Consider the following 57671-nt stretch of genomic DNA (forward strand, 5'->3'; position numbering starts at 1 on the left):
TGGGGCGGGGGCGGAGTTCATAGCGTGAATAGTATCCGCCGGCGGCGAACTCCGGCAGAACAAACCGGGTAGTTTGAGGGACGCCGGGTGGAGGGCCGGGGGAAAAGAATTTGTCGACGCTTGGTAAACTGTCCGCACTGAACCTAACGAATACCCGCCTGTCCCAACTTTGTGACGGGCGGACTTTTTGACACACGCATTCCTGACGTTGCGGAGATACCAGTGATCACAGTCCTTGCCGCGCACCTTGCGGTGGCTGCTGTGGCGCCGTTTATCTTCCGGAGATTCGGCCGCAAGTCGTTCTACGCCCTCGCCGCGGTCCCCGCCGGTGCGTTCATCTGGCTCATCCTGCAGCACGGCGCCGTCTACGCGGACACCGGAACTGCCGGCGCCACGGCGGAGGTGCTGCCGTGGATCCCCGACCTCAGACTCGAGCTCGCCTTCCGGATGGATGCTCTGGCCTGGGTAATGTCGCTGCTCGTCCTGGGGGTTGGCGCGCTGGTGCTCGCCTACTGCGCCCACTACTTCAAGGACAAGGACGACTATCTGGGCGGATTCGGCGCCCAGCTGCTGGCCTTCGCCGGAGCCATGTTCGGCCTGGTCACTGCCGATGATCTGCTCCTAATGTTCATCTTCTGGGAACTGACGACCGTCCTGTCCTACCTGCTGATCGGCTACGCCCGGACCCGGCTGGCTGCACGCCGCTCGGCGCTCCAGGCCCTCATGGTGACCACCGCCGGCGGCCTGGCGATGCTCGTGGGCCTGATCATGCTGGGCTTCAGCGCAGGAACCTACCGGATCTCCGCCATCCTGGAGCTGGCCCCCACTCTGGTTAACGGACCCGCCGGGGCGGCCGTCGGCGCCGCCGTCGTCCTGATCCTGACCGGTGCCATCACGAAGTCCGCGCTTGTCCCGTTCCACTTCTGGCTCCCGGGCGCCATGGCCGCCCCCACCCCGGTGAGCGCCTACCTGCACGCCGCGGCGATGGTGAAGGCCGGCATCTACCTCGTGGCGCGGCTCGCCCCGGGCTTCGCCGAAACGGCGTTCTGGCTCCCCGTGGTGCTGGGCCTGGGGCTGGCTACCATGCTGGTGGGCGGCTACCGCGCCCTCCGCCAGACGGACATCAAGCTCATCCTGGCCTACGGCACCGTCAGCCAGCTCGGCTTCCTGACCATGGTGGTGGGGCTCGGCAAACCCGACGCGGCACTCGCCGGCCTTGCCCTGCTCCTGGCGCACGGGTTGTTCAAGGCCACGCTCTTCCTCGTGGTGGGCATCATCGACCACCAGGCCGGCACCCGCGACATCCGCAAGCTCTCCGGCGTCTACGGCTCCTCCCCGGCGCTGGCGGTCGTGGCCGCGATTGGTGCCGCCTCGATGGCCGGTCTCCCGCCGCTGGCCGGCTTCGTCGCCAAGGAATCGGTCTTCGAGGCCTTTGTCCACTACGCCGCCGACCCCACCGCGGGGCCGTGGGGCATGGTGGTCCTGATCGGGCTGGTCCTGGGTTCCGTCCTCACCTTCGCCTACAGCGCACGGTTCATGTGGGGCGCCTTCGCGGTCAAACCCGGCGTCGGGAACACCCCGTTTAAGCCGATCACGCCGGCCTTCCTCGCAGCCCCGGCCATCCTGAGCGTCCTGACCATCGGCTACGGCGTCTGGCCGGCCCCCGTGGACGGCTGGATCCAGCCGTACGCAGCACTCTTTTCGAGCAGCCCGGCGAGCGGCCCGGCGGCCGACGGCGGCGCCACGGGCTACCTGGCGCTGTGGCACGGTTTCACGCCGGCGCTGGGGTTGACCGCCCTCACCTTCGCCCTGGGCCTGGCCATGTTCTACGGCCGGAACGCCGTCGCCAGGGCGCAGGGCCTGGTTCCCGGCTGGATCGACGGCGACCGGAGCTACCAGCTGGCCATCGGCGCCCTCGACGATGCCGCTGTCTGGGTCACCGGCCGGACCCAGCGGGGTTCGCTGTTCTTCTACCTCTCCGTCATCCTTACCGTGGCGTTCGTCCTGCCGCTCACCGCGCTGGTGCTCGCCAACAAGCCGCTCCCCGAGGACGTCTACTTCATCGACCCGAGCTCCCCGCTGCAGATTGTGGTCGGCGCCGGAATCGTGATTGGGGCACTCGCCGCAGTCCGGGCCAACAAGCGTTTCCTGGCCGTGCTGATGGTCTCCGTGACCGGCTACGGCATCGCCCTGATGTTCGCCCTGCAGGGCGCCCCGGACCTCGCATTGACCCAGATGCTCGTGGAAACCATCATCCTGGTGGCGTTCGTTCTCGCGATGCGCAGCCTCCCTGCCGAGCTGCGGGACCGCACCGGCGGAAAGTACCGCGTGGCCCGCGTGATCATCGGCGCCGCCTTCGGCGTCACGATGATCTTCGTCGCCATCTACGCCCTCGGCGCCCGCGTGGCGGAGCCCGTCTCGCTGGAGTTCCCGAGGCTGGCCTACGAGGGCGGCGGGGGACTGAACATCGTCAACGTGACACTGGTGGACATCCGGGCCTGGGACACCTTCGGCGAGATCTCCGTCCTGGCCCTGGCCGCGACGGGCGTGGCGAGCCTCATCTTCGTGCGGGGCCGCGGGGACCGCATCCGCTCCTCGTCCACCGTGGACGAAGGGACAGTAGGCCGCCGCACCGCCGCCCGGGGCAACACCCGCGACGACGCGGCACTGGCCATGAGCCGCCGCTTCGCCGCCCCCGGCCGTGACGCCTGGCTCGTGGCCGGGCGGACCATGGCGCCGGAACGCCGCTCGATCATTTTCGAGGTGGTCACCCGGCTGATCTTCCATTCCATGATCGTCTTCTCCATCTATCTCCTCCTGGCCGGCCACAACCTGCCCGGCGGAGGTTTCGCCGGCGGCCTCACGGCCGGGCTGGCGCTGACCCTGCGCTACCTCGCCGGCGGCCGCTACGAACTGCGCGAAGCCACCCCGATCAGCGCCGGAACCCTGCTGGGCATCGGACTCGCGACGGCGGCCGCCTCCGGCGTAACGCCCCTGTTGCTGGGCGGCCAGGTGTTCCAGAGTGCCATCATCGGGCTCTGGCTGCCGGTGTTCGGGGACATCAAGTTCGTCACCTCGACGCTCTTCGACATCGGCGTCTACATCGTGGTCGTTGGCCTGGTGCTGGACGTGCTCCGCAGCCTCGGCGCGGAAATCGACGAGCACTTCGAGGAGCAGCCGGCGGAACCGTCCGAAGAGCAGCAGAGCGGCGCGGGCCGCTTCCAGGGGGCCGGCGCGGAAACTACTGCCAGGGGAAAAGCATGAGCGTCAACCTGACCCTGCTGACCGTCATGGGAGCCCTGTACGCGTGCGGCATCTACCTGATCCTGGAGCGCAGCCTGACCCGGGTCCTGCTGGGCCTTATGCTGCTGGCCAATGCCACCAATCTGCTGATCCTCGCCACCGGCGGCTACGCCGGGCTGGCGCCGATGTTCGGCAAGGACACCGATCCGAGGGACTACAACGATCCGCTGCCGCAGGCGCTGATCCTCACCTCGATCGTGATCTCATTCGCCGTCACCGCGTTTATGCTCGGCATGATCTACCGGACTTGGGTCCTGGCCCGCCAGGACGAGATCCAGGACGACGCCGAGGACCGGCGGGTGGCGAAGACGCCCAGCTTCGACATTGAGGACGACTCCGTGATCCCGGTGGAGACCTCCGAGTTCCCGCTCACGATGATCGGCTCGGACAGCCAGGCGGTCTCCGATGTTCCATCCGGGACCGCCACCGTCAAGGTAGGCGACCGGAAGCTCGACGCCGGGGAGGCTGCCTCGGAGGAGCAGCCCGGTTCCCTGAAGGTCATTCCCCCCGGACAGGAAGGAGGGGACAAGTGAATATCGCCAGCTTCGCCCCGCTCGCCGTCGTACTTCCCATCCTGGGCGCCGCCCTGACCTTCCTGCTGATACGGCACCCCCGGGCCCAGCGGACCGTCAGCATCGCGCTGCTGTCCCTGACGCTGCTGCTTGAATGCCTGCTGCTCGCCTCCGTCTGGCAAGGCGGCACGGAGGCGGTCAACATCGGCGGCTGGCTGCCGCCCTGGGGCATCGTGATGGTGGTGGACCAGTTCTCCTCGCTGATGCTGGTGGTCTCCTCCGCCGTGAGCCTCGCCGTGCTGGTGTACGCCACGGGGCAGGGCATGGCCGACGGCGACCGGGACGCGCCGGTTTCGATCTTCCACCCGACCTATCTGATCCTGGTGGCCGGGGTGTCCAACGCCTTCCTGTCCGGGGACCTGTTTAACCTCTACGTGGGGTTCGAGATCCTCCTGACGGCCAGTTACGTGCTGATGACCCTCGGCGGGACCGGCCCGCGGATCCGCGCAGGCGTGACCTATGTGGTGGTTTCGGTGGTCTCCTCGGTGCTGTTCCTGATCGCGATCGCGATGATCTACGGCGCCACCGGAACCATCAACATGGCTGACCTGGCCATCAAGCTGGCCGACCTGGACCAGGGCACACGCACCCTGCTGCACGTGATGCTGCTGGTGGCCTTCGGCATCAAGGCAGCTGTGTTCCCGCTGTCCTTCTGGCTTCCCGACTCGTATCCGACGGCCCCGGCGCCCGTCACCGCGGTGTTCGCCGGGCTGCTGACGAAGGTGGGCGTCTACGCGATGGTCCGCACCGAAACGCTGCTCTTCCCGGGGGACACGCTCAACTCCCCGCTGATGGTGGCCGCGCTGTTGACCATGCTGGTCGGCATTCTGGGCGCCCTGGCCCAGAGCGACATCAAGCGGCTGCTGTCCTTTACGCTGGTCAGCCATATCGGCTACATGGTGTTCGGGCTGGCCATGTCCTCGGCGGCCGGCCTCGGCGCCGCCGTCTTCTATGTGGCGCACCACATCACCATCCAGACCAGCCTTTTCCTGGTGACCGGCCTGATTGAACGCCGCGGCGGAAGTTCCTCAGTGGACCGTGTGGCCGGGCTGGCCAAGCTGAGCCCGCTGCTGGCCGTGCTGTTCTTTATCCCGGCCATGAACCTGGCCGGGATCCCGCCGTTCTCCGGCTTCCTGGGCAAACTCGGCCTGCTGCAGGCCGGCGTCGAGCTCGGCACGCCGCTGGCGTTCGCGCTGGTGGTCGGCGGAGTGGTAACCAGCCTGCTGACCCTACTTGCCGTCGCGAGGGTCTGGAACCGTGCGTTCTGGCGCAAGCCCGAGGACGCGGAACACCCCGATCCGGTGCTGCTGGCCGCTCCCGGGGACGCAGCCACGGGGGACCGGGCCGGCAAGAGCAACGTCACCCTGTTGCCGCGGACCATGGTGGGCTCCACCCTGGGGCTGGTGATCTTCGGCGTCGCGCTGACGGTGTTCGCCGGTCCGCTGTTCCGGGTGGCGGAGCAGTCCGCCGGGGAGATGCTGGACCGGACGGCCTACATCGAGGCCGTGCTCGGCGAGGATGCACCCGTGCCCGCATTGTCGCAGCCGCAGCCGCAGCCTCTGCCGCAGCCTCCGGGGGGCGGCAAATGAGCCGGAAACGGATCTCGCTGCGCCAGGAACTGCCCCTGCTGGTCTGGCTGGTGATCGTCTGGTGCGCCCTCTGGCAGGACTTCCGCCCGGGCAACCTGCTCTTCGGCTCCCTTGTCGCCGTCGTGGTGGCCAGGCTGTTCTACCTGCCCCCGGTGGAACTCGGCGGCCGCTTCAACGTGCTGCGGGCCCTGCCCTTTGCCGTGCTCTTCCTCGGCAGGGTCGTGGCAGCGAGCTTCCAGGTCCTGTACCTCGCCGTAGCCAAGGGGCCCGCGGTGATCAGCGCCGTCGTCGCCGTCCCGCTGCGGAGCCACTCTGACCTGCTGGTGACCGCCACCGGACACGTGATCTCGCTCATCCCCGGCTCACTGGTGGTGGACGTGGACCGGTCCACCTCCACGCTGTACATCCACGGCATCAACGTCCGTGATGCCACGGATGCCGCCAAACTCCGCAAGGACGTCCGCGACACCGAGGCCGGGCTGATCCGGATCATGGGCACTCGGGCCGAACTTTCCGCACTGAAACAGGAGGTGGGCGCATGATGCAGCTTGTCCTGACCATCACCTCGGTGGTGCTGTCCCTGGCCGCAGCGGGCGCCATCATCCGGATCTCGCGGGGCCCTTCGCTGCTGGACCGGGTGCTGGCGGCCGACGTGCTGCTCGCCATCCTGGGCGCGGCGCTGTGCATCGACATGGCCGCCAACCGGCACCTGAACAACCTGATGCTGGTGGTGGCCGTGTCCATCATCGGGTTCATCGGATCCGTGACCGTTGCCAGGTTCGTGGCCGACCGGCGGGAGCACGCCCGTGAATCCTGAAACCTTCTCCGGCGACACCGTGATTGACGCCGTCTCGGCCGTCTTTATGGTCCTCGGAGCGCTGATGTCCCTGGCGGCGGCCGTGGGCCTGCTGCGCTTCCCGGACCTCATGAGCCGGATGCACGCCGCCACCAAGCCGCAGGTGCTGGGACTGTTCCTGCTGCTCGCCGCCGTCGGGCTGCAGATGCGCACCTGGTGGGTGTGGCCGGTGCTCGTGGTGGCCTGGATCTTCCAGCTGCTGACCGTGCCGGTCTCCGCCCATATGGTGGGCCGGGCCGGCTACCGCACCAAACACCTGCACCGTGAACTGCTGAGCAGTGATGAGCTGGAGGCCGTAGTGCAGCACGCGGCGAAGAAGCGCCGATTTACGGACGACGGCGGCGCGGCTGCCGGCGACTGGTGATTGGGTCCGGGGTACCCACCAGCTGGACCACCGGCGCCCAGGGACCGGGTTGTTAGACGATGTCCCGGGACTTGGCGAAGCGGGTGACGGCGCGCTGGGTGCCACGGTTTGCGAGGACCTGGATGATGGCGCTGACCGAGGCGGAGATCAGCGCGAAGGTCAGGGCCGAACGCAGCGTGGTGGGAATGTCGTCGTCGTGGCCCTTGGGCGGCTTGTTGCCGGTGGACTTCTCCCACACGGTGTCGACGAGTTTGGTGCCGACGAAGCCGGCCAGCAGGCTGATGCCGGTGCCGAGCAGTTTGATGAAAATGTTCATTCTTGGCAACTCCTTGCGGGAGGAAACAGGGCTTCCCCTAGCCTAGCGTTCCCGGCCGGGCGCCGGACACCTTAGCCTGGCGGCGTTGTGTGGCCGAGGATTTCCGACAGGGCTTCCACCACCAGGTCATGGTCCGCTTTCTGCGGCAAGCCAGACACCGTGACCGTGGCAACGGCCCCGGTTCCGCGCACATAGATGGGGAAGGCGCCGCCGTGGGCCGCGAACACCTGCTGGTCGAACCAGGCGCTGTCCTCGATCCTCCCGCCGGCCGCCCGGGCCCGAAGACCCACGAGCAGGGACGGGACTTCGTAGCGTACGGCCGTGCGCTGCTTGGCCCTGATCCAGCGTTCGTTGTCCGGGGTGGCGCCCGCCAGCGCTGCGTGGAAGAGCACCTGCTCACCTTTGGTGATGTCCACGGCGATGGGGTGCGAGCGTTGCCGGCCGAGCTCCACCAGGAGAATCCCGAGGTCCAGGGCATCGTCGTTGCTGAACGACTGGAATTGCAGCTCGTCGATTTCGGCCAGGATCCGGCCGATAAGCGCCGCCAGGGATCCGGGCGGCTGCGGTTCCGCGGAGTCCGGGTCGTAGCCGGTGGAAGACTCTGGTGCGTTGGTCATGTGGTTCAGCCTCCGATAATTCGCCGCCGTTGGCTAGTGGGCATTTTCGTTGATCTGGCCGGACGCAGGTGGTCGTTGGCGGCGCTCCTTCCCGGTTACCTGCCGCCACAGCTCCCATCGGCCCGGGAAAGGCCCGGATTCCCGCGGGCTTGTGGCGCCGGGCGCCGAAGTAACTGGGCAGGAACGTCGCGGCCCGTCGCGTTGGGCTCGTCCGGTCAGGCGTTGGGCGGGTCCGGCGGCGTGGAATCTGGCGTCGCCAAGGGGGACATGCCCATTCTTCGCTCCCGGGCCTGGGCATAGTGACGCTCTGTCCATCCGCTGGCCCCGGCGCGGAGCATGTCCCTGAGCCGTGTCCTCCCAGCCCCAGGGCCAAGCCCCCGACGAACCAACGAAATGGCCACCTGCCCTGCCGGCTCTTCGAATCGGGGCGGCGTGCCGGGTGTAAACTGGGGAACGCCCATCAGGGCGATCTTAAATACGACAGGGGAGCGCCGCCGTCGGGCATCACTGGAGAAATCCAGCGGAACCGCAGGTGGGCGCTGAGAGTGCGGACAGCCGCAGACCCTCGAACCTGATCCGGTTAGTACCGGCGCAAGGGAGTCGAGTTCTCAGAGTGCCCGGCGGGGCGGCGGAAGCCGCGGCCCCGCCGGAGCACCCTCCCCTCCTGTTCCTCAGGAGGACGACATGACTGATACATCTGCAGCGCAAGGTTCTGCCCGCAAGGCACTCACCCGGCCCGGTTACAGCTGGCGAGTGGTGGATATTGTGGTGGCCGCGTTGATCGCGGTGGCCGGCGGCGTGATCTTCTGGGCCTGGTCCCAGGGCGCCAACGTTATTTCCGCACCCGTCAACGCGTTCTACCCGCCGCTGACCGGGCTCTACGCCGGCGGCTGGATGATCCCGGCGGTGCTGGGCATGCTTATCATCCGCAAGCCGGGCGCTGCCCTGTTCTGTGAAACCGTGGCCGCTACCGGCGAGCTCATCATGGGCTCGCAGTATGGAGTCACGGTGCTGATCTCCGGCCTCCTGCAGGGCCTCGGCGCGGAGCTGGTGTTCGCCGCAGTGGTTTACAAGAAGTTCAACCTTCCCGTCTCGCTGCTGGCCGGTGCCGGCGCGGGCCTGTTCTGCGGACTCAACGATTCGTTCCTGCCCTGGGGTTGGAACATTGCCTACGCCGGCGGGGACAAGCTTGCCTACATCATTTTCACCGCCATCTCCGGGGCCCTGATCGCCGGCGGACTGTCCTGGCTCGCCACCCGCGGGCTGGCCAGGACCGGGGTGCTGGGCTCCTTCGCGTCCCGGAAGGCCGCATCGGAACCCGTCTTCTCCTGACGGCAGCACTCGACTGATGACATCCATTGACAGGGTCCGCCCGGCCGCGGTCAGCGCGCGCGGCTGGGGCTGGCGGCACGCCGGAAGAACCCAACCCGCCGTCAACGGCCTGGACCTGGACATCCGGCCCGGGGAACGCGTGCTGCTGCTGGGGCCCTCCGGCGCCGGCAAATCCACGCTGCTCCATGCCCTGGCGGGGGTGCTGGGCGATAGCTCCGCCGGTGCCACAGGGCGTGCCGGCGCCGCTGGCACTGGCGCTGGCGTTGGCCGTGCCGCCGGACGCGCGCCGGCGGACGCCGAGGACCCGGACGAGACCGGCAGCCTCCTGATCGACGGTGCCCCGCCGCGGGCACAGCGCGGCCGGGCCGGGCTGATGCAGCAGGATCCGGAGACCCAGGTGGTGCTCTCGCGCCTCGCCGACGATGTCGCGTTCGGTGCGGAGAACCTGTCCGTGCCCCGGGAGGAGATCTGGCGGAGGGTGGCGGAAGCGCTGGACGACGTCGGGCTGGGCCGGCTGCCGCCGGACCACCCGACGTCGTCGCTCTCCGGCGGGCAGAAGCAGCGCCTGGCGCTCGCCGGCATCCTGGCGATGCGCCCCGGGCTCATCCTGCTCGACGAGCCCACCGCAAACCTGGACCCCGCCGGTGTCCTGGAAGTCCGCGACGCAGTGGGACGCTGCCTCGACAAGACCGGGGCCACCCTGGTGGTGGTGGAGCACCGGGTCTCGATCTGGAAGGACCTCGTGGACCGGATCGTGGTCCTGCAGCCGGGATCAGCCACCGAGGCCGCCGTGCTGATCGACGGGCCGCCGGACCAGGTCCTGGCGCAGGCGCGGGACATGCTCATCGCTGCGGGCGTCTGGGTTCCGGGTTATGTGCCGCAGACCCGGGCACGCAGCACGGCCGTATCCGGCGGCTCCGGGGGCGGCTCCGCGGGGCAGCTGCTGCTCGCCGCCGAGGACCTGGCCGTCTCCCGCGGACGGCCCCGCCGGTCCGGGGTCCGCGGCGGGTTCCGCGCTATCGCGCCGGAACCTGTGCAGTCCGGCATCACGGCCCGGATCCGCGCCGGAGAAGCGCTGACCGTTACCGGGCCCAACGGCTCGGGGAAGTCCACGTTCGCCCTGACCCTGGCCGGTCTGCTCGCGCCGGTGTCCGGCACGGTGTCCGCCACGCCGGAACTGGGCGCAGGTGCCGGCACCGACCCCTACAAATGGAGGGCCCGGCAGCTGATCCCGCGGATCGGCACCGTGTTCCAGGAGCCGGAGCACCAGTTCGTCACCGGCCGTGTGCTGGACGAACTGATGTTCGGCCCCCGTCACCTGGGCCGCGGCGAGGAACGGGTGGACGAACTGCTGGAACGCCTGCGGCTGACCAAGCTCGTGGACGCCAACCCCTACACCCTCTCCGGCGGCGAAAAACGGCGCCTCTCCGTGGCCACCGTGCTCGCCGCGCACCCGCGGGTGCTCGTCCTGGATGAGCCGACCTTCGGCCAGGACGCCAACACCTGGGCCGAGCTTGCCTCCTTCCTCGCCGAACTTCTCGACGCCGGCACCGCGGTGGTGTCCGTGACGCACGATGCGGATTTCACCGACGTCCTGGGCGGCACCGAGCTCAGACTCCGCGCCGCTGAGCGCGACGAACCCGGGCACCTCGAACCGGGAAAGGTGGGCGCACCGTGAGGGAGGAACAGACCCTGCGCGGCAACCACGCCCTGCTGGCCCGAGCCAACCCGCTGGCGAAGTTCGCCGCCGTCGTGCTCATCACGATGGTCCTGGCGCTGTCCATCGACTGGGTGTCCGCCTCAGTGGCGCTCATTCTCGAGCTGGCGCTTTTTCCGCTGGCCGGGCTGACTCTCGGCCTGCTCTGGCAGCGCGGCTGGCCGCTGGTCCTGGCGGCGGCGCTGGGCGGTTGGAGCACCACGATCCTGGCGCCGGATTCCGGTGTCATACTGCTCGACGCCGGGATCTGGTCCATCAGCGAAGGATCCCTCGAGCTGGGGCTGGGTTTTATGCTCCGCGGACTGGCGATAGCACTGCCGGCCGTGCTGCTGATGAGCTGCACCGACCCCACGGACCTCGCCGACGCCCTGGCACAGAAGGCGAAATTGCCACACCGCTTTGTGCTGGGCACCCTGGCAGCCATGCGGCTCGTGGGGCTCATGGCCGAGGAATGGCACACCATCGGCATGGCCCGCCGTGCCCGCGGCGTGGGCTCCCACGGGAATCCGGTGCAGCGGCTCCGGGCCACGCTGGGGCAGAGCTTCGGGCTGCTGGTCCAGGCGGTCCGGCGTGCCACCCGGCTGGCGGTCACCATGGAGGCACGAGGGTTCGGCGGCTCACAGCGGACGTGGGCGCGGAAATCGGTCTACAGCATCCTTGACGTGTGGGTGCTGCTGGGCGGGCTGGGGATCGCCGTGGCCGCCGTCGCCGCGGCGCTGGGGGCCGGGACCTGGAACATGGTTTTCCTCGCGCGGCAGTAGCGGGCAGTATCGCACAGTACGGATATTCCTGCGAGTTTAACGCCATTCCGGCGGTAATCCCCGGGGTGAATAACTCATCCGTGATATTTTTTTGTGATGACTCAACAGACTGCTGAACATGTAGGCGTGCTGCTCCGCGATGCCCGCGGCCAGAAAGGCTGGACCCAGGGACAGCTCGCCGCCGAGCTGGGAACCAGCCAGAGCGCCATCGCCAGGATGGAACAGGGCAAGCAGAATCTGAGCCTGAAAATGATCCAGCGGCTCGAGACCATCTTCGGCCGCACCATCGTCAAGGTGGGCCGCCCGGCCATGACCCACCTCCGGGTGGAGGGCGGCCGCAGCCTCTCCGGCGCCGTCGACGTCAACAGCAGCAAGAACGCCGGCGTCGCCCTGCTTTGCGCCAGCCTGATCAACCGCGGCACCACGACGCTGCGCCGGCTGGCCCGGATCGAAGAGGTCAACCGGATCGTGGAGGTGCTGACCAGCATCGGCGTCGAATGCACCTGGCTCAACGCCAGCGATCTGCAGATCCGCCGCCCCGCCGTCCTGGACCTCGGCTCCATGGACGTGGAAGCTGCCCGCCGTACCCGCAGCGTAATTATGCTGCTGGGTCCCTTGCTGGACGAATCCAGCGAATACCGGCTGCCCTACGCGGGCGGCTGCGACCTCGGCACCCGCACCGTGCAGCCGCACATGCAGGCGCTGCGCCAGTTCGGCCTGAGCGTGGACGCCAAGTCCGGCTTCTACGCGGTGCAGGCACCGCCGTCGGACGGACTTGACCGCTCCTTCGTGCTCGGCGAACGCGGTGACACCGTCACGGAGAACGCCATCATGGCCGCCGCCCACCGCTGCGGCACCACGATCATCCGCAACGCCAGCCCCAACTATATGGTCCAGGACCTCTGCTTCTACCTGCAGATGCTCGGTGTGCAGATCGACGGTGTGGGAACCACCACCCTGAAGATCACCGGCCGGCCCTCGATCGAGGTCGACATCGAGTACTTCCCGTCCGAGGACCCGATCGAGGCGATGAGCCTCATCACGGCTGGCATTGTGACGGACTCGGAAGTCACCATCCGCCGCGTCCCCATCGAGTTCATGGAAATCGAACTCGCGACGCTGGAGCAGATGGGCCAGCGGCTTGAGGTCTCCGGCGAGTACCTGGCCCGCAACGGCCGCACCAGGCTGGTGGACGTCACCACCAAGCCGTCTGCACTGCACGCGCCGGAGGACAAGATCCACCCCATGCCGTTCCCCGGCCTGAACATCGATAACCTGCCGTTCTTCGCGGTCATCGCAGCCAATGCCACGGGCCAGACGATGATCCACGACTGGGTCTACGACAACCGCGCGATCTACCTCACCGAACTGAACAAGCTCGGCGCCCAGGTGCAGCTGCTGGACCCGCACCGGATCTACGTCAACGGCCCCACCAAGTGGCGCGCGGCCGAGGTGGGCTGCCCGCCCGCGCTCCGCCCCGCCGCCTGCCTGCTGCTGGCGATGCTCGCTGCCCGCGGCGTCTCCGAACTGCGGAACATCTACGTGATCGAGCGCGGCTACGAAGACCTGGCCGAGCGGCTGAACACCATCGGCGCGAAGATCGAGTACTTCCAGGACTGACCCGCGGCGCCCCACTGACCAAAGCAACGCGGGGTCACATCGCGCCCGTCCGGCGGCCCGGCATGGGCGCGGAGTGACCCCGCGTTGGGGTAGCGCGCTTGGGCCGGTCCTGACGCACAATAGATGCATGCGCACCTTCGGTGTGGAGGAAGAACTGCTGATCGTCGACCCGGGAACGGGGATGCCCCTTGCCCTGGCCGACGTTATGCTGCCCACGCTGGTCCCGCCAGGGCCGGACACCGGCCGGGAGGTGGCCGCCGGTGTGCCCAGGACTCCGGTCCATGAGGACGCCGGCTTCAGCTTCGAGCTCAAACTTGAACAGATTGAAACCCGGACGCAGCCGTGCCTGGACTACGCCGCACTCTTGCGGCAGGTCCTGCAGGGCCGCGCCCTGGCAGACCAGGCCGCCCGGGAACACGGCGCCCGCGTCGCGGCCCTGGCCACCTCGCCCCGGCGATCCGCGACCCACACCACGCCCAAACCGCGCTACATCGCCATGCAGGAGCGTTTCGGGGTGATCGTCCGGAACCAGCTGACCTGCGGCTTCCACGTCCATACCCTCGTGGAGTCGCCGGAGGAGGGCGTGGCGGTGATGGACCGGATCCGCGACAAGCTGGCCGTGCTGATAGCCCTCAGCGCGAACTCGCCCTACTGGAACGGCGCGGAGACAGGCTTTGAAAGCTACCGCACGCAGGCGTGGAACCGCTGGCCGGGCTCGGGGCCTACCATGATCTTCGGCAGCCTGCCGGTCTACCGGCGGTTAGTGACCAGGCTCGTGGACAGCGGCGTGCTGCTGGACGAGGGGATGATCTACTTCGACGCGAGGCTCTGCCGGCACCATCCCACCGTGGAGGTCCGGGTCGCGGATGTGTGCCTCCGGGCCAGGGACGCGGCGCTGCTCGCCGTGCTGGTGCGCGCGCTGGTGGAATCGGCCGCCCGGGAATGGGCCGACGGCGTCGAACCCGCCCCGGTGCCGACGCTGCTGCTGCGGATGGCGGCCTGGCAGGCCAGCAATTGCGGGCTGCGCGGGCAGCTGCTGGACTTCGGCACCTTCACCCCCGCCCCGGCGCCGGACGTCGTCCAGGCCCTCGTGGACTATCTGGCCCCCGTGCTGGCGGAGCAGGGCGAGCTCGAGCAGGTCCGGGCGGGCATCGCGCGGATCCTCAGTGAAGGGACCGGTTCCCAGCTGCAGCGCCGGCCGTTCGCGCACGGTGGACTCGCCGCCGTCGTGGCCCGGGCCGTGCAGCTGACCGGCGAGGGGGCCGGGACCGGGGATCCCGCGGAACAGGCCCCGGCCCTGGGCCGGGTGCGCCGGGCCTGACATCGCCGGGCCGAACAGCGCAGCGGGACATGCCCATTGTTCGCACCCGGGACTGGTCATAATGGCACTTTGTCCATCCGCTGGCTCCGGCGCGGGGCATGTCCCTTCGGGTCGGTGTCCAGTCCAGCGGGACATGCCCATTGTTCGCACCCGGGACCGGGCACAATGGCACTATGTCCATCTGCTGGCTCCGGCGCGGGGCATGTCCCAGAGTCCGGCCACCGCGCCCGGACCCCCGACGAACTAACGAGAATGCCCGCTAGACCTTCTTGAGCGCCTGGCCGAGGTCGCTGATCAGGTCATCGCTGTCTTCCAGTCCCACGGAGAGCCGCACGACGCCGTCGCTAAGCCCGATCGCCGCACGGCCATCCGGGCCCATGGCACGGTGTGTTGTTGTGGCGGGGTGGGTGATGAGGGACTTCGCGTCGCCCAGGTTGTTGGAGATATCGATGATGCGCAGCCCGTCCAGCAGGGCGAACGCGGCGTCCTTGGCGGTGCGGCCCGGCGACGGCGAGAGCTCAAGCGTGAGCACCGTGCCGCCGGCCTTCATCTGCTTCGCGGCCAGCCCGTACTGCGGGTGCGATTTCAGCAGCGGGTACTTCACCCAGCTCACCGCGGGCTGTCCCTCGAGCCATTCGGCCAGCCGCAGGGCCGACGCCGCGGAGTGGTTCACCCGCAGGGCCATGGTTTCCAGACCCTTGGTCAGCACCCAGGCGTTGAACGCGGAGAGCGCCGGGCCGGTGTGGCGCATGAGCTGCTTGACCGGGCCCCCGATGAATTCCCTGGTACCCAGGATGGCGCCGCCGAGCACCCGGCCCTGGCCGTCTATGTGTTTGGTGCCGGAGTAGACGATCACGTCCGCGCCGAGCTCCCCGCAGCGCTGCAGCAGGGGAGTGGCAAAGACATTGTCGACGACGACCGTGGCGCCGGCTGCGTGTGCCAGTTCGCTCACGGCGGCGATGTCCACGATTTCCTGCATCGGGTTCGACGGCGACTCGAAGAAGACCGCCGTCGTCGGCTCGGCCAGCGCGGCCTGCCATTGTGCCAGGTCCGGGCCGTCCACGAAGACCGTCTCCACGCCCCAGCGCGGCAGGATCTCGTTGAGGATCACGAAGCAGGAGCCGAAAAGTGAGCGGGCGGCCACCACACGGTCGCCCGCCGCCAGCAGCGCGCCGAGAGCGGTGAACACCGCGGACATCCCGGACGCCGTCGCAAAGCACGCCTCGGTGCCTTCGAGCAGCCGGAGCCGTTCCTGGAAGGTCGCCACAGAGGGGTTGCCGTAGCGGGAGTAGACGAAGCGCTCGTCCTCGCCGGTGAAGGCGCGTTCCGCTGCGGCGGCTGATTCGTAGACGAAACCGGAGTTAAGGAAGATCGGCTCGGTGGTTTCCTGGAAGCCGGTGCGGTCGAGTCCGCCGCGGACGGCCTGCGTGCCGGGACCCCAGCCGGCGGCGTCGGGATTGAAGGTCACCTAGTGCTTTCCGCGGATGGTGGGCAGGCCCCGGTTCTTCCAGCCGTTGACTGTCCGTCCGCCGTGCCGGTCCGGTTCGCCCTCGAAACCTTCGAGGACGTTGTACGAGGTGAAACCGGCCTCGGTGGCGGCCTCCGCGGCGGCGATGGAGCGCACGCCGGAACGGCAGAGAAATATCAGTTCGATGCCGTGACCTTCGGGTGCCTGCTGTTTCAGCTGGTCCACGAACTGTCTGTTGGGGATACCGCCGGCCAGGTTCCACTGGATGAACAGCGGGGCGTTCCGGGTGCCGTTCGCGGATGCGGTGTCCGGGACGCCGATGTGGGCCCATTCATCCTCGGTGCGGACGTCCACCAGGAGCGCGCCCGCCTCAAGCCTGGCCCAGGCTTCCTGCGGGCTGAGGTCCCCGGCGTACCTCACGCGTGGCCCTCGATGGTCTCTTCGTAGCCGAAACCGTCGCTGTCCAGATCCTCGACAGCGCTGGCGACGGCGGCGTCCGCGCTGGCGATTGCTGCCGGCAGCACCACAGCCTGGACAACAATGACGCTGCTGCCGTTGACGGTAGCGGAGGGGCTTCCGTGCAACACATAGCCCTCGGCCAGGGCAGCGGAGACGCGCTCGCAGAAAGCGCGGTCGTCTGGGCCGGTGAACAGGCGGTAGGCCAGCTTTTCCTCTTCGGTTGCGGCGGTTGCGGCAGTCGCGGCAGTTGCCGCGGGGGACGGGGCGGGTGCTGTGCTTGGCACGGCGGGGGCGGACGCGTCAGTCACGACGGATCTCCTTCTTTCACGCTTGCAGCTCGAATGGTCGATATGCCGAGTATTCACCTGAGGCACCCCGCCGCGAAAGGGAGGGTTGCCGACCGGCCAGTCAGGGCTTGGCGCCGGGTCTCATTACTCCCCAAAAACGTAACACTTACGACGCCGGCCCGCACCGCCGTCGTCGTCATGTTTAGTAACCGGACCGGTCCGTGACCTCATGGTGGTCCCTCGAGAAGCAGGTAGCTGCGCCGGACGGCAGTGGTGCCGGGGCGGGCGTTGCAAGTAGTGGCCACTCGTGTGCTCCCGGCCGGTGGCCGGTCTACTGGGAGGACAGGTCCGGCCGCATGGCCGGCAAGGTCTCAGATGCCTGTGAACCGCCGCTGCCGAAGAACCGGCAGCGGCGGGACGCAGTGGAGGGGGAACCATGGGTCCACGCATATTGGTCACCGGAGTAGGCAGCGCAGCCGGCCGCGCCGTCGCTGCGCAGTTGTCGGCCCGGGGAATTCCCGTTCTCGGCGCCGACAACCGCGACGTTCAGGGCCCCGACGGCGCCGAGACCGTCCGTATCCCGCCGCCTGGTGATCCGGACTGGGTCCCTGCGCTCCGCCGGCTCATCGACGCACGATCCCTCAATGTGGTCATTCCCACGCTCAGCGAGGAACTTCCGCACCTGGCCGCAGCCCGCGCCGGGTTCGCCGAGGGCATCCGGCTCATCGTCGCCGACCCTGGCCCGGTCGCCCTCGCCAACGACCGGCTCTTCACAGCCTGGACGCTGCACGCGGCCGGGATCCCCGTTCCCCGGTTCGGCGTGGCCAGCGACTTCGCCGCCGCTCCGGCGTCCCTGGCGGCACTGGGCGGTCCCGTCGTCCTGAAGCCGAGGTCGGCCCAGGCCGGTCACGGTGTTCAAGTTTTGGCCGAAGCCGGCGCGGTGGACTGGGGACTTTTGCCGGACGGCCAGATCGTCCAGGAGTTCATACCGGGAACGTCGTACCTCGCCATGGTCTTCGGCACACCCGTGCACAACGTCATGGCGCCAATCGCCGTCGTCGTCGAGCAGACCGGGCCGCGCAGCCCGGGCTCCGGAGGCGGGGACTCCGGAAGTACAGACTCCGGAAGCACAGACTTCGGAAGCGGGGATTCCGGCCGGCGGGTGGCGGCAGGCGAAGCCGCCGGGATCGGCAGGCTGGCCCTGGCTGCCGTCCGCGTGCTCGGCCTGACCGGGCCCGTGGACGTCGATATCCGGTGCCGTGCCGATGCGGCCCCGGTGGTGCTTGGCGTGAGTGCACATTTTGGGGCCAGCAGCGCGTCCGCGCCCGAGCTGCTCGACGCGGTTCTGGCTACTTTCCTCCTCCCGTCGTTCAACCCTGCGTCCTTCCGGCGGTGCCCGGCTGTCTACGCAAAAACGCTGGGCTGAGCCGGCCGTGGCGGCGGAGCACACCTGGCTGATGGCCCTCGGGCTGCCGGTCCTGGCCCTCGGGCTGGCACGAGTCCTTACCCTGGCACTTGCGGCCTGGTTCGAGGTCCGGGCCACCCGCCGACGGCGCAGCGGCCCGCCCGGCCTCTGGGCCCGGTGGCCCACGGTGTCCATCATTGTTCCGGCGCACAGCGAGGCGGCAGTGATTGCGAACTGCGTCCGGTCCGTCCAGGCGAGCAGGTATGAGCGGTACGAGCTGATCCTCGTGGACGACGGCTCCACCGACAACACCGCCGAGCTGATGGCGGGGTTCGCCGCGCAGGACGGACGGATCGTCGTCACGGCGCAGGCCCATGCCGGCACGGGTAGCGCCCTGAACCTGGGCATCCGTTACGCCACGGGGGAGATCCTCATGTTCCTGGCCGCGGACGCGGCCGTGACCCCGCGCACCATCGACCGGATGCTTCAAGGCTTCGAGGACCAGCGCACCGGGGCGGTCCGCGGCAGCGAGGGGACAACGGAGCCGACGTCGGGTCCGGCCCGGGTCCTGGACCTCATCCGCCGGCTGGGCAGCGGCACCACCTGGCGCGCACAGTCGGTGACCGGCGGCCTCCCCACCATGTCCGGGGGAATGACAGCTGTGCGCCACACCGTCATTGCCGAGGTGGGACCATTCCGCGAAGACACGGCGGAGGGTGACCTTGAGCTGGGCTGGCGGGTGCGCCAGGCCGGGTACCGGGTTGTATTTGCACCGCGCGCCCTGATCCAGAAGGCGGGGCCGTCGAATATGGGCGCGCTCTGGAGCCACCAGGTCCGCCGCGAACGGTCGCTTCTGCAGTCCCTGTGGATCCACAAGTCCGCGATAGGGGACCTGCGGCGGCGCGCCCTCGGTGACAGCCTCATGGCGGCGCTGTTGGTCACCGTCTTTGTGCCCGTGCTCCAGCTCGCGGGCCTGCTCACTTTGGCCTGTCTGGTGTCGCTGGGCTATGGCCGGCTCGGAGCAGATGCCTGGACGGTGCTGGGCGGCGTGGCGGTTTCCGCGACGCTGGGAGTCGCGGCGCTGGAGCTGGTGATCAACGGCTCGTGGGGGAAGCTGCGCCAGGTGTGGGTGTTCCCGCTTCTCCCGGTCTATGCCGTATACCGCGGTCTCGCGCTGCTGGCCGCTCTGGTGAAGGAGCTCAGCGTCCTGGCAGGGCGGCGGAGCGGCTCCGGGCGCGGGGCCGCAGGCCGGACAATCCGGAACCGAAAGCATGGGGCAACGCGGGGTCACCTACGGCCCATCCCGGGCCGCCGGATGGGCGCTATGTGACCCCGCGTTGCTCTAAATCGTGGTCATTCGATGGTGGCGTAGAGCGCGTTGAGCTCGGCCGTGAGCTGCCTGCGCAATTCCGGGGTGCCGATTTCCCTGCCGTCGATGTGGTTGACCGGGGCCAGCAGCCGGATGCTTGAGATCAGCCAGACGGCGTCGGCGTCGTACAGATCGTTCGGCTCCAGCGGCCCGTAGCCCAGCTCCCAGCCGGCGGCCTTGGCGGCTTTGAAGAGGGCGCCCTGCGAGGTGCCGGGCAGGATCCCGCTGTCCAGCTGCGGCGTGATGAGGCGCCGGACGGTGCGGACACCGCCGGCGCCGTCGTCGGAGGATTCCAGGTGGGCGAGCAGCACCGTGGACGTCGGGCCCTCCAGGACCCGGCCGTCCGCGGAGACGAAGATGACGTCGTCCGCACCTTGGGCGTGCGCATAGCGCAGCGCGGCCATGTTGACGGCATAGGAGAGCGTCTTGGCGCCCATCAGCAGCCAGGGGGCGCGCTCGCCGGCCTCGCTGTCGTAGCCGCGGTCCAGCAGGATGACGTCAATTCCGGTCTCTCGCTGGCGGCGCCCGGCGGCACCGGGAGCCGAAGCCTGGACCCAGCAGTTCGGTGTGTTGGTGCCCTCCACGCCGCGGGTCACGAGGAGCTTCACGGCCAGCTCGTCAGTGCCCCCGTCCGTGCCCGGTTCGGCGGAGGTGCGCGGGCCCCGGTACTCGATGATCGCGGTCTCGATCGCCCGGCGCCAGGCCTCCTGGGCAGGAATATCCAGCTCCAGCAGCCTTGCGGATCCGGCAAGGCGGTCCAGATGGGCCTGAAGCTTGCGGGGCTTCCCGCCGACCGCAAGGAGGGATTCGAAGACCCCGTCACCGCGCGTGGCACCCTGGTCAGTGACCATCAGCTGGGGTTTTGAGGCATCGGCAAGACGGCCGTTTTCGAACGCGGGATCCAAAAACACCAGAACCGTGAGGGGGCCGGGACCGGAGGCAGGAGAAGTCATGGCTTCAGCTTAGTGCGGCCGGCCACGGGATAAGATTTGCAGGTTGCCCGATTCGGAACTGTTCCGCGGGTCCTGGATTGGAGGGGTTCGCCTGTGCTGTGGCTATTTTCGCTGGCGGAAACACTCCCATCCTGGGCCATTCTCATCCTGACCCTGATCGACCTCGCCATCCGCGTGCTGGCGCTCGGCATCATCCCCGGAAACCGCCGGCCCACCACCGCGATGGCGTGGCTGCTGATCATCTTCTTCGTCCCTGCCGTGGGCGTGGTGCTGTTCCTGCTGTTCGGTAACTTCCGGCTGTCGCGGAAGCGCAGAGCGCAGCAGGATGCCGTGAACCGGCGGGTCCGCGCCGGCACGTCCGAGCTGGCGGATCTCGAAAGCCGGTACAGCGGTCCGGAATGGGTGGCGTCCGCCGCGGAACTGAATAAGACCCTGGGCTCGCTGCCCATGGTGGACGGGAACAGCGTGGAGCTGCTGCCCGGCTACACTGACTCGATCAAGGCGATGGCGGCGGCGGTCCGGGAGGCCAAGAGCTTCGTCAACGCGGAGTTCTACATCCTGAGCTCGGACCACTTCACGGACGATCTGCTGACCGCGATGGAAGAGGCCGCCGAGCGCGGCGTCGAAGTCCGGCTCCTGTTCGACCACCTCGGCACGCTGCGGATCCCGGGCTACCGCAAACTGATCGCCCGGCTCAAGGCCAGCAAAATCAGCTGGCGGCCCATGCTGCCGCTCCGGCCCGTGCGCGGGCAGTGGCGCCGGCCGGATCTGCGCAACCACCGCAAGATTATGGTGATCGACGGCGAGACCGCCTTCACCGGCTCGCAGAACCTGATCGAGCCGTCCTACAACAACCCCCGGCACCGCAAGGTGGGCCGCGAGTGGGTGGAGCTGATGGCCTGCCTCCGCGGCCCGATCGTCACCACCCTCAACGTGGTCTTCGCCACGGACTGGCTCAGCGAAACGGACGAGGCGCTCGAGGACCAGCTGGCGCACCGGCCCGAACCCCACGCCGGGGCGATCACGGCGCAGGTGGTCCCTAGCGGCCCCGGCTTCATCACCGAAAACAATCTGCGGCTCTTCAACACCCTGATCTACTCGGCGCAGCACAAGGTCTCTATCTGCAGCCCTTACTTCGTCCCGGACGACTCTTTGCTCTACGCCGTAACGACGGCGGCGCAACGCGGCGTCGACGTCGAACTGTTTGTCTCGGAAAAAGGCGACCAGCTCCTGGTCCACCACGCCCAGCAGTCCTACTACGAGGCCCTGCTCGAGGCCGGGGTGCGGATCTACCTGTACAAGGCGCCGTTCGTGCTGCACGCGAAGCACTTCACGATTGACGACGAAGTGGCAGTGCTCGGCTCGAGCAATATGGACATGCGCTCCTTTTCGCTGAACCTTGAGGTCTCGGTGATGGTCCTGGGCGAGGACATCGTCAAGCGGATCCGTGCCGTGGAGGACAACTACCGGGACATCTCGCGCGAACTTGTCCTCGATGACTGGATGAAGCGTCCCATGCTGGTCAAGTATGTGGACAACGTCGCGCGGCTGACCGCGACCCTGCAGTAGCCCGGCGCACTCTTCAGAGGCGTCAGCCGGGCGGGAACTGCGCGCCGAGCGCGGAGAGGACGCCGAAGGCCTTGGTCCGGATCTCCTGGTACTCCTCCTGCGGTGCGGAATCCGCCGTGATCGCCCCGCCGACGCCGAGGCTCAGTCCGGCCCCGCCGCCGGCCTGCTCCGTGACCACGAGGGTCCGGATCGCGACCGCGAGGTCGGTGGCGCCGTTGAGTGAGAAATAGCCGATCGCGCCCGAATAGATGCCGCGGGGTGCATCTTCGAGCCGGTCCAGAATGGCCATGGTACTGATCTTGGGGGCGCCCGTCATGGATCCGGCGGGGAAGCAGGCCGCGACGGCCTCGGCGCGCGGCGCACCGGGTCTGAGCCGCGCGTCGATGGTGCTGACCATCTGGTGGACGGTGGCGTAGCTTTCGATCGCGCACAGCCGGCTCACGGACACGGAGCCTGGCATGGCGAAATGGCTCAGGTCGTTGCGCAGCAGGTCCACGATCATGATGTTCTCGGCCCGGTCCTTGGGCGAGGATTCGAGGTCCCGCCGCAGCAGCCCGTCCCGTCCGGCGTCGGCGTCCCGGCCGCGCGTGCCCTTGATCGGCTCGGCCCGCATCCCGCCGTCGGCCGCGATCCGGAGGAAACGTTCCGGCGAAGTGCTGGCCACGGTGAGGTCCCCGAAGCGCAGATAGCTGGCAAACGGGGCGGGATTCCGCCGGCGCAGCGCCAGGTAGGCCTGCCAGGGGTCCAGTTCCCCCGGAATCAGAGGTGCCGTCAGGGCGGTGGTGAGGCAGACCTCGTAGCTGTTGCCCTCCGCGATCTCACGCTGGGCCTCGGTGATTTTGGCCTTGTACGAGACCTCCGAGTCGCGCGCGGCGAAGGCCGGCCCGGCATGTTCGACGGCAGGATGTACGACGGCGGCACGTTCGCCGGCAGGCACCGGTCGCGGCACCGCTTCGGCCGCCGCCACCGCGGCACGGGCTGTCGCCAGCCAGTCCCCGGCGTCGGCGGTGTCCAGTGCCAGCAGCCACACCGTTCGTTCCCGGTGGTCCAGCACGACGGCGCGGCCGGCGAAAATCAGGCAGGCATCCGGCGTGCCCGCGGTGACGTCGCTGCCGCCGGTCTCGCGCTTGAGCTCATAACCGAGGTAGCCGAGCCAGCCCAGAGTGAACTCGCAGGGGTAGCCTTCGGGCGCGCGCAGGGCCCGGCGTCCCCAGACGCCGTCCAGCCAGCGGAAAAACGGTCCCTCGGTTCTTACAGTGGAATTTCGGACGCCCACGCTGGTCTTCCCGGAACTGTGCCGGACAGCCTGGCCGAAGGGGCCGCCGTCGTCCGCCAGGATGCTGAAGCGGCTGCGTTCCGCGGCTTCGGGTGCCAGGCCGTAATGGGTTGGACCCGCCGGGTCCAGGGATGAGTCGAGCCACACCGCGTTCCGCGAGCGGCCGAAGAGCAGCTCAAAGAGCCGGGCGGCGTCCGGGACAGCGTCGATCCGTTCGGCCCGTAGCTGGAGGCCGCGGCGGGCCGCGAGCTCGGGCAGCAGCACCGGGGCCACGGCGGGCAGGTACTGGAGGGCCTGCAGCACCTCCCCGGGGGCGTCGGCGTCGGCGGTGTTGAGCACGTGCACATCGGCGTGGGCCGGAACGTCATCGGCGGCCAGCCACTCCTCCTCCTGGGCAGCCCACTGCTCCCAGAACGGTTCGTAGCTGTCGCCGTCGCGGGCCAGCGCCCTGCTGCGGCGGTCCTGCTCCGGCGCATCGGCCCAGATCACCGCGTCCACGAAGGGCCGGGCCGCTTCCGCAGCGGCGCCGACGCCTTCGACCAGGATGATCTCGGCCGGCCGGGTGGTGCGGGTCCCGCCGTCGTAGTGGTTGCTCCAGTCCCAGCTGACCCACTGGGCCGGCTCACCGCGGCGGAGCGGCGCCAGGACCGTGGAGGCGTAGCGTTCAATGCCGGCGGCAAGTCCGTTCCAGCCGGGGTAGATGTCCTCCAGATGGAAAAGTGAGACCTTGTGGTGCTCGCGGAGCCGTGCCGCCAGTTCGATCGCCAGGGTGGTCTTGCCTGCGCCCGAGCGTCCGTCAATGGCGATGATGACGGGTGCGGGACTCATGAAATAGAGCGTACCCGCTGCCCGGGCTGGTCCGGGATGTTACTGGCCCGGGCTGGCCCGGCCGCTGGCGTTGCGCCGGGAAGGACCCTGGCGGTGGGTGAACCGTCAGGGAAGCCGTGCCGCGGGCGGCGGGATTTGCCGCACGCGGACTGCGATGCCGGCGCAGAGGATGACGGCGAGGCCGCCGATGATGGTGGGCCAGGTCAAAGTCTCGCCCAGTAGGAGCCCGGCCCAGCAGATGCTCAGCACGGGCTGGATGAGTTGGATCTGGCTGACTTGGGCCATGGGGCCGATGGCCAGGCCGCGGTACCAGGCGAAGAAACCGAGGAACATGCTGACGACGCCGAGGTAGGCAAGGGCGGCCCACTGGACGGGCGTGCCCGACGGCGGTTGGTGGCCAGCGGAGAGCGCTGTCAGGAACACCATCAGGGGGGATGCGAGGACAAGCGCCCAGGACACGGTCTGCCAGGCGCCGAGCTCGCGTGCGAGCAGGCCACCTTCCGCGTAGCCGATGGCGGCGGCCACGACAGCGCCGAGGAGCAGCAGATCCGCCCAGCCCAGCTGCCCGAAGCCCCCGGACTGGGCGGAGGCGAAAACTGTTGCCGCCAGAGCGCCAATGGCGCTCGCAACCCAGAAGCCTGCCGGTGGACGCTCGCGGGCCCGGAGGACGGCGGCCGTTGCCGTCGCGGCCGGAAGCAGCGCGATGACGACGGCGCCGTGGGTGGCGGGCGCCGTCGTGAGCGCGAACGAGGTGAGCAACGGGAAGCCCACGACGATCCCGCCGGCGACCACCGCAAGCCGCGTCCACTGCACGCCCCGGGGCAGGCGCTGCCGCGTGAGTGCGAGGGCCAGGACTGCCAGGATCGCGGCCATGACCGCACGGGCGGAGCCGATGAACAACGGCGAGAGCCCCGCGACCGCCACCTTGGTGAACGGGACCGTGAACGAGAACGCCGCTACTCCCAGGAGGCCCCACCACAAGCCGTTGGGCTGCCGCGACGATATCGCTGGGCGAAAATGGATGGTAGCGCTACTCTTGTCTCTCATGAACCACGATAGCAGTTCGAAGGTTGCGACACGACTGCGGGAATGGATCGCCGGTGCCACGCCGGGGTCCCGTTTACCGTCCACACGGTCACTGGTTGCCGAGCACCGGGCCAGCCCGGTGACGGTGCAGAAAGCCCTGCAGGCGCTCACCGCACAGGGACTCATCGAGAGCCGGCCCGGCGTCGGGACCTTCGTGCGGGCCGTCCGGACCGCGCGCCCGTCAGACTACGGCTGGCAGACCGCGGCGCTGAGGTCACCACAGACGCCTCCGCGCTCGGCTTCCGCCGCGATGCGCAGCACAACGAACGATGTCATCGCCTTCCACTCCGGCTACCCGGACCGGGAACTCCTGCCGGAGCGCCTGGTGCGTGCGGCGCTCGCCCGGGCAGCCCGGAGCGGCGCGGCCTTGTCCCGCCCACCGGCACCGGGGCTTCCCGAGCTGCAGTCCTGGTTTGCGCACGAACTCGGCGCCTCGACGCCGGCGGGAATCGCCCCGCCAGCACCGGGCGACGTTGTTGTGCTGCCGGGAAGCCAGAGCGGACTCAGCTCCATCTTCAGGGCACTGGTGGGCCCGGGACAGCCCCTGCTCATGGAATCCCCGACCTACTGGGGGGCCATCCTCGCCGCCGTGCAGGCCGGCGTCCGCGTCATCCCGGTGCCCAGCGGACCCGACGGCCCCGACCCGGAAGAACTGGCCCGGGCCTTCGAAGAGTCCGGCGCACGGACGTTCTACGCACAACCCAACTACGCGAACCCCACGGGAGCGCAATGGACAGCCCGGCGGGGCGAACAGGTCCTGGACATTGTGCGCACGAACGGTGCGTTCCTGGTCGAAGACGACTGGGCGCACGACTTCGGCATAAACACCATGCCTGTGCCCATCGCAGCGCGCGACGATTCCGGCCACGTCGTATACCTTCGCTCGCTGACGAAGAGCGTATCCCCGGCCATCCGCGTCGCGGCGGTGATCGCCCGCGGCCCGGCGCTTGAACGCATCCTTGCCGACCGCGCAGCCGAGTCGATGTACGTCAGTGGCCTGCTCCAGGCCGCAGCACTCGATGTGGTCACCCAGCCCGCCTGGCAAACGCATCTGCGCAGCCTCCGCCACCAGCTCCAGTCACGGCGCGACCTTCTGGCCACCAGCCTGCGCGAGTACGCCCCGCAGGCACACATCGAACACATCCCGAAGGGAGGCCTCAACCTCTGGGCGCGCCTTCCCGACGGGACCGACCTGGAACAGCTGGGCCGCGACTGCGAGAGCGCCGGAGTCATCATCGCCGCCGGCACCGAATGGTTTCCGGCCGAACCCACGGGCCCGTTCCTCCGACTCAACTTCGCCGGACCCAACCCCGGCGCTTTCCGGGAAGGTGCGCGCATCCTGGGCCAGGCACTCGAACGCAACAGCCGCTGAATAGGTCACAATGGGTCTGCCTCATCCATGGCCCGCCGGTGGGCGGCCTGCACCTGAGAGGCGCCGTTGAAAGCTCGCCCGGGTGTCACCGGCCCGTGGGCGGGGCGGGGCGGGGGTAACGGGCGGGGCCCGAGGTTAGTGCATCAGTGCCAGCATGACCCCGACGGCGACGAACAGGACGCCGAAGCTACGGTTGAGCAGCCTCTGCCCGCGCGCGTCGTGGGTGAAGCGCTGGAAGGACTTGGCCGCGGCGGCGAAGAAGAACCACATGACCAGGACGTCGATAGCGACCACGGTCACGGACAGGATCAGGTACTGCGGGAGCAACGGTTCTGCCGGGCGGATGAACTGCGGCATAAAGGCCAGGAAGAACACGATCGCCTTGGGATTGAGCAGGTTCACCCAGAGTCCGCGCCGGAACATGGAAAACGCGGGCTCATTGCGCAGCGCGGCGGCCTTCTCCTGGTCCAGGTCCGGCTTGTGCCGGAATTGCTGGATACCCAGAAAGACGAGGTAGGCGGCCCCGGCGTAGCGGATGACGTTGAAGGCCACCGGCGAACTGGCCACGAGGACCCCGACGCCCAGGGCGACGATCAGGATGTGCACGATCAGTGCGGCCTGCTGGCCGAGGATGCCCCAGATGGAGCGGCGGAACCCCGAGTTCAGCGAGTTGCTCATGGTGTTGATGGCGCCCGCGCCGGGAGTGAAGCTGATCAGGACGCCGGCGCCCGCGAGGGCCAGCCACAGGGAGGGTTGCACCGATTCAGTGTACGGACTTCAATGTACGGACGACGGCGGGGGTCCGGCAAAGTTCTGTTTCCCGCAGACCGCAGGGTGCTGGCGGACCACCTGCGGAGCAAAACCTTCCGGTCGGTTGTTCAGTTCTCGGGGCGCAAAGTGGAACTCCGCCGCGAGGGCTTCACCATGCATAACGTCGCGCGGACGCAACTTGCCAAGTGCATCGGCTGGGGCTCGGACGACTGTTCTGGACATTTTATCCACATTACATTTTGTCCACATTTCTGCCCACCCGGGGATCGCTGAGGAACCGAGCCGCCGTCGCCGGGCGGACTCCAGCGACAGACGTTAGCTCAGCTGCCGATAGCCGGAGCAAGGCTCTGATTCCGCCGAAATCGACCAACATGGCCTGCGCCAAGGCCAGCACATTGACACCGGGCCTGCCGGCCCGAGCAAGATCGCCACTAACTCAGTATCACTCAGTGCTGCAGCGCCGAGCCGGAGGAGCCGCTCCCTGGGTCGTTCGCCGACAGGGAGATCCGCCATGCGAACAAGCTCAGCCACACTGGCCAAGCCTTGAATGAGACCAGTGGAACATGGTCCTTGGAAGGTCGTCGTGCCCCGGGTACTGGTCGAAGTAGGATCGCGCATGAGCTGACATATAGCCCGTTTCGTCGATGGCGAAGTGGCCGATCAGCTGCATGCCCCGGTCGGCTGCCTCCGATTCCAGTGCGCGTGCCTCGTCCAGGATGGGCTCAGAACAGTGGTACTCGCTGAATCTGCCAGGGTGGGCGATGGCAAAGTACCTGGTGTATTCCGCATCCAGCGCCACCAGGACTGCATCGCGGAAGGGAGCCAGTGAGCCCGCAAAATCTTCTGCTACGACGTCGACGCTGCTCAGCCGCATTTCCGCGTCCACGCAGATCAGTACAAGCCTTGGCATAAGTTTGCCGCCCTGGACGATGAACGGGCGGGCGAGTATCTCGAAGTCAAAACCTGCTTGAATGATCATGTTCTGATCCTAGGAACCCCGCCGGCGGGGCTCCAGAGCCGGCAGCGGCTATGTGGATAACGGGCCGGGGAGCGCCTCAGGCCCGGGCGATCACCTCGCCGTTGGGAATCAGGAACCAGCCGTCGTCCGTGGAGCCCCAGCGGTGCCAGCCGGCGGAAATCCGGGCCAGGTCGGCGGCGTTGGCGAAGCCGTACTCGAGGGCCTGGTCCGCGAAGGCCGAGTGCAGCACCCGTTCGCCCCACACCCGGGCCTGCCACCGCCGCTGCTGCCCGGTGGCATAGTGCCAGTTGCTGCTTGAGGGGGCGACGTCAGTGAACCCGGCGGACTGTGCCCACGACACCAGACGGCGGCCTGCATCGGGCTCGGCCCCGTTGCGGCGGGCGATCCGCTGGTAAAGCTCCATCCATTCGTCCAGCTCGGGGATGGCCGGAAACCAGCTCATGCCGTGGAAGTCGGCGTCGCGCACGGCCACGATTCCGCCGGGCCGGGCGACGCGGCGCATCTCCCGCAGGGCAGCGACCGGGTCCGTGAGGTGCTGCATCACCTGGTGGGCATGCACGACGTCGAACGTCTCATCCGCGAAGTCGAGGTCGTAGATGTTGCCGGCGAGGAACTCGGCGTTCGGCACGCCGCGCCCGGCCGCGAGGGCAGTCGCCTGGCCGATTATCCCGGGGGAGCGGTCCAGCCCCGTGACTTTTCCGGGGGCGACTAGTCCGGCGAAATCGCACGTGATGCTGCCCGGACCGCAGCCGACGTCGAGCACGGAAACCCCGGTGGTGAGGTACGGGATCACAAACGCCGCGGAGTTCTCCGCCGTCCGGGAGGCGTGCGCGCGGACCACCGACTCGTGGTGGCCGTGGCTGTACACATCTTCGGGCTGCTGCGCACTCATGGTGAAACGCTACCGCCGGGCCCGGCGAACCGACAGCTATGGCGAGTCTTTGGGGGGCGGCGAGTCCTGCGGCGCGTCCTGTACCGCCGCCTGGGCTGCCTCCTCCGCTGCGCTGATGGTCGCCTCGGTCATGGCCGTCATGAAGCGGGTGGCGATCTCAAGCTCCTCGGGCGTGAACCCTGCCATCGCGGCCCCCATATGGCGGGCCAGCGGGAAGAACATGGCGCCGCCGTCGCGGAAGGCCTTCGGCGTCATGTGTAATTGGACCTGCCTGCGGTCGGACCCCTTGCGTTCACGGAGAACATGCCCGGAGCTGTGCAGCCGGTCGATTAGGGCGGTGGTCGCAGGCGAGCTAAGGTTCAGCTCCTTCCGGAGCACGCCGGGGGTAACAATCTTGTTCCCGGCGGCGTACTTCATGATCACGGCCAGGGCATTGAGATCGGTCCGGTGCATGTCGTTGCGGCCGCCGGCGGAATCGACGTAGCGGTTGGCTTCGAGGGTGAATTCCTGGAGGATCCGCACCAGCGGCGGGGGACCGCCGGGGCCGGGGCGCCCGGATGCTTCAGCTGACACTCGGACTCCTTTCCTTCCCTGGACCACGGCCTTCGGGAAACTACCCGCAACTACCGGAGGCGCCGGCATAACCGGCGCTTTCCGGAGTTTACTGCAGCACCTGGCTCAAATGGAGCCGGGGCGGTCCCGAGACACTTCCGGAAAATTAAGCACATCCGGGTTATCTCCATTGTCGAGATAGTCTATGATGGACTCAATTCTACCCCTCCGAGGCAAGAACCAGAAGGAACCATGAACAAGACCTCCAGCACCACCGCCCGCGTCCCGTTCTGGCTGCGCTGGCTGGTTCCCGTCTTACTGGTGGTGACCTGGCTGGCCATCGCCGGTATCGGCGGGCCTACCTTCGGCCGGCTGGAAGAGGTCTCCTCCAACGACCAGGCGTCATTCTTGCCCGCCGGGGCAGAAGCCACTGCAGCGCAGGAGTGGCAGGCCAAATTCCGGGACTCCAAGGAGATCCCGGCTGTCATTGTGATCGAGAGCGGTTCCGCCTTTACGCCAGCCCAACTCGGCGAAGCTGCCGCGCTCAAAGGCAAGCTGGAGGCTTTGAAAGCCGGCAGTACCGTGATCGGCCCCATCCCCTCGGAGGATTCGAAAGCGGTCCAGTTTGTGGTGCCCATCGACTCCTCCGATGAGGTCAAGGAGGTTGTCAAGGAGCTCCGCGACGAGGTGACGGCCTCCGCGCCGGAGGGAATGCAGACCTACGTGACCGGCCCGGCCGGGCTGACGGCTGACCTGGTCAGCGCCTTCGCCGGCATTGACGGGATTCTGCTGCTGGTGGCCCTTGGTGCGGTGTTCCTGATCCTGCTGGTGGTCTACCGCTCGCTGCTGCTGCCGATCGCCGTGCTGTTCACCTCCGTCTTTGCCCTGTGCGCCGCTATCCTGCTGGTTTTCGGCATGGCGAAGCTCGGCTGGATCCAGCTCAACGGCCAAAGCCAGGGAATCCTCTCGATCCTGGTCATCGGGGCGGCAACCGACTACGCCTTGCTGTATGTGGCGCGGTTCCGCGAGGCCCTGACGCACACCACCAACCGGACAACCGCAGCGATGACCGCCTGGAAGGGCTCCTGGGAGCCCATCCTGGCCTCCGGTGCCACTGTCATCATTGCCCTGCTCTGCCTGCTGTTTTCCGATCTCAACTCCAACAAGGCCCTCGGCCCTGTAGCGGCTGCCGGCATACTGTGCTCCCTTTTTGCGGCTTTGACCCTGTTGCCTGCCATGATGGCGCTGCTGGGCCGCGTCGCCTTCTGGCCGTTCCGCCCCAAGCTCCTCCCCGAAACGGAACGCGAACCTGAACTGGTCACGGGCCTGGAGGGCCAGAAGGGCCTGTGGCACGCCACGGGCTCCCTCGTTGCACGCCGGCCCCGCACGGTCTGGGTGGCTTCAGTGCTCCTGCTCCTGGTGGCCTCGGGCGGCGTCCTCCAGCTCAGGGCCAACGGCGTCCCGCAAACGGACGTTATCCTGACAGCCTCCAACGCCGTCGATGGCCAGGACGCGCTGGCACGGCACTTTGACGCCGGGTCAGGCAGCCCCGCCGTGATCGTCGCGGATGAGGCGAAAGCCCGGGAGGTGCTGGACGCGGTCAAGGCAAGCGACGGCGTCGGGGATGCCTTCCTGCTGGCCGACGGCGGCGCCCCTATCGTCACCGGTGCAGCGTCGGCCCCGGGCGCTCCGGGTGCCCCGGGTAGCCCCGGTGCCCCCGCTAACCCGGGCGCTCCGACCACCCCGGGCGTGCGGGACGGCAAAGTGCTGATCAACGCGACGCTGAACTCCGCCGCGGACTCCAACGAGGCGGAAAACGTTGTCGTGTCCCTCCGGCAGGAGCTGAAGAAGGTCGACGCCGGCGCCCTCGTGGGCGGCGTGACCGCCACGGCGCTGGACACCAACACCACCGCCCAGCGCGACCTGGTGACCATCATTCCGGTGGTCCTTGCCGTGATCCTGGTGATCCTGATGCTGCTGCTGCGCTCCGTGCTGGCTCCGGTCCTGCTGGTCGCCTCGGTGGTCCTCTCCTACGGTGCGGCCATGGGTGTCTCCGCAGTGGTCTTCAACAACTTCTTCGGCTTCCCGGGAGCGGACGCCACGGTGCCACTCTTCGGCTTCGTCTTCCTCGTGGCGCTGGGCGTGGACTACAACATCTTCCTGATGAGCCGGGTCCGGGAGGAATCCCTGAAGCACGGCACCCGGCCCGGCATTCTGCGCGGCCTGGGCGTCACCGGCGGCGTCATCACCTCCGCCGGCGTGGTCCTCGCGGCGACCTTCGCGGCGCTGGGTGTCATTCCAATCATGTTCCTGGTGCAGTTGGCCTTCATCGTGGCCTTCGGCGTGCTGCTGGACACCGTGCTGGTCCGCTCCCTGCTGGTGCCGGCCCTGGCTTACGACATCGGCCCGCGGCTGTGGTGGCCGAGCAAGCTGGGCCGTCCGGAGACTGATGGCCGTGCCCGCGCCCTGCCCGCCGCCGAGGCGCAGCAAGCCGCGGACGCCGGAATCCGCTAAGCAGGACCCCACCCCAAGCCGCAGCCGCTGTCACCGTCCCTGGTCCCCCCACCAGGCCGCGGTGGCGGCGGCTGCTTCCTTGAGCGGCGCCGGCTGCCCGGGCTGCCCCGCAGGCGTGTGACTCCGTCACGGGCGGCGCTTTCCCTGCACGCCGCCGTCGTCATCCCGCGCGGGGAGCGCCCATTTGACGCAAATGGCCTCCATGGGGATCGTCATTGCGGCCATTCGTGGCGAATGGGCGTTGCAGCGCCTCCGCCATCCGGCGTCGGCAGTGAGTGTCCCACCCCCTGTTGCCTCCCAGTGGGGCTGGGTAGACTGCGACTGCGTCCGCACGGGCGCGCCCGATGCTTCCAGGGAGGATCCATCCATGTCTGAAAACAGAGAGTCCGATCGAACGGCAGCCCACGTTGTAGGCGTAGAGGCCGAACCCAAAGAGGCCGCAGCCGAAGTCGCCGAACCCAAAGAGGCCGCAACCGAAGTCGCCGAGGGGCAGTATGTCGCGGGCGACTACGGCTCAGCGGGCGCCACCGGCGAAAATTCTGCTGCCGCAGAGGAAGGCGAATACCCGGAGGGTGACTACGGCGCCGCGGGCGTGGCCGGCGGGACCGCCGTCGGCGATGCTGAAGGCGACTACCCCGAAGGTGACTACGGCAAAGCCGGCACCGTCGGCGAGACCGCGGTGGACGGGACGCCTGCCGCCGTCGAGGAGGGCGAGTACAAGGAAGGCGACTACGGCGCGGCGGGATCTGCCGGTGAAGCGCCCCGCGGGGACCGCTAGGCGGGGACTTCGCGCACAGCGAAACTGCCACATGTGACGGTGCCTCCGCGCGCCATTGCGGGGAAGCTGGCCTGCCGAGACGCCTTCAAGGTTGCCCAAAATCCAAGGTTGAGCGTTCGCGACTCAACTTTGAATTGACTTCGGCTGCTGCCTGGGTAAGGTTGAGTGCAGATCGCTCAATGACTGGGCGAGCACCGATCTCGGCAGGTCCCACCCCGGGCAGCAGTTCGATCACCGGGCCGTAGCCCGGCACCGGAGCCAGCAAGTTTCCAAGAAAAGAAGGAAGCAATACATGTCACGTGCAGTAGGTATTGACCTCGGAACAACCAACTCCGTCGTCTCCGTTCTCGAAGGTGGCGAGCCCACCGTTATTGCCAACGCCGAGGGTGGCCGCACCACGCCGTCGGTTGTTGCCTTCTCCAAGACCGGCGAAGTGCTGGTCGGTGAGATCGCCAAGCGCCAGGCCGTCAACAACATTGACCGCACCATCGCCTCCGTCAAGCGCCACATGGGCACCGACTGGTCCGTCGCTATCGACGACAAGAAATACACCGCGCAGGAAATCTCCGCACGCATTCTGATGAAGCTCAAGAACGACGCCGAGTCCTACCTGGGTGAGAAGGTCACGGATGCCGTGATCACCGTCCCCGCGTACTTCAACGACGCCGAGCGCCAGGCCACCAAGGAAGCCGGCGAAATTGCCGGCCTGAAGGTGCTGCGCATCGTCAACGAGCCCACCGCGGCCGCACTGGCCTACGGCCTGGACAAGGGCAAGGAAGACGAACTCATCCTCGTCTTCGACCTCGGCGGCGGAACCTTCGACGTCTCCCTGCTCGAGGTGGGCAAGGACGAAGACAACTTCTCCACCATCCAGGTCCGCTCCACCGCCGGCGACAACCGCCTCGGCGGCGACGACTGGGACCAGCGCGTCGTCGACTTCCTGCTGAACCAGCTCAAGGTCAAGGGCATCGACCTGTCCAAGGACAAGATCGCCCTGCAGCGCCTGCGTGAAGCAGCTGAGCAGGCCAAGAAGGAACTCTCCTCCTCCACCAGCACCAACGTCTCGCTCCAGTACCTCTCCGTCACCCCCGACGGCCCGGTCCACCTGGACGAGCAGCTGACCCGTGCGAAGTTCCAGGAACTCACCAAGGACCTGCTGGAGCGCACAAAGAAGCCGTTCCACGATGTCATCAAGGAAGCCGGCATCAAGCTCTCCGAGATCGACCACATCGTGCTCGTCGGCGGTTCCACCCGGATGCCGGCAGTCTATGACCTGGTCAAGGAGCTCGCCGGCGGCAAGGAGCCGAACAAGGGCGTCAACCCGGACGAGGTGGTCGCCGTCGGCGCCGCCCTGCAGGCCGGTGTCCTGAAGGGCGAGCGCAAGGACGTCCTGCTGATCGACGTCACCCCGCTGTCCCTCGGCATCGAAACCAAGGGCGGCATCATGACGCACCTGATCGAGCGCAACACGGCCATCCCCACCAAGCGGAGCGAGACCTTCACCACGGCGGATGACAACCAGCCCTCCGTGTCGATCCAGGTCTTCCAGGGCGAACGCGAGTTCACCCGCGACAATAAGCCGCTGGGCACCTTCGAGCTGACCGGTATCGCCCCGGCTCCGCGCGGCGTCCCGCAGGTCGAGGTCACCTTCGATATCGACGCCAACGGCATCGTGCATGTCTCCGCGAAGGACAAGGGCACCGGCAAGGAGCAGTCCATGACCATCACGGGCGGTTCCAGCCTCTCCAAGGAAGACATCGACCGCATGGTCAAGGACGCCGAGGAGCACGCAGCAGAGGATAAGGCCCGCCGCGAGGCAGCCGACACCCGTAACACTGCCGAGCAGCTCGCCTACTCCGTGGACAAGCTGATCGCCGACAACTCCGACAAGCTGCCGGACGAGGTCAAGACCGAGGTCCAGGCCGACGTCGACGCCCTCAAGGCCGCACTTGAAGGCACCGATGACGCAGCCGTGAAGACCGCGTTTGAGAAGCTGCAGGCTTCGCAGACCAAGCTCGGCGAGGCCATCTACGCCCAGCCCGGTTCCCCCGACGGTGCCGCCGGCGCCCAGGGTGCACCGGCCGGGGAGCAGGCGGCCGGGGCCGACGAGGACATCGTCGACGCCGAGATTGTTGACGAAGACGAGAAGAAGTAATCATGCCGCATCACGGTAACGAAGAAGAGCACGGTTCTTCCGAGGACCGGCGGGACGCTGAACAGCGGGCAAACGAGCCGCAGAAGCCGATCATCCACGACAACCGCAAGGTTGATCCGGAGACCGGCAAGGCCCGCCACCCGGACCAGGAAAGCCATCCGGACCAGGAAAGTGCCGACTCAGGGGACGCCCTGTCCCAGGTGGAGGACATCCTCAACAGCGCTGAGGTGCCGGCCGCGGAGTCCGTGGCTCAGGGAGTCGACCCGGCCGAGGCGGAGGAGCTCAAGAACGATCTCCGCCGCCTGCAGGCCGAGTACGTCAACTACCGCAAGCGGGTTGAACGCGACCGTGCCGTGGCGGGGGAGATGGCCGTCATCGGCGTCCTGAACTCCCTGCTCCCGGTCCTGGACGACGTCGACGCCGCCCGTCAGCACGGCGACCTCACGGACGGCCCGTTCGCTGCGATCGCGGCCAAGCTGGAGAATGCGGTGAAGACGTACGGCCTCGTGCGCATCGATGAGACCGGCGTGGAGTTCGATCCCACGATCCATGAGGCTCTCATCCAGCAGCCCGGCGCGGACGTCGAGATCGACACCGTCAGCCAGGTTTTGCGATCGGGCTACAAGTCCGGTGACCGCGTGCTCCGCGCAGCACAGGTCATTGTGGCCGTCCCGGCCTAGCATTACCTCATCGAAGTGACAGTTCGCGCCCATGTTTCGAACAAACATGGGCGTGAACTGTCACCTCGGCACACAGATTTGAAAGGAAACGCCATTGGCTAGCCAGGACTGGGTGGACAAGGACTTTTACAAGATCCTTGGCATCGCCAAAGACGCTTCCGGAGCCGACATCAAAAAGGCTTACCGGAAGCTCGCGCGGCAGCACCACCCGGACACCAACGCGGGGGATGCCGCTTCGGAGCGGAAATTCAAGGACATCTCCGAGGCCTATTCCGTGCTTTCCGATGCCGATGAGCGCCAGCAGTACGACGCCGTCCGGGCCATGGGCGGCGGCGCCCGCTTCGCGCCCGGCGGAAGCGGCGGCGCGGGTGGCGGCGCCGGCTTCGAAGACCTCTTCGGCGGCCTCTTCACCGGCAACGCGGGCCGCCAACCCGGCGGGTTCAGCACCTCCGGCGGGATTCCGCCCGAGTTCGCCGATTTGTTCGGCGGCGCCGGGGCCGGCGGTGGATTCGGCGGCGGCCAGTCGTTCCAGCGCGCTCCGCAAAAGGGTGCGGACCGCACCGCGTCCACCAGCATCTCCTTCGCAGGCTCCATCCGCGGAACCACCATCGGCCTGCGTGAACCGGACGGCGAAGTCATCGATGTGCGCGTCCCGGCCGGCATCAAGGACGGCCAGAAGGTCCGTGTCCGCGGCAAAGGCCAGTTCGGCCCGGCAGGCAACGGGGACCTTATGGTGACGGTCTCGGTGAAGCCGCACGATTTCTACGTCCGCGACGGCGACAACCTGCGCATCCACGTTCCGGTCACCTTCCCGGAGGCCGCCCTGGGAGCCGATATCGAGGTCCCGACCATCGACGGCGACAAGGTCAGGGTCCGTGTTCCGGCCGGCACACCGTCGGGCCGCACGCTCCGGGTCAAGGGCCGCGGCATCAAGCACGCCAAGGCCACCGGCGACCTCCTGGTGACCATCGACGTCGCCGTCCCGCGGAAGCTGGGCAAGGAAGCTGAGGAAGCCGTCAAAGCCTTCGCGGCCGCCACCGCCGGCGAGGACGTCCGCGCCGAACTGGCAGCCAGGGCGCGGCTCTAGGAACGGGCTAGCGCCATGGGCATCGAATTCGACTTCGACCAGCCGATCTTTGTCATCTCCGTCGCCGCGCAACTGGCGGATATGCACCCCCAGACGCTGCGGCAGTACGACCGGCTCGGCATTGTCTCGCCCAGCCGTGCGCCGGGAAAGTCCCGACGGTATTCGCAGCGGGATGTAAATATGCTACGCGAGGTGCAGCGGCTCTCCCATGAGGGCGTCTCGCTCGAAGGTATCAAGCGGATCCTCCAGCTCGAAAACCAGGTGACGGCCTTGCAGGGCCGGGTCATTGAACTGACCGAGGAACTGCAGCGCCGGCCGCGGGCCGTGGACGCCCGTATTTTTGCGGCTGGAACGGCGGGCGACGTCGTCAGCCTGGCCCGTGGAAAGCGCCCCCGGGCCCGCTCCCAGGCCCTTGTGGTGTGGAGGCCGCGCGGGACGGGCTTTGAACTCCCGCAGGGCTGACCGTTCCCTTCGACCTTTCCCCGGGCCCGGTCCCCTTGGTGGCTGCCCGCGGTCGCGGTCTGCCCCGGTCCCGCCGCCATTATGGGGCCTCCACCGTGTTCGCGACGCTGGCCTAGCCCTCCATCCTGATCATGGCGGCGACCTCAGACCTGCAACGCGGGGTCACTTCGAGCCCATCCGGAGGGGCTTTACCGGCGCTAAGTGACCCCGCGTTGATGTTCTCTGCCGTGGCGAACGGATTCTGTCGACCGGGAACTGTCGACCGGCGACCCATGGTTGCGGCAGTTCTCAAGGCACTTGTAACCCGCGTCATACCTGCCGTAGAATTTCGGATTACGGTAGTTTTCAATTATCGAACACGTCGTTCTATTATCGAACACAACTACGGCAACAGGCCGCCACACAGCGAAGTGAGGAAAGCCCGTGCAGTTCCACCACTACGGTTACGTATCCGGTGACCCGCGAGTCCAGCCGGCCGCCGGCGTCGGCATCGATCGGTCCGCGCAACTTCCTGACGAGGTCGACGTGCTCGTCGTGGGCACCGGGCCCGCAGGCATGCTCACGGCCGCACAGCTGTCCCAGTTCCCGGGCGTCACGACGCGGATCGTGGAGCGCCGCAGCGGTAGGCTCGCCATCGGCCAGGCCGACGGCATCCAGGCCCGGAGTGTCGAGACTTTCCAGGCTTTCGGCTTCGCCGAGAGGATCATCGCCGAGGCTTACCGCATCACCGAAATGGCCTTCTGGAAGCCGGACCCCGCGGACCCTTCCCGCATCGTCCGTGCCGCCCGGGCTGTCGACGACGCGACCGGCGTCAGCGAATTTCCGCACCTGATCGTCAACCAGGCCCGCGTCCTGGACTATTTCGGCGAGTTCATGGCTAACTCGCCCACCCGCATGTCGCCGGACTACGGCCTGGAGTTCCGCAGCCTTGAGGTCGCCGACGAGGGGGAGTACCCCGTCACCGTCACACTCCTCCACACGGCCGGCCCCGACGAGGGCCGGGAGCGCGTTGTCCATGCTAAGTACGTCGTCGGCGCGGACGGCGCGCGGAGCAAGGTGCGGGAATCGATCGGCTGCACGCTCGCCGGCGACAAGGCCAACCACGCCTGGGGCGTCATGGACGTCCTCGCCGTCACCGATTTCCCGGACATCCGCACGAAGTGCGCCATCCAGTCCGGCGCGGGCGGCAGTATCCTCCTGATTCCCCGCGAGGGCGGCCACCTCTTCCGCATGTACGTCGACCTTGGCGAGGTCCCGCAGGACGACGCCGGCGCCGTGCGCAGCACAACGATTGGGCAGATCATCGCCAAGGCGAACAACATCCTCCACCCCTACACGCTCGACGTGCGCGACGTTGCCTGGCACAGCGTGTACGAGGTTGGACACCGCCTCACTGACCGGTTCGACGACGTCCTCCCGGACCAGCGCGGCATCCGCACGCCGCGCGTATTCATCACCGGCGACGCCTGCCACACGCACAGCGCCAAGGCGGGCCAGGGAATGAACGTCTCCATGCAGGACGGCTTCAACCTGGCCTGGAAGCTGGGACACGTGCTTGAGGGCCGCAGCCCGGAGAGCCTCCTGTCAACGTATTCGGCCGAGCGCCAGGTCATCGCGAAGAACCTCATCGACTTCGACAAGGAGTGGTCGACGCTCATGGCGAAGAGGCCCGAGGAGTTCGAAAGTCCCTCCGAACTCGAGGACTTCTACGTGAGTACCGCCGAGTTCCCCGCCGGCTTCATGACCCAATACGCCCCGTCCATGCTCATCGCTGCGCCTGTCCACCAGGAGCTGGCCGCCGGCTTCATCATCGGCAAGCGGTTCAAGTCCGCGCCCGTTGTGCGGGTCTGCGATGCAAACCCGGTGCAGCTAGGCCATCAGGCCGCGGCGGACGGCCGCTGGCGCATCTACGTCTTCGCCGACGGGGCAGCGCCGCAACAACAGGCGGCGGCACCGTCGCCGGCCGCGGACCTGGCTGAGTGGATCGCCAGCTCGCCGGAATCCCCGCTCGCCGCCACCCCCGAACGGGCCGACCGAGACGCGTGGTTCGACATTAAGGTCATCTACCAGCAGGACCATACGAGTATCGACATCGGAGCCGTCCCGGCCGCATTCAAGCCTCAAGTGGGGCCGTTCCGGCTCACCTGTCTCGAGAAGGTCTACGCCATCGATGCGGCGGCGGACATCTTTGAACTGCGCGGCCTCGACCGCGGAGGTGTTGTGGTGGTGGTGCGGCCGGACCAGTACGTGGCTGACGTTCTGCCGCTGACGGCGACGGCAGAGCTCGGCGCGTTCTTCGCGCCCCTCCTGCGGGCAGGCAGCCGTGCCCCCGAATTCCAGGATCACGCGGGCTAGGCGCCGGCGCGGGCATCCTGCCGATGGAGTGGTGACGCTCCCGCCCATACCCCCGTCCAGATCCATTGCTCAGGCCGATTCCGCTGCGGAAAGCGTCCCATGACGCGTAAACGGTACAGCGCTACGGGTATACCCGTAGCGCTGTACCGTTCGCGCGTCGCCAACCCTTATTCGAAGCGAAAAGCTGCTTCGACGCGTCAGGCAGGTTTCCCGCGGCCGGGGCGAACTCCCTCCGGCCTCCCTCGTCGCTAGATGCCCCCGACAGGCCTAGCCGTTGATGACCTGCGGCACGCCGAGGGCTTTAAGTCCCTCGACGCCGAATTCCAGGCCATAGCCGGATTGCTTGGCACCGCCGAAGGGGACCCGTGGGTCCACGGCGCCGTGCTTGTTAATCCACACGGTGCCGGCCTGGATCCGGGCCGCGACCTTGCGGGCCGCGGCCTGATCGGAGGACCAGACCGAGGCGCCGAGTCCGACGTCGAGGGCGTTGGCCATGGTAACTGCCTCGTCCACCGTGCTGTAGCGGATGATGGGCAGGGCGGGACCGAACTGTTCCTCGGCCACGAGAGGATTGTCGTTGGCGATGTCGGCAACCAGGGTTGCAGGGTAGAAGTAGCCGGGCCGGTCCGTGTCCGGGTTCCCACCGAGGAGAATCTTGGCCCCGGAGTCGCGGGCGGCCTCAACCAGCCGTGCCACGATGTCGAACTGCTGCCTGTTCTGCAGCGGGCCCAGGACATTGGCTTCGTCGAGACCGTTGCCCATGGGCATGGCGGCGGCGACCGCGGTGAGTTCTTCGCAGACGGCGTCGTAGATGTCGCTATGGACGTAGAGGCGCTTGAGCGCGGCGCAGGTCTGGCCGGTGTTGATGAACGCGCCCCAGAACAGGCCCTCGGCGATCGACTTCGGATCAGCGTCGGGCAGCACGATACCGGCGTCGTTGCCGCCCAGTTCCAGGGTGAGGCGCTTGACAGTGTCCGCGGAGGACTTGATGATCGCTTTGCCGGTGGCGGTGGAGCCGGTGAACATGACCTTGCCGATCGCAGGGTGTCCGGCCAGGGCCTCGCCAACCTCGCGGCCGCCCGCGACCACGGACAGGAGGCCCTCGGGGAGTTCCTGGTTCAGGACATGGACAAGGGCCAGGACACTCAGCGGCGTGAATTCCGAGGGTTTGACTACCACGGCGTTGCCCATCCGCAGGGCGGGGGCGATCTGCCAGACGGTGATCATCATGGGCCAGTTCCAGGGCCCGATCGCCCCGACGACGCCGATGGGCCGGTAGTGCAGCTCGGCGCGGGTCTCGCCGTCGTCCACCACGGTTTCCGGGTCCAGGGGCGTGGCGGCGGCCGCGCGGAGCCAGGCGGCGCAGGCGCCTACCTCAAAGCGGGCGTTTGGCCCGTTGAGCGGCTTGCCCTGTTCGCGGGAGAGGAGGCGGGCTAGCTCCTCAGTGGAGCGTTCGACGGCGTCGGCGGCCTTGAGCAGTGCGGCGCTGCGGGCGTCGTGCCCCAGCGCGGCCCAGGCCGGCTGCGCAGCCGCTGCGGCGGCGATGGCCTGTTCGAGGTCCTGGACGGTGTGGACGGGCGCTTCGCCGACCGCTTGACCGGTGGCGGGGTCGAGGATGGTCCGGATCTGGCCGGTAGCCGGGGTAATCGCAGCCAGAAGGGCGTCGTAGGTTTCCATGGTTGTACTCCACATCGAGTAGTTGAGGCACTGGGCTATTGAAGCACTGCGTACTTGAAGCACTGCGCGCGGCACAGGATGGTCCCAGAGCGGCCGTACTGTCATGTCCGAGTGTCCCCCGGTGCGGGACGCGCAGTCTTGTCTTTGCGCGAACTGAAGTTGACCCATTGCGAAGGATCGCGACGGCCTAGTATGCCGCTGCGCTGAGGAACAACAACCGATCGCTGATCGACAAAAAAGTGACCGGCGTCACCTGCCATGCTGGATTGCACGGTGCAAACCACCTCGATTTCTCAGACAGCTATTTCCCAGGCTCATGACCGTTAAGAAGGATCCGATGAGTATTTCAAATTCCGAGTCCCGGACCGCGGAAGCAAGTTCCCGCACGGAGCACTCCACCGCGCTGCGCGCCGGCAGCGTCGGCGTTATGGGCATCCTCTTCTTTGTTCTGTCCGCCCAGGCGCCGTTGACCGGAATCGTCGGGGCATCACCGCTGGCCGCAGCCCTCGGCAACGGTCCCGGAGCGCCCGGGGCATACCTCGTGGTGGGCATTGTCATTGTGATCTTCGCCGTAGGGTTTGTTGCAATGAGCCGCAAGATCCAGGCCCATGGCGCCTTCTACGCCTACGTGACGGCGGCCTTTGGGCGCAAGACCGGAGCGGGAGCCGCGTGGCTCGCGCTCCTCGCGTACAGCACGGTCCAGGCTGCGATGTATGGGCTGTACGGCGCGGCGTTCTCGGGGCTCCTCGGTTCCGCCGGCATCGTGGTTCCCTGGTGGCTGCTGGCCGTGGTCACCATGGCGGGCGTGCAGGTGCTGGGATCTCTCAACATTCAACTCGGGGCGCGGGTCCTGGCGTTGCTCGTGGGCCTGGAGGTCGCCATCCTGCTCATGTTCGGGTTCACCGTGCTGTTGCGGGGCGGCGGACCGGAAGGAATCAGCCTGGCGGCGTCCTTTTCTCCCGCGGCGATCGCCACCGGTGCCCCGGGCGTCGCCATCATGTTCGCAGTCGCCTCCATGTTTGGCTTCGAATCCACGGCCATCTACTCGGCCGAGGCCAAGGACGCCCAACGCACGGTAGCCCGTGCCACGTACCTTTCGGTGGGGGTCATCTCGGTGTTCTTCTCCTTCATTTCGTGGATGCTGGTCAGCTACTACGGCCCCTCTCACGTCATTGATGCCGCGGGCGCAGCCCTCGAATCGGGAGATTCCACCTCCTTCGTATTGACGCCGATGGTGGAGCTGTTCGGGCCCTGGGCCGGAATAGCCACGGGCGTCCTGCTCGTGTCGTCCCTGCTGGCCGGCATCATCGCCTTCCACAACGGCATCAATCGTTACCTCCATTCGCTGGCCCTGCGCGGGTCCATGCCCGGTGCCGTGGCCCGCACTAACCGGCACCGGGCCCCCGCCGCCGCCGCGCGGATCCAGACACTGATCGCACTCCTGCTCGTGGCGCCGTTTGCCTTGCTGTCCCTTGATCCTGTCCTGACCCTCTTCTCCTGGTTCAGCGGACTGGCCGTGGCGGCGCTCCTGGTCTTGTATATCCTGTGCTCCCTTGCCGTCGTCGCGTATTTCCGGCGCGAAAAGGTGGCCGGCCAGGTCTGGCAGACCAGGGTGGCACCGATATTTGCCACGTTGCTGCTCGGCTGGGTTCTGTTCCTCGTGGTCAGCAACTTCACGGCATTGATCGGCGGCAGTGCCGAAACGGCCGTGGGCCTGCTGATCGCGGTGCCCATATTGTTTGCGGCCGGCGTGCTGGTGGAAGTCGGCGTGGAACGCAGGGCAGAGCGGGCAGGAGTCCCCGTCTAGCAGCGGGCCCTAAGGGTAGAAGGGGGCGGTGCCGGGTAAATCCGGCACCGCCTTTTCTAACATTCCAGCTCGCGGGGTTAACGACGGGCGCTGACAGCACCTGCCGTCACCGCGGGAGCGGGCCGTTCTAGGCGCCGCGCCGCCAGTCGCTGGGGGATTCGCCGAAGGCGTCACGGAAGGAGCGGCTGAAGTGGGCCGCATCCAGGAAACCCCAACGCCCGGCCACGGCTCCGACGGACATGCCGGCCAGGAGCGGATCCCGCAGCTCTCGGCGCGCTCCTTCCAGCCGTTGGGTCCGGATCCAGCTCGCCACGGTGGTCCCGGATTCATGGAAGACGTTGTGCAGGTGCCGCGTGGAGATGAAATGGGCCGCTGCGATGGAAGCGGGCGAGAGCAGCGGATCAGCCAGGTTGGCGTCGATGTACTCGCGGACGGATGCCGCCAGGAGGGCCTGGGGCCTCATCCGGTCCGGGGACATGTCCAGTTCCGAGTGCAGCATCGTGGACACGAGATCGAGGGCGTTCGTGGCAAGGCGGGACCCGCTGGGGCCGCTCAGCGCATTCAGGTTCTGCGCGAGGTGGGCGATGAACGGCCCGACGATCGCGGCGAGGCCTGTGTCAGCGGCCATCCGCACGGCGGAGAGTTGTGCAATGCAGTCCGGCGGCAGGGAAAGTGCATCCCAGGGGAACATCACCACCATGAGCCGGGCGTCCGCCTCGAACGCAAGCGTGTAGGGGCGGCTGGTGTCGTAGATGGAGAGATCGCCCGGGCGCAGCAGAGCCTCGCGGTTGTCCTGGATGAGGAGCCCGGTGCCTTGCAGTTGGAGATTGAGCTTGAAATAGCGCTCGTTGGACTGCGCAATCAGGGCCGGCGTGCGGTGGACCTCATGGCTCGTGGAGGAGACTTCGACGACCGCCATGCGGTCCAGCCGGCGGGCCCGCATGCGGCCGCGGAAGTTCTCGGCATTTCCGCTCGAGGCGGCCAGGGGAACGAAGGACTCCGCGACGAGGTGCCGCCAGTGGTCGAAGGAGGTTGCCGTGCTGGTGCGGACGTCCTGTCCGGCAGGACTGAGTGACAGGCGGGCTGCAACTGCGGTCATAGAAGATCCTGACGCCGTCGTACTTCGGGGATTGTGTCGTGGGACACAGTCCTTTCAGGGTAGCGTCGCAGCCCGTCGATGTCATCTTTTTTCGACAACCGGCGAAAAAAGATTGTCCGCGGGTCCTAGCAGCCGAGCAGGGTCAGGAATCCCTCCAGCTGCTCGTTCAACCCTAGCTCCACCTGGCCTTCCGGGGCGAGCGCCGCCGCGATCTGGGCGCCGAGGAGAAGGTTGAGCAGCTGCCCGGCCAGGGCGGCGTCGTCGACGGCGGTGGTGACGGTGCCGGCGTCCCGCGCCTCGGCAAGATACTGCCGCATGGCCGCAAGCCACTGCTGCATCGATTCCCGATGGATCCGGGCCTTGCCGGGATCGTTGATGGCCTTCTGCCAGAACGGAATGACAATCCGGGCCTCGTTGATCCGCTCCTCATCCAGGGGCAGCACCTCGACGCAAAATGCCCGCAGGGCCTCGAGCCCGGCCTGACCGGCGGTGACCTCCGCGATGCGCTCGTTGGTGCGGTTGAAGACGTGCCCGAATGCGAAGGTCAGCAGGTCATCCTTCGTGGGGAAGTACGGCTTAAGGGCCCCGTTCGCAAAGCCGGCCTCGAGGGCAATTTCCCGCATGGTGGCACTTTCGATCCCGAGCCGGGCGATGATCCGCCACGTGGCGTCGACGAGTTCAAGCCGCCGCTGGTGGTGGTCGACAATCTTTGGCACCGGGCAGCTCCCCAAAATATTTGCGTCGGACTCTTGTGGCACATCTTACGTTTCCGTATTCTCTACAACTATAGAAAATAAAGTTCTGGCCCGCCAGGGTCCCCGAGCAAAGGTCGCCATTATGCCCGCACAAACTGACACCCGCACCCCGTTTAGTCCCTACAGTCCATACGGCCTGGCCACAGACGCCGAAATCACAGCAGTCCAAGGCATCCTGCGCGCCGCGGGCCTGCTGGGCGAGACCAAACGCATCGCGTACCTGGGCCTGGTGGATCCCGCCAGGAACGCGCCGGAGGGACGCGAGGACCGCCGGTTCCGCGTCTTCGTCCACGATGTGTCCGGAGGACGCCCTGCCGACGTGACCGTCTCGGTTTCCACCGGCACAGTGGTTTCCGACGTCGAGCTGGACACGGCCGTGACCGGTGAGCTCCCCGTCCTGGAGGAGGAGTTCGAGGTCGTCGAACAGCTTCTGGCCACGGACGAGCGGTGGCTCAAGGCGCTGGCGGAACGCAACCTGGACGTGAGCAAGGTGCGGGTGGCACCCCTGTCGGCCGGTGTCTTCGAGTACCCGGAGGAAAAGGGCCGCCGGATCCTGCGTGGCCTGGCCTTCGTGCAGGATTTCCCCGAGGACAGCGCCTGGGCGCACCCCGTGGACGGTCTCGTGGCGTACGTCGACGTCGTCAGTAAGGAAGTCACGCAGGTTCTGGATACCGGCGCCGTCCCGGTTCCCGCAGAGCACGGCAACTACACGGATCCTGATCTGACCGGGCCGCTGCGGACCACGCAGAAACCCATCACCATCACCCAGCCGGACGGGCCCAGCTTCACGGTCACGGGCGGGAACCACATTGAATGGGAAAAGTGGAGCGTCGATGTCGGCTTCGATGTCCGCGAAGGGGTGGTGCTGCACAATCTCGGCTTTCAGGACGGCGGCCGTCTGCGGCCCATCATCAACCGCGCCTCCATCGCCGAGATGGTGGTCCCGTACGGGGACCCGTCGCCGATCCGGTCCTGGCAGAACTACTTCGACACCGGCGAATACCTCGTGGGCCAGTACGCCAATTCGCTGGAACTGGGCTGCGACTGCCTCGGCGAGATCACCTACCTCAGCCCCGTGATCAGCGACGCCTTCGGTAACCCCCGGGAGATCCGCAACGGGATCTGCATGCACGAGGAGGACTGGGGAATCCTGGCCAAGCACAGCGACCTCTGGACAGGCATCAACTACACCCGCCGCAACCGTCGCCTGGTGATCTCTTTCTTCACCACCATCGGCAACTACGACTACGGCTTCTACTGGTACCTTTACCTCGACGGCACCATCGAGTTCGAGGCTAAGGCCACCGGCGTCGTCTTCACCTCCGCCTACCCGGAGGGCGGCTCGGCCAACATCTCCCAGCTCGCCCCGGGCCTGGGCGCCCCGTTCCATCAGCACCTGTTCAGCGCGCGCCTGGACATGGCGATCGACGGCCTCACCAACCGGGTCGAGGAAGAAGACGTGGTCCGGCAGGCGATGGGCGAAGGCAACGAACGCGGCAACGCGTTCTCCCGGAAGCGCACGGTCATCGCCCGCGAATCCGAGGGCGCCCGCGAGGCCGATGCCCGCAGCGGCCGGACCTGGGTCATTTCCAACCCGCGGTCACGCAACCGCCTCGGCGAACCCGTGGCCTACAAGCTCCACGCCGAGGGGCACCCCACCCTGCTGGCGGACCCGGAGTCCTCCATCGCCTTGCGCGCCGCCTTTGCCACGAAGGACCTGTGGGTGACCCGGTTCGCCGAAGACGAGATGTACCCCACGGGCGACTTCGTGAACCAGCACGCCGGGGGAGCGGGCCTGCCGCGGTATGTGGCGCAGGACCGGGACCTGGACGGCCAGGACATCGTGCTGTGGCACACCTTTGGCCTGACCCACTTCCCGCGGCCCGAGGACTGGCCCATCATGCCGGTGGATACAGCCGGCTTCAAGCTACGGCCGGAGGGCTTCTTTGACCGCAGCCCCGTGCTGGATGTGCCCGCGAGTGCACAGCCGGCCGGCGGCCACTGCCATAGCTGATCCGGCGCCGTGAGTGTCGCAGCCAGTGTGGGCCGCCGGGCCGGCATGGTCCCGCATTCCCGGATCTGCGCCGCCGTGACGGCGGCGTCGAGCCTCGCGCACCTGTGGCTTGTCGCCGTCAACCAGCACGGGACGTGGCTGAACCTGCTCATGCTGGCCATGGTTGCGGTTTGTCTGCCGTGCGCCGTGCATATCTGGCGCCACGGACGGGCCAGCGCCCTTCGCCAGGTCATGGCCTCGGCTCTGGCGATGACCGGGGTGCATGCGCTCTTACTCCTCGGCGCCGGGGCTTCGGGCCATGTCCATCAGGGTGCCGATCCCGCAGCAGCCGGAGCGGCGCCCTCAGATGCCGGGGCGCTACTGGCGGTCATCGCGCTGGAAATGACGACGGCGCTGCTCGCCGCGACGCTTCTGGCCCGGCTCCGGACGCAGGCCAACGGCTGAAACAGGCCAGTCAGTGACTCAGTCGTTGAAGAGCCCGGCCAGGTCCTCTGCCGTGAGCGCGCCGCCGGACAGGGCATCGCCTTCCATAACGTCGGCGAACAGCTTTGACTTCCGGGCCTTGAGCGCCATGACCTTCTCCTCAATGGTGTCCTTGGCGACCAGCCGGTAGACCATCACATTCCGAGCCTGGCCGATCCGGTGCGTCCGGTCCACGGCCTGAGCCTCCGAGGCCGGGTTCCACCACGGGTCCAGCAGGAACACATAGTCCGCTTCCGTGAGGTTCAGGCCGAAGCCGCCGGCCTTGAGACTGATCAGGAACACCGGCGCCGCGCCGTTCTTGAACTCGTTGACGACGTCGGTGCGGTTGCGGGTGCTGCCGTCGAGGTAGCAGAACTCAATGTTTTCCTCGACGAGCCGTTCCCGGACCTTGCCCAGGAAACCGGTGAACTGGCTGAAGATCAGCGCCCGGTGCCCTTCCGCGACGAGGTCTTCCAGCTGCTCGAACAGCACATCAAGCTTGCTGGAACGCACCCCGGACAGCGACGGGTCGATCAGCGAGGGGTCCAGGCTGAGCTGCCGCAGCAGCGTCAGCGACTGGAAGATCGTGAACCGGTTCTTGTTGACGTCGTCGATCAGGCCCAGGATCTTCTGTCGCTCCCGCTGCAGATGCGTCTGGTAGACCTTCTGGTGCCGCGGATTCAGGACCACCTCCAGGATCTGCTCCTGCTTCGGCGGCAGATCGTGGATGACCTGCTCCTTGGTCCGGCGCAGCATGAGCGGACGGACCCGGCGCCGCAGCTTGTCCAGCTGCGTCTTGTCCCCGTTCTTCTCCACCGGCTTCTGGTAGTACTCGGCGAACCGCTTGGGGCTGGAGAACAGTCCGGGCGCCACGATCGAGGTGAGCGCCCAGAACTCCATCAGGTTGTTCTCCAGCGGGGTGCCGGTGACGGCCAGTTTGAAGGCCGCAGGAAGCTTGCGCGCGCACTGGTAGGCCTTGGACTGGTGGTTTTTGACGAACTGGGCCTCGTCCAGGACCAGGCCGGCCCATTCCTTCGCGGCGTAGGCGTCGTAGTCGATCCGGAACAGGGCGTAGGACGTGATGATGATGTCAGCGCCCGCCATTGCTTCGGCCGGATTCGAGCCACTCTTGGCGAAGGTCTCGCCGATGGCGCAGACAGTCAGCCCGGGGGCGAACCGTGCCGTTTCTGCCTCCCAGTTGCCAACGACACTGGTGGGTGCCACCACCAGGAAAGGCGCCGCGCCTGGGGCTGCCCCGGCCCCGGCCCCGGCCCCGTCGGCAGCATAAGTGGCGGCAGCGTCGCCGTCGGGAGCCGCTGCCGGCTTTCCTGCCGCTTCCTTGGCGGCGCAGATCAGCGCCAGCGCCTGGACGGTCTTGCCCAGACCCATGTCATCGGCCAGGACCCCGCCGAGACCGTGACGGTAGAGGAAACTGAGCCAGTTGAAGCCTTCAAGCTGGTACGGGCGCAGATCGGCGTTGAGCGTCGAGGGCAGCGGCAGCCCCTTCACTCCGCCCTCCAGCAGCCCACCGACGGCCTCGCGCCAGGCTGCGGCCTGCTCGTCCACAATGCCGAGCTGCGCAAGCTCGTCCCAGAGACCGGCCTGGAATCGGCTGATCTGCAGCGGGGCGTCCTTGTTGTCCTGCAGCGAGCGGGCTTCATCAATCAGGGCCCGCAGCTGGTGCAGCTCGGGCAGGTCGAGGGAGAAATAGGCACCGCTGGGCAGCAGCATCCGGGTCTGCCCGGCCGCGAGGGCGGAGAACAATGCCGCGAACGAGACAGGCTGGCCTTCGAGGGTGATCACGATGCCAAGATCGAACCAGTCGCGGCTGTCCGTCGCCTTCGTCGAAATCGCTACCACGGGTGCCTCGTCGGCCTCCCGGTAGTCGGCGATCTCGCCGGCGGTGTCCACGGCGACCCCGGCGATCTCCCGGAGCGCAGGGAGCAGCTCCTCGGTGAAGGCCAGGGTGTCCAGGCCGCTGAGTTCAGCCGAGGCCGCCAGCCGCGGCGTTCCCCAGCCGCCGGTGGCCGACTCGCCCAGGGCCGGCACAACGTCCCACGGCTGCCCGAGGGCTTCCAGGACGTGCGCCTCCGCCGGGTCGTCCCGGTAGCCATGGTCACCCGGATGGCGCCAGAGGGGCTGGGCCGTGACCAGCGTTCCGGTCTTGTAGTGCCATTCCCAGTGCAGCCGGACCCGGTGATCCGCGCCGTAGTTGGCGAGCAGGGACAGGGTGGGGACAGCCAGCTGGGGCAGCTCCACTGACTCGTCGGAGGCCGTGACCCGGGCGGACTGCTTGAGCTTGGGGTAGAAGCCGGTCAGGAAGCGGCTCTCGTCCCGGGCCGGGATATGCAGCGTGGTCCCGGCGGTGACGAAGGTCAGCAGTTCCTCACTCAGCCCGTTTTCCAGCGGAGCGAGCGTGATGATGGAGTCCGACGGCGCGGCGCCGGGCAGCGCGTCCGCCCCGGAGGTCAGGAAGATCCCATGGGCGGGGCGGCCGATGGTTCCCACAGACGCCGGATCGACGACGACCCCCTCCACTGTGATGGTCGGGGCGAGCGACAGGCCGCTGTTTCTGTCCGCGGCCGCGGCCGCGGCCGCCAGAGCCGTCGAACCGGTGTTTTCAACGGGGACGCCTTCCCCAGGAACGCCGTCCCCGGGAAACGGTGCGGCGCCGAAGCGGGCCAGATTGAGCCCGACAGCGGCGGGCTCCTCCACGATCCTCACCGGCGCCGCACCGCGGCTGTGGACCAGCTCGACGCCGATCTTCTGCGCATGGGCCAGCAGGCTCCAGAGGTTCTTCCCGGCATAGGTATTCAGTCCCAGCCACGGCGCGTTTCCGGTGTGCTGGCGGTTCGCCAGGACCGTGTGCGAGGCGAGGAACTCCTGCATCCACTCAACGTGTGCCTCGTTGCACTCACGCCGGTAGTTCAGGTAGCTCAGGGTGTTCCAGGAAACGTCACCGCGGATCCATTTGCCTTTGGCGCCCATGATCACGGGCCGGGCCTTGAGCTGGCGAACGCTGCGGAGCGGGTCCCGCCGGCCGGTGTAGGAGAAGTGCGGGGCCGGCTCCTCGACCTCGAGCTGCAGAGCCAGCGGGATGCCGCTGGTGGACTGGGTGATTCCGGGCCGGGCGATCAGCGGGCTGAGGGCCTGCTCCCAGTCGGGAACGTCCGTCGGCTCGGCCCGCCGTGCGAGCCGGGTGGCATCTGCGGGGGCCAGCAACTGGAAGCGGGTGGCGGGGTTATCTTCGGCCGCGAACAGCAGCGCGGCAACATGTTTGCAGTCTTTCCGGACCGGACAGCTGCAGACTCCCACGGTGCAGCTCCAGCCTCCTGCCTTGCGGACCAGCTTGGCGGTGGTCGAATAGGGCACGTCGGAACCGCCGCGAACCTTGCCGAGCAGCAGGCCTGTGGCGGCGTCGAAAGAGATTCCGGAAACGCGGCTCCCCATGGCGTACGCCAGTCCGGCCGCGAGGGAACGGTCATTGATCGCGGGTGTCTGTATTGCCAGTGCCGCACTCTCGTCCGGATGGGATGGCATTGTGCGCACTACTTTCAGCAGTTGGTCATCTGGTCCATCTTAGCGAGCCTGGAAGGGCCCCTCGAACTTCGCCGGCCGAGCCGGTGCCGCCCCGGACGGACAGACCGGACAGACCGGACAGACCGGATGGCAGGAACCCCTAAACTTCGTCCGACGTTCAGCTCCGGCTCAGCCGCGGGCCGGCCGGAGCAACATATCTTGGAGGGGTCCGGAGTGCCACCAGCCTTCAGCAGTGAGGATTTCCCATGAGCAACGGCCTTTCCACCACCGTTTCCAGCGCCACACCCGTCCCGGTCCTGACCAGGGAAGGCGTCGGCGGCAGCGACTCTGATGCGGTCGACGCGAACGTAGACGTGGTCAACGCCATGTACGCGGAACTGCTCGACACGGACGAAATCGCCCCGAACGCATTGCGCGCCTACTACGTGGATTTCTACCTGACCCAGTCGCTGGGCGGCGGGTTCGCCCAGTACGTGTTCACCGCGCCGGAACGCGAGGACATTGATGCCTACATCCGCGAAGGGCTCGAAGCGATGGGAGCGGTGGCGCATCTGGACCTCTTCAACCGCACCGTGGCGGCCTTCGGCGCACTCTCCGAGGAGGAAGCCGATGCCTATCTTGATGGCGATGCCGACGCTGAGGATGACGTCACGGACGGCGGCCGCCCGGACGCCGTGCACTTCCTGGAAGAGCTCGACCGCGAGTTCGAGGCGCTGCTGGAGTCCGAGGACATCATCCGCCTCAACGCGGTCTGGCTCCGGGGCCAGGCGGACCTCCTGGTCCTGGACGACGAGGAACTTGATCGTCACATCGCCGAGCGCGTCTCGCGGATCCCTAACCTGGCGGAACGCCAGGCCGGGGCCGCGGAGGACGAGCTGCTGGATGCCCCGGAGTTCGAGCTGATCATCCGAGAACTCTGTGACGTGGCGGGCCACACATTGGTGAAGATCACCATGGGTGACCCCAACTACCCCCACGACGGAAACCCCGTCCTGGCCTGGCATTTCACCACGGACCAGGGCGAGTACCTCATGGTCGAAGACGACGATGAGGCGTTCATGATCCACCCGGACACCAAGGAAATTGTGGCCGCCGTCGAATTCGCGGAGGACGACGCCTAACCGGTGCCCGTCCGGCGTCGGCTAGGAACCGGCTGCCGTGGTGATCATTTCACCGGAGGGTGCCACGACGTACCAGACGCTGTTGACGCCCTGCCCCAGGACATCCCCGGCGGCCTTGTCCTTGGCGAAGTAGTAGATGGGCATACCGTTGATGGTCACCTGCTTCTTGCCGTCAGGGGTGGCGATGGTGCCCACCTTGCCGGTGACGCCGTCGACCGTTGGTGCGTCCGAGGTGGTGACGACCGGCGGCCAGGCGGTGAGGCAGCCGCCGGTGCAGGCGCTGGTCCCCGAATCCTTGACATCTTTCGTGAAGTAATAGACGCTCATGCCTTTGCCGTCGACCACGATCTGTCCAAGCTTGGACGAAGCCACCTTGAGCGCTGCGGCCGCAGCTGCCGGCGTGGACGCCGGCGCCGAACTGGCCGCGCCGGGGGACGTCGTCGCGGGCGTCGACGTCGTTGAAGTGCCGCTGCCTCCGGCACAGCCGGAAAGTAGTGCGGCGACGGCGAAAGCGGACAGGCCGATGCTGAGGTGCTTCTTCATGTGATGCTCCTTGACTCGTGCCGGCCAACTCAGAGTCCGGCCCTAACCCTTACGACGCCGCCGGGTGAACAATGGTTCAGGGCGGGGCAATGAACTTTTCCGCTGCCCCGTGCGTCGTAGGGGGCAGCAGAGGGCAGAGCGGAACGTCGGAGCAGGGGAGGCAAGGGCATGTCGCTGGACGAAGACGTCGTTGCCTCGATCTACCGCGAACACGGGACCGCGCTCAGGCGATTCGTCCTGGGGGCCTCCCGCGATCCGCAACTGGCCGACGACGTCGTGCAGGAGACTGTGCTGCGCGTCTGGCAACAGGCACCGCAGATCACGGGGAGCCTGCGCAGCTACCTGTTCAGGACAGCCCGCAACATCATGATCGACAATTACCGCAAGGCCCAGCGGCGGCCGCAGGAAGTCGCGGAACGCGACGGGGCCGATCCCGTCGACGGGGCCGAACGGGTGGACGAACTCCTCAACAGGGTCCTGATGGAGGAGGCGCTGCTGCGGCTCAGCGCCGGGCACCGGGACGTTCTGGTCGCGCTCCACTACCGCCGCTACACGGTCCAGGAGGCGTCGGTCCAGTTGAACATTCCCAGCGGAACAGTGAAATCCCGGGCGTTCTACGCCGTGCGGGCGCTCCGGACGATCCTGGACGAGATGGGGGTGCAGCGGTGAACCCGACGGAACTCCACCAGCTGCTCGGGGCCTATCTGCTCGGCGGGCTGGCACCGGCCGAGGCCGCTCACTTCGAGCAGCATCTGGGCTCATGTCCCGACTGCCGGCTGGAGCTCGATGAACTGGCCAGCCTCCCGGCTCTGCTGGACGCGATTCCGGTGCCCGACGCCGTCGCCCTGGGCCCGGCGGCCGCTGCGGCGGGCCGCGAGCCGGCGCCTCCGGGCCCCGAGGCAGTGCCGGTGCCGCGGCGGCTCCTCGATGAGCTGTCCGCCCGGCGCCGGAACGTACGACGCCGGTGGTCGGCGGCCGTGGCGGCCGCGGCGGCCGCCTGCCTCGCCGTCGGGGTCCTGGCCGGACCGGTGCTCAACCAGCCGGCCAAACCGGACGCCAGTTACTCCGTCCAGGCCAGTGACGGTCCACAGTTCACGGTGGGGCTGGTCAAGAAGACATGGGGAACCGAGCTCGCGGTCGACGGCCGTAGCCTGCCGGCGGACGGAACGTTCTCGCTCTGGGTGAAGGACCGCGACGGCGGCGAGGACCGCGCCTGCGCGTGGACGGCGACCCCCAGCGGCAAGGTCAAGATCACCGGGGCCACCCCCGTGCAGCTCACCAGCATCGCCGGCGTCGAGGTGCGGAACGCGCAGCAGCAGACCGTGGCCGTGATCGCCGTACCGGGGGCTTAGCGGGCGCCTCCAGGCTCCGGCCCTCCGGCCCTCCGGACACTGTCCTGCTGCGAATTCGTCGTAAAGGCTCCCGGTATCGGGTGTCAGGACGATGATGCTCCCGAGTGACAAATCCGAGCGCTTCGTAGAACGGGAGAACATCGTCGAGGCGTTGGCAGGTCAGAATCGGGATAGCTGCGCAATGATTGCTGGGGTCAACGATCCTCTTGCGGGTCGCGGAGCATCTGCTCGTGGTCGCGGCCGCCGTAGAAAATACCTACGATTGCCACTGTCTCATTCAGGATGGCCGGGGGTGTCAAATGGATTGTGTATCTAGCTCCTCATCGGCGCCCGACTCACCGTTCTGGAGCCGGCCGAGCTCGGCACCGCATTCACGGACCTCGCAACGGACATCACCCGCATCGCCAACGACACCCCGCCGGCGAAAACGTCACATGACAGATCAAGGCAGGAATCGTTCGTGCGCTGAAGCTGACCCGTGTCACATGGGAACCTTGAGCGGGCGGCCAGAAACCGTTGTCGGTCGCCCGGAAGACGTCGCGTGGAATAGATCAGGATAGCGACGCTGCATAACTATGGATGAGTAACTAAGCATTGGTATGGTTGGGTCATGTCAATGTTTGAGCAGGACGCAGCCTGGCCACCGCTCGACTTTGAAGAGCGGCTCTGGCGCAACGTTCAAGACGTGTATGGCTCACGCACACAGAAGCGTCGGGCCGCCGGACCGTATCTGGCTGCTGTGCCCCCATTCATTTCCGGCCTGGCGATCCACATCGATGGCGAACTGCACGCTCTGACCGAAGAAGCCGCCAGCGAGCTTGCCCGCTTCGACGCCGAAGTCGGACACATTGCAGCACCGTTCGCATCCATTCTCTTGCGCACCGAAAGTGCCTCCAGCTCAGAGATTGAGAATCTAACCAGCGGTGCGCGACAGATCGCCTTGGCGGAGCTCGGTGAGCACGCCTCGAGGAATGCGCAGCTGATCGTGGGCAACGTCAGAGCCATGCAAGCTGCTCTCGCCCTGTCCGAATCCATTGATGGCCACGCCATCCTGGAAATGCACCGCGCGCTGCTCGAGCAGAGCAATCCCGACATCGCCGGCCATTGGCGCGATCAGCAGGTTTGGATCGGCGGAGGGGGCCTCGGGCCCCACACAGCACAGTTCATCCCGCCCCATCACGAGCGCGTCACCGTACTCATGGACGATCTCGTCGCTTTCGCCAATCGCATCGACCTACCTGTTCTTGTTCAGACCGCGATCGCCCATGCCCAATTCGAAACGATTCATCCATTCCCCGATGGCAATGGCAGAGTCGGTCGCGCACTCATCCAGGCGATGTTGCGCGGGGGGCAGCTGACTCGTAATGTCGCCGTTCCGGTCTCCGCGGGTTTGCTCCACGACACTAGCCGTTATTTCGATGCCCTCGGCGCTTACCGGTCGGGGGACATCACCCCGATAGTCCGCTCCATCGCCGAGGCATCGTTCGCGGCGGTGCACAACGGTCGCATCCTCGTCGAGGACCTCGAAACCGTCCGGCTTGAGTGGCGCGACCGCATTACGGCAAGACGAGACTCCGCGGCCCACCGGCTCGTGGATGTCCTCCTTCGCCAGCCAGCTATTGACAGCGCCGCCGCCGCAACTCAACTTGGTATCTCGGCCGTCAACGCCCAGGTCGCTATCAACCGCCTTGTTGATGCCGACATCCTGATCCAAATCTCGACCGGAAGGCGCAACCGGATTTGGCTGGCGAAGGATGTCGTACGAGTTCTTGACGAGTTCGGCGCTCGGGCCAAGAGACGCCGATAGGGGAACCTTGAACGGGCGGCGATTGGCTCTCCAGCATGTGAGGGCCGAGAGCAGCGAGGAAAGGGGTCGCCAGGGGAATGCAACCCTCAACGGGGGAGATTTCCGGAATTACGGAGCAATTTCCTCCGTTCTGGGTCGCAGTAGGTGTCTGATCCCTAAACAAGTGTCAGGTTGCTTCGGCGGACAGTAAAAGGAACAACGGCACACGCCTTCGGCGCTCCAGCTCGCCTTCGTCTCCGCCGAATCTGCCAGGTTCCGGTTCGCACTCGCGAAGGGCTGTCAAAGTAAAGCCTGCACCAGTAAGCGCGCCCACATACTGTTCGATAGTTCCTATGGAACCAGGTCACGGTGTCGCCCATCCACAAGCGCTCCCGGGTTCCACCTACAAAGTAGTCATCGACCGTCCAACTTCCGCGCGACCCCTCCGGAGATGACTGCACGTCCGATGAGGTGATGACGGGGTGAAGGACTGAGAAACAAATCCTCCCGCCGGGGCACAGCGCGGCACGACAGGACCGCAGAACGGGGTCAGATCCTCACGGTACTGCAGTGCCATCCGCGAAACAACGGCCGGCCGACATGTTCTGAAGCCACAGTCCGATGGCACCGACGACGTTGTCGGACTCGGCATCGGCGATGGCGAAGGACAGCCCTCTTCCTTCGGCGGACCGGCCGCGCTGCCGCCAGATCCACTCCAGAGCCTGCTGTGCCGTGGGGAGTGCGGGAAGGCTGCCAATGAGAGGGATGTAAGGATCGTCCCCCAACTCGAAGGCGAGATGCACGTCGTCGTCGGTGAACTCGCGCAAGACCACTGAACCGTAGGTCAGTGGTGTGGTCGGCCAGGACGGTAAATGCTCAGTCATACGTCGATTATCGCCGTGGTCATCGTCCCGTGCTGCTCAAGGTCCACCCGATCATGCCGGACAGAGTGGGTTTTCCACCCTCAGCCCTTTTCCGGTGAGGGATCCCTCAGCGGGAACGACTGACGCAGCCGCAGCCCGACCAGCGGCCGCGTCTGTTTTCTAACATCGTCCCGGCAGGCGCGTTGACTGTGAGGCCCCTGCCGCTTGCTTAGGGAATCAGCCGCTGGTCTCGGAGACTCTGGAAGATTCTCAAGAACATCGCTTCGCTGTCAACATATGTGTGGAAGCCGGCACGCCTCGACTTTGATGTGTCGGCGATGACGTCGTAGTCCCACGCGAAGACGAAGTCGCCAAACTGCCAGGAGGACACATCAGAGTAGGGGGTCTTCGCCAGGGCGTGCTTCTCAACCATTGCATCCCAGAGGTCAGATTTGTCTGCCATCACCTCGCTCAGGCTCATCGGCAAAGGTGGCGCTACATCGAGGTCGAAGAACGCTGCAATTTTCGGCCACATCGAGGACCAGCGGAACATGTCACCGTTTGTGATGTTGAAAGCTTGGTTCCTGCTGCCGGGGTTTGTTGCGGCCCAGACGGTAGCTTCCGCCAGCAGCCCTGAGTCCGTCATCTCGATCAGGCTTGTGTAGGCCCCGGGCTTGCCAGGGAACCGGAACGGGACGCCGAGCTCTTTGCTGATTGAGGCGTACACCGCAATCACCATGGCGAGGTTCATGGGGTTGCCGAGCCCAATGCCGGCCACAACCGAGGGGCGCAGTGCGGACCACGACCACGCGGCGTCAGCCTGCCGGCGCTCAAGGAACTGTTGCTGGTCGACGTTGAACTCCGGTGGCATGTGCGGCGGATCGTCCTCACGGGCCGGCGTCGAGAAGGGCCCCAGATGAGCGCCATAGACCTTGTACCCCTGCATCAGACTGATGTGCTCCAGGTTCGTCGCCACGGGTTCGATTG

General features: G+C 67.2%; 49 protein-coding genes, 1 pseudogene and 2 riboswitches (2 of these 52 running past the window's edge). Of the genes and pseudogenes, 29 read left to right on the forward strand and 21 right to left on the reverse strand.

What is annotated here, in order from left to right:
• A protein-coding gene (locus AC50X6_RS12525; RefSeq protein ID WP_494966529.1) for an MFS transporter crosses the window boundary here: on the reverse strand, positions 1 to 21 show its start. Its footprint begins 1383 nt before the window's first position; the window shows 21 of its 1404 coding nt (coding positions 1–21); it begins with the start codon at positions 19 to 21; the stop codon falls past the left edge of the window.
• 201 nt (positions 22 to 222) lie between these two features.
• Here AC50X6_RS12525 and AC50X6_RS12530 point away from each other — a divergent pair, with 201 nt between their 5' ends.
• Genes AC50X6_RS12530 through mnhG form a run of 6 tightly spaced genes read left to right on the forward strand, consistent with a single transcriptional unit; the run spans position 223 to position 6684 of the window.
• The gene (locus tag AC50X6_RS12530; RefSeq protein WP_494966530.1) at positions 223 to 3264 is read left to right on the forward strand and encodes a Na+/H+ antiporter subunit A; all 3042 of its coding nucleotides are present in this window, start codon (positions 223 to 225) and stop codon (positions 3262 to 3264) included.
• Entirely contained in the window at positions 3261 to 3836 is a 576-nt protein-coding gene (locus tag AC50X6_RS12535) for a Na(+)/H(+) antiporter subunit C (protein WP_494966531.1), read from the forward strand. Before AC50X6_RS12530 ends, AC50X6_RS12535 begins: the two co-directional genes overlap by 4 nt.
• Positions 3833 to 5464, forward strand: coding sequence for a Na+/H+ antiporter subunit D (locus AC50X6_RS12540; protein ID WP_494966532.1), 1632 nt, complete (start codon positions 3833 to 3835; stop codon positions 5462 to 5464). The genes AC50X6_RS12535 and AC50X6_RS12540 overlap by 4 nt, the downstream gene beginning before the upstream one ends.
• Complete coding sequence (locus AC50X6_RS12545; RefSeq protein ID WP_494966533.1) at positions 5461 to 6006, forward strand: Na+/H+ antiporter subunit E; 546 nt, start codon at positions 5461 to 5463, stop codon at positions 6004 to 6006. The genes AC50X6_RS12540 and AC50X6_RS12545 overlap by 4 nt, the downstream gene beginning before the upstream one ends.
• A complete protein-coding gene (locus AC50X6_RS12550) occupies positions 6003 to 6281 on the forward strand; it encodes an MrpF/PhaF family protein (protein WP_326967277.1) in 279 nt (92 codons plus the stop codon). The genes AC50X6_RS12545 and AC50X6_RS12550 overlap by 4 nt, the downstream gene beginning before the upstream one ends.
• The gene (gene mnhG, locus AC50X6_RS12555; RefSeq protein ID WP_494966534.1) at positions 6271 to 6684 is read left to right on the forward strand and encodes a monovalent cation/H(+) antiporter subunit G; all 414 of its coding nucleotides are present in this window, start codon (positions 6271 to 6273) and stop codon (positions 6682 to 6684) included. The genes AC50X6_RS12550 and mnhG overlap by 11 nt, the downstream gene beginning before the upstream one ends.
• 52 nt (positions 6685 to 6736) lie before the next feature.
• Here the strand turns inward: mnhG and AC50X6_RS12560 are convergent, their stop codons facing one another.
• Together AC50X6_RS12560 and AC50X6_RS12565 are read right to left on the reverse strand one after the other, a co-directional pair.
• Positions 6737 to 7000: a DUF4235 domain-containing protein gene (locus tag AC50X6_RS12560; RefSeq protein WP_494966535.1), complete on the reverse strand. Its 264-nt coding sequence runs from the start codon at positions 6998 to 7000 to the stop codon at positions 6737 to 6739.
• 71 nt (positions 7001 to 7071) lie between these two features.
• Positions 7072 to 7617, reverse strand: coding sequence for a heme-degrading domain-containing protein (locus AC50X6_RS12565; protein ID WP_494966536.1), 546 nt, complete (start codon positions 7615 to 7617; stop codon positions 7072 to 7074).
• Between the two features lie 472 nt (positions 7618 to 8089).
• A riboswitch (TPP riboswitch) is annotated at positions 8090 to 8233 on the forward strand.
• A gap of 68 nt (positions 8234 to 8301) precedes the next feature.
• On the opposite strand from AC50X6_RS12565, the gene AC50X6_RS12570 reads away from it, so the two are divergent.
• From AC50X6_RS12570 to AC50X6_RS12590, 5 genes are all read left to right on the forward strand, one after another.
• Positions 8302 to 8949 carry an ECF transporter S component gene (locus tag AC50X6_RS12570; protein ID WP_494966537.1) on the forward strand — a complete coding sequence of 216 codons (648 nt, stop codon included), beginning with the start codon at positions 8302 to 8304 and terminating at the stop codon, positions 8947 to 8949.
• Positions 8950 to 8965: 16 nt separating this feature from the next.
• Positions 8966 to 10627, forward strand: a complete 1662-nt coding sequence (locus AC50X6_RS12575; protein WP_494966538.1) for an ABC transporter ATP-binding protein — start codon at positions 8966 to 8968, stop codon at positions 10625 to 10627.
• Complete coding sequence (locus AC50X6_RS12580; protein WP_494966539.1) at positions 10624 to 11427, forward strand: energy-coupling factor transporter transmembrane component T family protein; 804 nt, start codon at positions 10624 to 10626, stop codon at positions 11425 to 11427. The genes AC50X6_RS12575 and AC50X6_RS12580 overlap by 4 nt, the downstream gene beginning before the upstream one ends.
• 96 nt (positions 11428 to 11523) lie before the next feature.
• Positions 11524 to 13047, forward strand: coding sequence for a UDP-N-acetylglucosamine 1-carboxyvinyltransferase (locus AC50X6_RS12585; protein ID WP_494966540.1), 1524 nt, complete (start codon positions 11524 to 11526; stop codon positions 13045 to 13047).
• A gap of 127 nt (positions 13048 to 13174) precedes the next feature.
• The gene (locus tag AC50X6_RS12590; RefSeq protein WP_494966541.1) at positions 13175 to 14368 is read left to right on the forward strand and encodes a glutamate--cysteine ligase 2; all 1194 of its coding nucleotides are present in this window, start codon (positions 13175 to 13177) and stop codon (positions 14366 to 14368) included.
• A gap of 259 nt (positions 14369 to 14627) precedes the next feature.
• Here AC50X6_RS12590 and AC50X6_RS12595 read toward each other — a convergent pair whose 3' ends face one another.
• Genes AC50X6_RS12595 through AC50X6_RS12605 form a run of 3 tightly spaced genes read right to left on the reverse strand, consistent with a single transcriptional unit; the run spans position 14628 to position 16501 of the window.
• Positions 14628 to 15836, reverse strand: coding sequence for an O-succinylhomoserine sulfhydrylase (locus AC50X6_RS12595; protein WP_494966542.1), 1209 nt, complete (start codon positions 15834 to 15836; stop codon positions 14628 to 14630).
• Positions 15837 to 16256: a rhodanese-like domain-containing protein gene (locus tag AC50X6_RS12600; protein ID WP_494966543.1), complete on the reverse strand. Its 420-nt coding sequence runs from the start codon at positions 16254 to 16256 to the stop codon at positions 15837 to 15839.
• A complete protein-coding gene (locus AC50X6_RS12605) occupies positions 16253 to 16501 on the reverse strand; it encodes a DUF1737 domain-containing protein (protein ID WP_494966588.1) in 249 nt (82 codons plus the stop codon). Before AC50X6_RS12605 ends, AC50X6_RS12600 begins: the two co-directional genes overlap by 4 nt.
• Before the next feature lie 115 nt (positions 16502 to 16616).
• Positions 16617 to 16731: riboswitch (SAM riboswitch) on the reverse strand.
• Positions 16732 to 17018: 287 nt separating this feature from the next.
• Between AC50X6_RS12605 and AC50X6_RS12610 the strand changes: the two genes are divergently transcribed.
• On the forward strand, positions 17019 to 18008 hold the full coding sequence (locus tag AC50X6_RS12610) for an ATP-grasp domain-containing protein (RefSeq protein ID WP_494966544.1): 990 nt from the start codon (positions 17019 to 17021) through the stop codon (positions 18006 to 18008).
• Positions 18009 to 18015: 7 nt separating this feature from the next.
• The gene (locus AC50X6_RS12615; RefSeq protein WP_494966545.1) at positions 18016 to 19317 is read left to right on the forward strand and encodes a glycosyltransferase family 2 protein; all 1302 of its coding nucleotides are present in this window, start codon (positions 18016 to 18018) and stop codon (positions 19315 to 19317) included.
• A 23-nt stretch (positions 19318 to 19340) separates the two neighbouring features.
• Here AC50X6_RS12615 and AC50X6_RS12620 read toward each other — a convergent pair whose 3' ends face one another.
• Positions 19341 to 20309 carry an aminodeoxychorismate lyase gene (locus tag AC50X6_RS12620; protein WP_494966546.1) on the reverse strand — a complete coding sequence of 323 codons (969 nt, stop codon included), beginning with the start codon at positions 20307 to 20309 and terminating at the stop codon, positions 19341 to 19343.
• Between the two features lie 93 nt (positions 20310 to 20402).
• On the opposite strand from AC50X6_RS12620, the gene cls reads away from it, so the two are divergent.
• Complete coding sequence (gene cls / locus AC50X6_RS12625) at positions 20403 to 21878, forward strand: cardiolipin synthase (protein WP_494966547.1); 1476 nt, start codon at positions 20403 to 20405, stop codon at positions 21876 to 21878.
• A gap of 22 nt (positions 21879 to 21900) precedes the next feature.
• Here the strand turns inward: cls and pabB are convergent, their stop codons facing one another.
• Together pabB and AC50X6_RS12635 are read right to left on the reverse strand one after the other, a co-directional pair.
• A complete protein-coding gene (gene pabB, locus AC50X6_RS12630; RefSeq protein WP_494966548.1) occupies positions 21901 to 23982 on the reverse strand; it encodes an aminodeoxychorismate synthase component I in 2082 nt (693 codons plus the stop codon).
• Positions 23983 to 24087: 105 nt separating this feature from the next.
• A complete protein-coding gene (locus AC50X6_RS12635) occupies positions 24088 to 25029 on the reverse strand; it encodes a DMT family transporter (protein WP_494966549.1) in 942 nt (313 codons plus the stop codon).
• Here AC50X6_RS12635 and AC50X6_RS12640 point away from each other — a divergent pair.
• On the forward strand, positions 25028 to 26440 hold the full coding sequence (locus tag AC50X6_RS12640) for an aminotransferase-like domain-containing protein (protein ID WP_494966550.1): 1413 nt from the start codon (positions 25028 to 25030) through the stop codon (positions 26438 to 26440). The two genes, AC50X6_RS12635 and AC50X6_RS12640, sit on opposite strands and share 2 nt — an antisense overlap.
• A gap of 135 nt (positions 26441 to 26575) precedes the next feature.
• On the opposite strand, the gene AC50X6_RS12645 is transcribed toward AC50X6_RS12640, so the two are convergent.
• The 5 genes and pseudogenes from AC50X6_RS12645 to AC50X6_RS12665 form a co-directional block, all read right to left on the reverse strand.
• A complete protein-coding gene (locus tag AC50X6_RS12645; protein WP_494966551.1) occupies positions 26576 to 27199 on the reverse strand; it encodes a LysE family transporter in 624 nt (207 codons plus the stop codon).
• A 244-nt stretch (positions 27200 to 27443) separates the two neighbouring features.
• A pseudogene (locus AC50X6_RS12650) lies at positions 27444 to 27829 on the reverse strand (UPF0758 domain-containing protein).
• Positions 27735 to 28190 (reverse strand): hypothetical protein, encoded by a 456-nt coding sequence (locus tag AC50X6_RS12655; protein WP_494966552.1) that lies wholly within the window; start codon positions 28188 to 28190, stop codon positions 27735 to 27737. The pseudogene AC50X6_RS12650 and the gene AC50X6_RS12655 overlap by 95 nt, the downstream one beginning before the upstream one ends.
• Before the next feature lie 76 nt (positions 28191 to 28266).
• Entirely contained in the window at positions 28267 to 29082 is an 816-nt protein-coding gene (locus AC50X6_RS12660; protein ID WP_494966553.1) for a methyltransferase domain-containing protein, read from the reverse strand.
• A 36-nt stretch (positions 29083 to 29118) separates the two neighbouring features.
• Positions 29119 to 29655, reverse strand: coding sequence for a MarR family winged helix-turn-helix transcriptional regulator (locus AC50X6_RS12665; RefSeq protein WP_494966554.1), 537 nt, complete (start codon positions 29653 to 29655; stop codon positions 29119 to 29121).
• Positions 29656 to 29886: 231 nt separating this feature from the next.
• Between AC50X6_RS12665 and AC50X6_RS12670 the strand changes: the two genes are divergently transcribed.
• From AC50X6_RS12670 to AC50X6_RS12700, 7 genes are all read left to right on the forward strand, one after another.
• Positions 29887 to 32148 carry an MMPL family transporter gene (locus AC50X6_RS12670; RefSeq protein WP_494966555.1) on the forward strand — a complete coding sequence of 754 codons (2262 nt, stop codon included), beginning with the start codon at positions 29887 to 29889 and terminating at the stop codon, positions 32146 to 32148.
• A 367-nt stretch (positions 32149 to 32515) separates the two neighbouring features.
• Positions 32516 to 32926, forward strand: a complete 411-nt coding sequence (locus AC50X6_RS12675) for a hypothetical protein (protein ID WP_494966556.1) — start codon at positions 32516 to 32518, stop codon at positions 32924 to 32926.
• A 292-nt stretch (positions 32927 to 33218) separates the two neighbouring features.
• The gene (gene dnaK / locus AC50X6_RS12680; RefSeq protein WP_494966557.1) at positions 33219 to 35081 is read left to right on the forward strand and encodes a molecular chaperone DnaK; all 1863 of its coding nucleotides are present in this window, start codon (positions 33219 to 33221) and stop codon (positions 35079 to 35081) included.
• A 2-nt stretch (positions 35082 to 35083) separates the two neighbouring features.
• Positions 35084 to 35761, forward strand: coding sequence for a nucleotide exchange factor GrpE (locus AC50X6_RS12685; protein WP_494966558.1), 678 nt, complete (start codon positions 35084 to 35086; stop codon positions 35759 to 35761).
• A 94-nt stretch (positions 35762 to 35855) separates the two neighbouring features.
• Positions 35856 to 36848: a DnaJ C-terminal domain-containing protein gene (locus AC50X6_RS12690; protein ID WP_494966559.1), complete on the forward strand. Its 993-nt coding sequence runs from the start codon at positions 35856 to 35858 to the stop codon at positions 36846 to 36848.
• 15 nt (positions 36849 to 36863) lie between these two features.
• A complete protein-coding gene (locus AC50X6_RS12695; protein WP_494966560.1) occupies positions 36864 to 37310 on the forward strand; it encodes a heat shock protein transcriptional repressor HspR in 447 nt (148 codons plus the stop codon).
• 423 nt (positions 37311 to 37733) lie between these two features.
• Positions 37734 to 39665: an FAD-binding monooxygenase gene (locus AC50X6_RS12700; RefSeq protein ID WP_494966561.1), complete on the forward strand. Its 1932-nt coding sequence runs from the start codon at positions 37734 to 37736 to the stop codon at positions 39663 to 39665.
• 267 nt (positions 39666 to 39932) lie between these two features.
• Here AC50X6_RS12700 and AC50X6_RS12705 read toward each other — a convergent pair whose 3' ends face one another.
• Complete coding sequence (locus AC50X6_RS12705; RefSeq protein WP_494966562.1) at positions 39933 to 41342, reverse strand: aldehyde dehydrogenase family protein; 1410 nt, start codon at positions 41340 to 41342, stop codon at positions 39933 to 39935.
• A 337-nt stretch (positions 41343 to 41679) separates the two neighbouring features.
• On the opposite strand from AC50X6_RS12705, the gene AC50X6_RS12710 reads away from it, so the two are divergent.
• Entirely contained in the window at positions 41680 to 43149 is a 1470-nt protein-coding gene (locus tag AC50X6_RS12710) for an APC family permease (RefSeq protein WP_494966563.1), read from the forward strand.
• A gap of 127 nt (positions 43150 to 43276) precedes the next feature.
• Here AC50X6_RS12710 and AC50X6_RS12715 read toward each other — a convergent pair whose 3' ends face one another.
• Positions 43277 to 44248 carry an AraC-like ligand-binding domain-containing protein gene (locus AC50X6_RS12715; RefSeq protein ID WP_494966564.1) on the reverse strand — a complete coding sequence of 324 codons (972 nt, stop codon included), beginning with the start codon at positions 44246 to 44248 and terminating at the stop codon, positions 43277 to 43279.
• Positions 44249 to 44373: 125 nt separating this feature from the next.
• Positions 44374 to 44964, reverse strand: a complete 591-nt coding sequence (locus AC50X6_RS12720; protein WP_494966565.1) for a TetR/AcrR family transcriptional regulator — start codon at positions 44962 to 44964, stop codon at positions 44374 to 44376.
• A gap of 121 nt (positions 44965 to 45085) precedes the next feature.
• Here AC50X6_RS12720 and AC50X6_RS12725 point away from each other — a divergent pair, with 121 nt between their 5' ends.
• Positions 45086 to 47017: a primary-amine oxidase gene (locus AC50X6_RS12725; RefSeq protein ID WP_494966566.1), complete on the forward strand. Its 1932-nt coding sequence runs from the start codon at positions 45086 to 45088 to the stop codon at positions 47015 to 47017.
• A 9-nt stretch (positions 47018 to 47026) separates the two neighbouring features.
• Entirely contained in the window at positions 47027 to 47461 is a 435-nt protein-coding gene (locus AC50X6_RS12730) for a hypothetical protein (RefSeq protein WP_494966567.1), read from the forward strand.
• A gap of 18 nt (positions 47462 to 47479) precedes the next feature.
• Here the strand turns inward: AC50X6_RS12730 and AC50X6_RS12735 are convergent, their stop codons facing one another.
• Positions 47480 to 51019, reverse strand: coding sequence for a DEAD/DEAH box helicase (locus AC50X6_RS12735; RefSeq protein ID WP_494966568.1), 3540 nt, complete (start codon positions 51017 to 51019; stop codon positions 47480 to 47482).
• 245 nt (positions 51020 to 51264) lie between these two features.
• Between AC50X6_RS12735 and AC50X6_RS12740 the strand changes: the two genes are divergently transcribed.
• Positions 51265 to 52140 carry a DMP19 family protein gene (locus tag AC50X6_RS12740; protein ID WP_494966569.1) on the forward strand — a complete coding sequence of 292 codons (876 nt, stop codon included), beginning with the start codon at positions 51265 to 51267 and terminating at the stop codon, positions 52138 to 52140.
• Between the two features lie 21 nt (positions 52141 to 52161).
• Here the strand turns inward: AC50X6_RS12740 and AC50X6_RS12745 are convergent, their stop codons facing one another.
• Positions 52162 to 52683 carry a COG4315 family predicted lipoprotein gene (locus tag AC50X6_RS12745; protein ID WP_494966570.1) on the reverse strand — a complete coding sequence of 174 codons (522 nt, stop codon included), beginning with the start codon at positions 52681 to 52683 and terminating at the stop codon, positions 52162 to 52164.
• A 168-nt stretch (positions 52684 to 52851) separates the two neighbouring features.
• Between AC50X6_RS12745 and AC50X6_RS12750 the strand changes: the two genes are divergently transcribed.
• The 3 genes from AC50X6_RS12750 to AC50X6_RS12760 all read left to right on the forward strand — a co-directional run bounded on the left by AC50X6_RS12750 (position 52852) and on the right by AC50X6_RS12760 (position 55842).
• On the forward strand, positions 52852 to 53352 hold the full coding sequence (locus AC50X6_RS12750) for a sigma-70 family RNA polymerase sigma factor (RefSeq protein WP_494966571.1): 501 nt from the start codon (positions 52852 to 52854) through the stop codon (positions 53350 to 53352).
• On the forward strand, positions 53349 to 54035 hold the full coding sequence (locus AC50X6_RS12755) for an anti-sigma factor family protein (protein ID WP_494966572.1): 687 nt from the start codon (positions 53349 to 53351) through the stop codon (positions 54033 to 54035). The genes AC50X6_RS12750 and AC50X6_RS12755 overlap by 4 nt, the downstream gene beginning before the upstream one ends.
• A 616-nt stretch (positions 54036 to 54651) precedes the next feature.
• Entirely contained in the window at positions 54652 to 55842 is a 1191-nt protein-coding gene (locus AC50X6_RS12760; RefSeq protein WP_494966573.1) for a Fic family protein, read from the forward strand.
• Positions 55843 to 56378: 536 nt separating this feature from the next.
• On the opposite strand, the gene AC50X6_RS12765 is transcribed toward AC50X6_RS12760, so the two are convergent.
• Together AC50X6_RS12765 and AC50X6_RS12770 are read right to left on the reverse strand one after the other, a co-directional pair.
• Positions 56379 to 56705, reverse strand: coding sequence for a GNAT family N-acetyltransferase (locus tag AC50X6_RS12765; protein WP_494966574.1), 327 nt, complete (start codon positions 56703 to 56705; stop codon positions 56379 to 56381).
• 208 nt (positions 56706 to 56913) lie between these two features.
• A protein-coding gene (locus tag AC50X6_RS12770) for an SDR family oxidoreductase (protein WP_494966575.1) crosses the window boundary here: on the reverse strand, positions 56914 to 57671 show its 3' portion. 295 nt of this gene lie beyond the right edge of the window; only the last 758 of its 1053 coding nucleotides appear in the window; its start codon lies off the right edge, out of view — the gene reads right to left on this strand; its stop codon occupies positions 56914 to 56916.

The sequence above is a fragment of the Pseudarthrobacter sp. HLT1-7 genome, from assembly GCF_059383435.1.

Excerpts from the sequence above, each read along its gene's own strand:
- AC50X6_RS12745 (WP_494966570.1), bottom strand. The coding sequence starts at position 52,683 with ATGAAGAAGCACCTCAGCATCGGCCTGTCCGCTTTCGCCGTCGCCGCA.
- AC50X6_RS12750 (WP_494966571.1), top strand. The coding sequence starts at position 52,852 with ATGTCGCTGGACGAAGACGTCGTTGCCTCGATCTACCGCGAACACGGG.
- AC50X6_RS12550 (WP_326967277.1), top strand. The coding sequence starts at position 6,003 with ATGATGCAGCTTGTCCTGACCATCACCTCGGTGGTGCTGTCCCTGGCC.
- AC50X6_RS12575 (WP_494966538.1), top strand. The coding sequence starts at position 8,966 with ATGACATCCATTGACAGGGTCCGCCCGGCCGCGGTCAGCGCGCGCGGC.
- AC50X6_RS12685 (WP_494966558.1), top strand. The coding sequence starts at position 35,084 with ATGCCGCATCACGGTAACGAAGAAGAGCACGGTTCTTCCGAGGACCGG.
- AC50X6_RS12725 (WP_494966566.1), top strand. The coding sequence starts at position 45,086 with ATGCCCGCACAAACTGACACCCGCACCCCGTTTAGTCCCTACAGTCCA.
- AC50X6_RS12765 (WP_494966574.1), bottom strand. The coding sequence starts at position 56,705 with ATGACTGAGCATTTACCGTCCTGGCCGACCACACCACTGACCTACGGT.
- AC50X6_RS12620 (WP_494966546.1), bottom strand. The coding sequence starts at position 20,309 with ATGACTTCTCCTGCCTCCGGTCCCGGCCCCCTCACGGTTCTGGTGTTT.
- AC50X6_RS12660 (WP_494966553.1), bottom strand. The coding sequence starts at position 29,082 with ATGAGTGCGCAGCAGCCCGAAGATGTGTACAGCCACGGCCACCACGAG.
- dnaK (WP_494966557.1), top strand. The coding sequence starts at position 33,219 with ATGTCACGTGCAGTAGGTATTGACCTCGGAACAACCAACTCCGTCGTC.
- pabB (WP_494966548.1), bottom strand. The coding sequence starts at position 23,982 with ATGAGTCCCGCACCCGTCATCATCGCCATTGACGGACGCTCGGGCGCA.
- AC50X6_RS12565 (WP_494966536.1), bottom strand. The coding sequence starts at position 7,617 with ATGACCAACGCACCAGAGTCTTCCACCGGCTACGACCCGGACTCCGCG.
- AC50X6_RS12610 (WP_494966544.1), top strand. The coding sequence starts at position 17,019 with ATGGGTCCACGCATATTGGTCACCGGAGTAGGCAGCGCAGCCGGCCGC.
- AC50X6_RS12570 (WP_494966537.1), top strand. The coding sequence starts at position 8,302 with ATGACTGATACATCTGCAGCGCAAGGTTCTGCCCGCAAGGCACTCACC.
- AC50X6_RS12695 (WP_494966560.1), top strand. The coding sequence starts at position 36,864 with ATGGGCATCGAATTCGACTTCGACCAGCCGATCTTTGTCATCTCCGTC.
- AC50X6_RS12590 (WP_494966541.1), top strand. The coding sequence starts at position 13,175 with ATGCGCACCTTCGGTGTGGAGGAAGAACTGCTGATCGTCGACCCGGGA.
- AC50X6_RS12710 (WP_494966563.1), top strand. The coding sequence starts at position 41,680 with ATGAGTATTTCAAATTCCGAGTCCCGGACCGCGGAAGCAAGTTCCCGC.
- AC50X6_RS12535 (WP_494966531.1), top strand. The coding sequence starts at position 3,261 with ATGAGCGTCAACCTGACCCTGCTGACCGTCATGGGAGCCCTGTACGCG.
- AC50X6_RS12675 (WP_494966556.1), top strand. The coding sequence starts at position 32,516 with ATGTCTGAAAACAGAGAGTCCGATCGAACGGCAGCCCACGTTGTAGGC.
- AC50X6_RS12705 (WP_494966562.1), bottom strand. The coding sequence starts at position 41,342 with ATGGAAACCTACGACGCCCTTCTGGCTGCGATTACCCCGGCTACCGGC.
- AC50X6_RS12740 (WP_494966569.1), top strand. The coding sequence starts at position 51,265 with ATGAGCAACGGCCTTTCCACCACCGTTTCCAGCGCCACACCCGTCCCG.
- AC50X6_RS12715 (WP_494966564.1), bottom strand. The coding sequence starts at position 44,248 with ATGACCGCAGTTGCAGCCCGCCTGTCACTCAGTCCTGCCGGACAGGAC.
- AC50X6_RS12640 (WP_494966550.1), top strand. The coding sequence starts at position 25,028 with ATGAACCACGATAGCAGTTCGAAGGTTGCGACACGACTGCGGGAATGG.
- AC50X6_RS12760 (WP_494966573.1), top strand. The coding sequence starts at position 54,652 with ATGTTTGAGCAGGACGCAGCCTGGCCACCGCTCGACTTTGAAGAGCGG.
- AC50X6_RS12585 (WP_494966540.1), top strand. The coding sequence starts at position 11,524 with ATGACTCAACAGACTGCTGAACATGTAGGCGTGCTGCTCCGCGATGCC.
- AC50X6_RS12560 (WP_494966535.1), bottom strand. The coding sequence starts at position 7,000 with ATGAACATTTTCATCAAACTGCTCGGCACCGGCATCAGCCTGCTGGCC.
- AC50X6_RS12655 (WP_494966552.1), bottom strand. The coding sequence starts at position 28,190 with ATGATCATTCAAGCAGGTTTTGACTTCGAGATACTCGCCCGCCCGTTC.
- AC50X6_RS12670 (WP_494966555.1), top strand. The coding sequence starts at position 29,887 with ATGAACAAGACCTCCAGCACCACCGCCCGCGTCCCGTTCTGGCTGCGC.
- AC50X6_RS12735 (WP_494966568.1), bottom strand. The coding sequence starts at position 51,019 with ATGCCATCCCATCCGGACGAGAGTGCGGCACTGGCAATACAGACACCC.
- AC50X6_RS12545 (WP_494966533.1), top strand. The coding sequence starts at position 5,461 with ATGAGCCGGAAACGGATCTCGCTGCGCCAGGAACTGCCCCTGCTGGTC.
- AC50X6_RS12635 (WP_494966549.1), bottom strand. The coding sequence starts at position 25,029 with ATGAGAGACAAGAGTAGCGCTACCATCCATTTTCGCCCAGCGATATCG.